The 57,007-nt window shown below is 45.7% G+C and carries 60 protein-coding genes, 2 tRNA genes and 1 pseudogene (1 of these 63 cut by a window edge); 49 read left to right on the top strand and 14 right to left on the bottom strand.

The annotated features are described in order from the left end of the window. From ACE04G_RS24335 to ACE04G_RS24320, 4 genes are all read left to right on the top strand, one after another. Positions 1–101, top strand: partial view of a hypothetical protein gene (locus ACE04G_RS24335; protein ID WP_339304995.1) — the 3' portion only. 79 nt of this gene lie to the left of the window's left edge; the window shows 101 of its 180 coding nt (coding positions 80–180); its start codon lies off the left edge, out of view; its stop codon occupies positions 99–101. Between the two features lie 220 nt (positions 102–321). After that, positions 322–948 (top strand): hypothetical protein, encoded by a 627-nt coding sequence (locus ACE04G_RS24330; protein WP_486094982.1) that lies wholly within the window; start codon positions 322–324, stop codon positions 946–948. A gap of 116 nt (positions 949–1,064) precedes the next feature. After that, positions 1,065–1,190: a sporulation protein YjcZ gene (locus ACE04G_RS24325; RefSeq protein WP_083657089.1), complete on the top strand. Its 126-nt coding sequence runs from the start codon at positions 1,065–1,067 to the stop codon at positions 1,188–1,190. Between the two features lie 159 nt (positions 1,191–1,349). Further along, positions 1,350–1,679 carry a DUF1904 family protein gene (locus ACE04G_RS24320; protein ID WP_339177921.1) on the top strand — a complete coding sequence of 110 codons (330 nt, stop codon included), beginning with the start codon at positions 1,350–1,352 and terminating at the stop codon, positions 1,677–1,679. Between the two features lie 40 nt (positions 1,680–1,719). Here ACE04G_RS24320 and ACE04G_RS24315 read toward each other — a convergent pair whose 3' ends face one another. Together ACE04G_RS24315 and ACE04G_RS24310 are read right to left on the bottom strand one after the other, a co-directional pair. Then, complete coding sequence (locus ACE04G_RS24315) at positions 1,720–2,943, bottom strand: MFS transporter (protein ID WP_449004871.1); 1,224 nt, start codon at positions 2,941–2,943, stop codon at positions 1,720–1,722. Between the two features lie 144 nt (positions 2,944–3,087). Further along, entirely contained in the window at positions 3,088–3,276 is a 189-nt protein-coding gene (locus ACE04G_RS24310) for a DUF6199 family natural product biosynthesis protein (protein WP_145323098.1), read from the bottom strand. 314 nt (positions 3,277–3,590) lie between these two features. On the opposite strand from ACE04G_RS24310, the gene ACE04G_RS24305 reads away from it, so the two are divergent. Both ACE04G_RS24305 and ACE04G_RS24300 read left to right on the top strand, forming a co-directional pair. Further along, positions 3,591–4,739, top strand: a complete 1,149-nt coding sequence (locus ACE04G_RS24305) for a sensor histidine kinase (RefSeq protein ID WP_449004870.1) — start codon at positions 3,591–3,593, stop codon at positions 4,737–4,739. Between the two features lie 109 nt (positions 4,740–4,848). Further along, positions 4,849–5,331 carry a NucA/NucB deoxyribonuclease domain-containing protein gene (locus tag ACE04G_RS24300; protein ID WP_449004869.1) on the top strand — a complete coding sequence of 161 codons (483 nt, stop codon included), beginning with the start codon at positions 4,849–4,851 and terminating at the stop codon, positions 5,329–5,331. Positions 5,332–5,524: 193 nt separating this feature from the next. On the opposite strand, the gene ACE04G_RS24295 is transcribed toward ACE04G_RS24300, so the two are convergent. After that, entirely contained in the window at positions 5,525–5,749 is a 225-nt protein-coding gene (locus ACE04G_RS24295; RefSeq protein ID WP_017687353.1) for a hypothetical protein, read from the bottom strand. A 207-nt stretch (positions 5,750–5,956) separates the two neighbouring features. On the opposite strand from ACE04G_RS24295, the gene ACE04G_RS24290 reads away from it, so the two are divergent. From ACE04G_RS24290 to ACE04G_RS24280, 3 genes are all read left to right on the top strand, one after another. Then, complete coding sequence (locus tag ACE04G_RS24290) at positions 5,957–6,406, top strand: general stress protein (protein WP_253501886.1); 450 nt, start codon at positions 5,957–5,959, stop codon at positions 6,404–6,406. Between the two features lie 425 nt (positions 6,407–6,831). Beyond that, positions 6,832–6,917, top strand: a tRNA-Leu gene (locus tag ACE04G_RS24285). A 463-nt stretch (positions 6,918–7,380) separates the two neighbouring features. Next, positions 7,381–10,302: an insulinase family protein gene (locus ACE04G_RS24280; protein ID WP_449004868.1), complete on the top strand. Its 2,922-nt coding sequence runs from the start codon at positions 7,381–7,383 to the stop codon at positions 10,300–10,302. Between the two features lie 154 nt (positions 10,303–10,456). Here ACE04G_RS24280 and ACE04G_RS24275 read toward each other — a convergent pair whose 3' ends face one another. Beyond that, the gene (locus ACE04G_RS24275) at positions 10,457–11,164 is read right to left on the bottom strand and encodes a helix-turn-helix domain-containing protein (protein ID WP_221825411.1); all 708 of its coding nucleotides are present in this window, start codon (positions 11,162–11,164) and stop codon (positions 10,457–10,459) included. Between the two features lie 248 nt (positions 11,165–11,412). Here ACE04G_RS24275 and ACE04G_RS24270 point away from each other — a divergent pair, with 248 nt between their 5' ends. The 5 genes from ACE04G_RS24270 to ACE04G_RS24250 all read left to right on the top strand — a co-directional run bounded on the left by ACE04G_RS24270 (position 11,413) and on the right by ACE04G_RS24250 (position 15,047). Then, a complete protein-coding gene (locus tag ACE04G_RS24270) occupies positions 11,413–12,633 on the top strand; it encodes a MalY/PatB family protein (protein ID WP_339177901.1) in 1,221 nt (406 codons plus the stop codon). Positions 12,634–12,873: 240 nt separating this feature from the next. Continuing rightward, entirely contained in the window at positions 12,874–13,542 is a 669-nt protein-coding gene (gene ung / locus ACE04G_RS24265; RefSeq protein ID WP_339177899.1) for a uracil-DNA glycosylase, read from the top strand. Positions 13,543–13,561: 19 nt separating this feature from the next. Next, positions 13,562–13,981 (top strand): hypothetical protein, encoded by a 420-nt coding sequence (locus ACE04G_RS24260; protein ID WP_017687369.1) that lies wholly within the window; start codon positions 13,562–13,564, stop codon positions 13,979–13,981. A 232-nt stretch (positions 13,982–14,213) separates the two neighbouring features. Beyond that, the gene (locus ACE04G_RS24255) at positions 14,214–14,798 is read left to right on the top strand and encodes an LOG family protein (protein ID WP_339177898.1); all 585 of its coding nucleotides are present in this window, start codon (positions 14,214–14,216) and stop codon (positions 14,796–14,798) included. A gap of 120 nt (positions 14,799–14,918) precedes the next feature. Further along, entirely contained in the window at positions 14,919–15,047 is a 129-nt protein-coding gene (locus ACE04G_RS24250) for a hypothetical protein (protein WP_255319930.1), read from the top strand. Positions 15,048–15,266: 219 nt separating this feature from the next. On the opposite strand, the gene ACE04G_RS24245 is transcribed toward ACE04G_RS24250, so the two are convergent. Beyond that, positions 15,267–15,533 (bottom strand): hypothetical protein, encoded by a 267-nt coding sequence (locus tag ACE04G_RS24245; protein WP_076211469.1) that lies wholly within the window; start codon positions 15,531–15,533, stop codon positions 15,267–15,269. Positions 15,534–15,763: 230 nt separating this feature from the next. Here ACE04G_RS24245 and ACE04G_RS24240 point away from each other — a divergent pair, with 230 nt between their 5' ends. From ACE04G_RS24240 to ACE04G_RS24200, 9 genes and pseudogenes are all read left to right on the top strand, one after another. Then, positions 15,764–16,501 (top strand): glycerophosphodiester phosphodiesterase, encoded by a 738-nt coding sequence (locus tag ACE04G_RS24240; protein ID WP_405118000.1) that lies wholly within the window; start codon positions 15,764–15,766, stop codon positions 16,499–16,501. Between the two features lie 278 nt (positions 16,502–16,779). Further along, positions 16,780–17,835 (top strand): FecCD family ABC transporter permease, encoded by a 1,056-nt coding sequence (locus ACE04G_RS24235; RefSeq protein WP_036614761.1) that lies wholly within the window; start codon positions 16,780–16,782, stop codon positions 17,833–17,835. 2 nt (positions 17,836–17,837) lie between these two features. Next, a complete protein-coding gene (locus ACE04G_RS24230; protein WP_074095819.1) occupies positions 17,838–18,869 on the top strand; it encodes a FecCD family ABC transporter permease in 1,032 nt (343 codons plus the stop codon). Positions 18,870–18,913: 44 nt separating this feature from the next. Beyond that, positions 18,914–20,629: an ABC transporter ATP-binding protein gene (locus ACE04G_RS24225; RefSeq protein ID WP_076250814.1), complete on the top strand. Its 1,716-nt coding sequence runs from the start codon at positions 18,914–18,916 to the stop codon at positions 20,627–20,629. Between the two features lie 235 nt (positions 20,630–20,864). Further along, the gene (locus ACE04G_RS24220) at positions 20,865–21,194 is read left to right on the top strand and encodes a hypothetical protein (protein ID WP_449004867.1); all 330 of its coding nucleotides are present in this window, start codon (positions 20,865–20,867) and stop codon (positions 21,192–21,194) included. Between the two features lie 213 nt (positions 21,195–21,407). After that, entirely contained in the window at positions 21,408–21,902 is a 495-nt protein-coding gene (locus ACE04G_RS24215; protein WP_449004866.1) for a DUF3221 domain-containing protein, read from the top strand. A gap of 178 nt (positions 21,903–22,080) precedes the next feature. Then, positions 22,081–23,152: pseudogene (locus ACE04G_RS24210) on the top strand (DUF3626 domain-containing protein). 186 nt (positions 23,153–23,338) lie between these two features. Then, positions 23,339–23,518 carry a ribbon-helix-helix domain-containing protein gene (locus ACE04G_RS24205; RefSeq protein WP_405117998.1) on the top strand — a complete coding sequence of 60 codons (180 nt, stop codon included), beginning with the start codon at positions 23,339–23,341 and terminating at the stop codon, positions 23,516–23,518. Between the two features lie 141 nt (positions 23,519–23,659). Then, a complete protein-coding gene (locus ACE04G_RS24200; protein ID WP_405117997.1) occupies positions 23,660–23,953 on the top strand; it encodes a DUF6809 family protein in 294 nt (97 codons plus the stop codon). A 223-nt stretch (positions 23,954–24,176) separates the two neighbouring features. Here the strand turns inward: ACE04G_RS24200 and ACE04G_RS24195 are convergent, their stop codons facing one another. After that, entirely contained in the window at positions 24,177–25,079 is a 903-nt protein-coding gene (locus ACE04G_RS24195) for a manganese catalase family protein (RefSeq protein ID WP_036614750.1), read from the bottom strand. Positions 25,080–25,340: 261 nt separating this feature from the next. Between ACE04G_RS24195 and ACE04G_RS24190 the strand changes: the two genes are divergently transcribed. The 4 genes from ACE04G_RS24190 to ACE04G_RS24175 all read left to right on the top strand — a co-directional run bounded on the left by ACE04G_RS24190 (position 25,341) and on the right by ACE04G_RS24175 (position 26,659). Further along, on the top strand, positions 25,341–25,649 hold the full coding sequence (locus ACE04G_RS24190; protein WP_405117996.1) for a hypothetical protein: 309 nt from the start codon (positions 25,341–25,343) through the stop codon (positions 25,647–25,649). Between the two features lie 56 nt (positions 25,650–25,705). Beyond that, entirely contained in the window at positions 25,706–26,026 is a 321-nt protein-coding gene (locus tag ACE04G_RS24185; RefSeq protein WP_405117995.1) for a DUF3889 domain-containing protein, read from the top strand. A gap of 146 nt (positions 26,027–26,172) precedes the next feature. Then, the gene (locus ACE04G_RS24180) at positions 26,173–26,394 is read left to right on the top strand and encodes a hypothetical protein (RefSeq protein ID WP_017687387.1); all 222 of its coding nucleotides are present in this window, start codon (positions 26,173–26,175) and stop codon (positions 26,392–26,394) included. Continuing rightward, a complete protein-coding gene (locus ACE04G_RS24175) occupies positions 26,378–26,659 on the top strand; it encodes a hypothetical protein (RefSeq protein ID WP_405117994.1) in 282 nt (93 codons plus the stop codon). The genes ACE04G_RS24180 and ACE04G_RS24175 overlap by 17 nt, the downstream gene beginning before the upstream one ends. 409 nt (positions 26,660–27,068) lie before the next feature. Here ACE04G_RS24175 and ACE04G_RS24170 read toward each other — a convergent pair whose 3' ends face one another. From ACE04G_RS24170 to ACE04G_RS24160, 3 genes are all read right to left on the bottom strand, one after another. Then, positions 27,069–27,305, bottom strand: a complete 237-nt coding sequence (locus ACE04G_RS24170) for a DUF3892 domain-containing protein (RefSeq protein WP_105410271.1) — start codon at positions 27,303–27,305, stop codon at positions 27,069–27,071. A 113-nt stretch (positions 27,306–27,418) separates the two neighbouring features. After that, positions 27,419–27,862: a GNAT family N-acetyltransferase gene (locus ACE04G_RS24165; protein WP_036614958.1), complete on the bottom strand. Its 444-nt coding sequence runs from the start codon at positions 27,860–27,862 to the stop codon at positions 27,419–27,421. Positions 27,863–28,100: 238 nt separating this feature from the next. Continuing rightward, on the bottom strand, positions 28,101–28,358 hold the full coding sequence (locus ACE04G_RS24160) for a hypothetical protein (RefSeq protein WP_405117993.1): 258 nt from the start codon (positions 28,356–28,358) through the stop codon (positions 28,101–28,103). 143 nt (positions 28,359–28,501) lie between these two features. Here ACE04G_RS24160 and ACE04G_RS24155 point away from each other — a divergent pair. The 5 genes from ACE04G_RS24155 to ACE04G_RS24135 all read left to right on the top strand — a co-directional run bounded on the left by ACE04G_RS24155 (position 28,502) and on the right by ACE04G_RS24135 (position 33,197). After that, positions 28,502–28,574 (top strand) — tRNA-Val (locus ACE04G_RS24155). 187 nt (positions 28,575–28,761) lie between these two features. Continuing rightward, the gene (locus tag ACE04G_RS24150) at positions 28,762–30,972 is read left to right on the top strand and encodes a M1 family metallopeptidase (RefSeq protein WP_449004865.1); all 2,211 of its coding nucleotides are present in this window, start codon (positions 28,762–28,764) and stop codon (positions 30,970–30,972) included. 278 nt (positions 30,973–31,250) lie between these two features. Continuing rightward, complete coding sequence (locus ACE04G_RS24145; RefSeq protein WP_449004864.1) at positions 31,251–31,508, top strand: hypothetical protein; 258 nt, start codon at positions 31,251–31,253, stop codon at positions 31,506–31,508. A 1-nt stretch (position 31,509) separates the two neighbouring features. After that, a complete protein-coding gene (locus ACE04G_RS24140) occupies positions 31,510–32,508 on the top strand; it encodes a glycoside hydrolase family protein (protein ID WP_449004863.1) in 999 nt (332 codons plus the stop codon). A gap of 2 nt (positions 32,509–32,510) precedes the next feature. Beyond that, positions 32,511–33,197, top strand: coding sequence for a hypothetical protein (locus ACE04G_RS24135; protein ID WP_221825365.1), 687 nt, complete (start codon positions 32,511–32,513; stop codon positions 33,195–33,197). 124 nt (positions 33,198–33,321) lie between these two features. Here the strand turns inward: ACE04G_RS24135 and ACE04G_RS24130 are convergent, their stop codons facing one another. Further along, complete coding sequence (locus ACE04G_RS24130) at positions 33,322–34,533, bottom strand: chromate transporter (RefSeq protein ID WP_449004862.1); 1,212 nt, start codon at positions 34,531–34,533, stop codon at positions 33,322–33,324. Positions 34,534–34,754: 221 nt separating this feature from the next. On the opposite strand from ACE04G_RS24130, the gene ACE04G_RS24125 reads away from it, so the two are divergent. The 4 genes from ACE04G_RS24125 to ACE04G_RS24110 all read left to right on the top strand — a co-directional run bounded on the left by ACE04G_RS24125 (position 34,755) and on the right by ACE04G_RS24110 (position 36,940). Further along, the gene (locus ACE04G_RS24125; protein WP_221825363.1) at positions 34,755–35,174 is read left to right on the top strand and encodes an organic hydroperoxide resistance protein; all 420 of its coding nucleotides are present in this window, start codon (positions 34,755–34,757) and stop codon (positions 35,172–35,174) included. A 142-nt stretch (positions 35,175–35,316) separates the two neighbouring features. Further along, on the top strand, positions 35,317–35,496 hold the full coding sequence (locus tag ACE04G_RS24120) for a hypothetical protein (protein WP_017687398.1): 180 nt from the start codon (positions 35,317–35,319) through the stop codon (positions 35,494–35,496). Positions 35,497–35,970: 474 nt separating this feature from the next. Further along, positions 35,971–36,525, top strand: coding sequence for a stalk domain-containing protein (locus tag ACE04G_RS24115; RefSeq protein ID WP_036614723.1), 555 nt, complete (start codon positions 35,971–35,973; stop codon positions 36,523–36,525). A gap of 97 nt (positions 36,526–36,622) precedes the next feature. Next, positions 36,623–36,940 carry a DUF1292 domain-containing protein gene (locus tag ACE04G_RS24110; RefSeq protein WP_036614722.1) on the top strand — a complete coding sequence of 106 codons (318 nt, stop codon included), beginning with the start codon at positions 36,623–36,625 and terminating at the stop codon, positions 36,938–36,940. A gap of 208 nt (positions 36,941–37,148) precedes the next feature. On the opposite strand, the gene ACE04G_RS24105 is transcribed toward ACE04G_RS24110, so the two are convergent. Next, positions 37,149–38,624, bottom strand: coding sequence for an aminotransferase class I/II-fold pyridoxal phosphate-dependent enzyme (locus tag ACE04G_RS24105; RefSeq protein WP_047844430.1), 1,476 nt, complete (start codon positions 38,622–38,624; stop codon positions 37,149–37,151). A gap of 176 nt (positions 38,625–38,800) precedes the next feature. Between ACE04G_RS24105 and ACE04G_RS24100 the strand changes: the two genes are divergently transcribed. From ACE04G_RS24100 to ACE04G_RS24085, 4 genes are all read left to right on the top strand, one after another. Further along, positions 38,801–40,093 carry an MFS transporter gene (locus tag ACE04G_RS24100; protein ID WP_221825362.1) on the top strand — a complete coding sequence of 431 codons (1,293 nt, stop codon included), beginning with the start codon at positions 38,801–38,803 and terminating at the stop codon, positions 40,091–40,093. A gap of 253 nt (positions 40,094–40,346) precedes the next feature. Continuing rightward, positions 40,347–40,946, top strand: a complete 600-nt coding sequence (locus tag ACE04G_RS24095) for a hypothetical protein (RefSeq protein ID WP_076211433.1) — start codon at positions 40,347–40,349, stop codon at positions 40,944–40,946. A gap of 172 nt (positions 40,947–41,118) precedes the next feature. After that, the gene (gndA, locus tag ACE04G_RS24090; RefSeq protein WP_221825361.1) at positions 41,119–42,528 is read left to right on the top strand and encodes an NADP-dependent phosphogluconate dehydrogenase; all 1,410 of its coding nucleotides are present in this window, start codon (positions 41,119–41,121) and stop codon (positions 42,526–42,528) included. Between the two features lie 591 nt (positions 42,529–43,119). Next, complete coding sequence (locus ACE04G_RS24085) at positions 43,120–43,629, top strand: shikimate kinase (protein ID WP_036614703.1); 510 nt, start codon at positions 43,120–43,122, stop codon at positions 43,627–43,629. Between the two features lie 136 nt (positions 43,630–43,765). Here the strand turns inward: ACE04G_RS24085 and ACE04G_RS24080 are convergent, their stop codons facing one another. Further along, positions 43,766–44,071, bottom strand: coding sequence for a rhodanese-like domain-containing protein (locus ACE04G_RS24080; RefSeq protein WP_017687407.1), 306 nt, complete (start codon positions 44,069–44,071; stop codon positions 43,766–43,768). A 105-nt stretch (positions 44,072–44,176) separates the two neighbouring features. On the opposite strand from ACE04G_RS24080, the gene aroA reads away from it, so the two are divergent. The 4 genes from aroA (at position 44,177) to ptsP (ending at position 49,852) form a co-directional block, all read left to right on the top strand. Beyond that, complete coding sequence (aroA, locus tag ACE04G_RS24075) at positions 44,177–45,472, top strand: 3-phosphoshikimate 1-carboxyvinyltransferase (RefSeq protein WP_145151207.1); 1,296 nt, start codon at positions 44,177–44,179, stop codon at positions 45,470–45,472. A gap of 59 nt (positions 45,473–45,531) precedes the next feature. Continuing rightward, a complete protein-coding gene (locus tag ACE04G_RS24070; RefSeq protein WP_221825360.1) occupies positions 45,532–45,966 on the top strand; it encodes a CoA-binding protein in 435 nt (144 codons plus the stop codon). 197 nt (positions 45,967–46,163) lie between these two features. Next, positions 46,164–48,044 carry a glucose PTS transporter subunit IIA gene (locus tag ACE04G_RS24065; RefSeq protein WP_221825358.1) on the top strand — a complete coding sequence of 627 codons (1,881 nt, stop codon included), beginning with the start codon at positions 46,164–46,166 and terminating at the stop codon, positions 48,042–48,044. Then, the gene (gene ptsP / locus ACE04G_RS24060; protein ID WP_449004861.1) at positions 48,041–49,852 is read left to right on the top strand and encodes a phosphoenolpyruvate--protein phosphotransferase; all 1,812 of its coding nucleotides are present in this window, start codon (positions 48,041–48,043) and stop codon (positions 49,850–49,852) included. The genes ACE04G_RS24065 and ptsP overlap by 4 nt, the downstream gene beginning before the upstream one ends. Before the next feature lie 69 nt (positions 49,853–49,921). On the opposite strand, the gene ACE04G_RS24055 is transcribed toward ptsP, so the two are convergent. Beyond that, a complete protein-coding gene (locus tag ACE04G_RS24055; protein ID WP_036674874.1) occupies positions 49,922–50,446 on the bottom strand; it encodes a type 1 glutamine amidotransferase domain-containing protein in 525 nt (174 codons plus the stop codon). A 276-nt stretch (positions 50,447–50,722) separates the two neighbouring features. On the opposite strand from ACE04G_RS24055, the gene ACE04G_RS24050 reads away from it, so the two are divergent. The 4 genes from ACE04G_RS24050 (at position 50,723) to ACE04G_RS24035 (ending at position 53,536) form a co-directional block, all read left to right on the top strand. Beyond that, positions 50,723–51,136 (top strand): hypothetical protein, encoded by a 414-nt coding sequence (locus tag ACE04G_RS24050; RefSeq protein ID WP_221825352.1) that lies wholly within the window; start codon positions 50,723–50,725, stop codon positions 51,134–51,136. Between the two features lie 122 nt (positions 51,137–51,258). Beyond that, positions 51,259–51,606 (top strand): bacillithiol system redox-active protein YtxJ, encoded by a 348-nt coding sequence (gene ytxJ, locus ACE04G_RS24045; RefSeq protein WP_339304975.1) that lies wholly within the window; start codon positions 51,259–51,261, stop codon positions 51,604–51,606. 92 nt (positions 51,607–51,698) lie between these two features. Then, positions 51,699–52,712, top strand: coding sequence for a catabolite control protein A (ccpA, locus tag ACE04G_RS24040; RefSeq protein WP_169481547.1), 1,014 nt, complete (start codon positions 51,699–51,701; stop codon positions 52,710–52,712). 128 nt (positions 52,713–52,840) lie between these two features. After that, a complete protein-coding gene (locus ACE04G_RS24035) occupies positions 52,841–53,536 on the top strand; it encodes a 5'-methylthioadenosine/adenosylhomocysteine nucleosidase (RefSeq protein ID WP_221825350.1) in 696 nt (231 codons plus the stop codon). A 110-nt stretch (positions 53,537–53,646) separates the two neighbouring features. On the opposite strand, the gene ACE04G_RS24030 is transcribed toward ACE04G_RS24035, so the two are convergent. Continuing rightward, positions 53,647–54,279 (bottom strand): GNAT family N-acetyltransferase, encoded by a 633-nt coding sequence (locus ACE04G_RS24030; RefSeq protein WP_339304973.1) that lies wholly within the window; start codon positions 54,277–54,279, stop codon positions 53,647–53,649. Between the two features lie 296 nt (positions 54,280–54,575). Between ACE04G_RS24030 and acsA the strand changes: the two genes are divergently transcribed. Then, positions 54,576–56,300, top strand: coding sequence for an acetate--CoA ligase (gene acsA, locus ACE04G_RS24025; protein ID WP_339304971.1), 1,725 nt, complete (start codon positions 54,576–54,578; stop codon positions 56,298–56,300). Positions 56,301–57,007: the final 707 nt, after the last annotated feature.

Below are 57,007 nucleotides of genomic sequence, written 5' to 3'. Positions count from 1 at the left end.
ACAGTGCTGCAGGCAGCGCCCTTTTTGTGAAAGATATCGCGACAGATCGAAGCTATGATGGGCAGGCGATATATGATAGTATTGAACGTAGAAATGCCTAACTACATATCATTCAACTGTAAAGGTAATTGTTTCAGCGAGCAATAACATGAGAACCAATTACTCTTGAAGCGAAGTACGGTGAGCAGGAGTTCTGTCCGTACAACCTTTAAGCCGGTTTCGTACCTTATTCAGGTATGAACCGGCTTTTATTTATGAATGGGGGATGCCAGATGAAGATTATCATTGGACAACCGAGGCTCGAACAGGATTTGTTGCAGCTTGAAGCCGAACTCAAGCAACATCCTGATGCAGATGTATTATTTTTTCCCTGAAGGTTATCTGAACCAGAATGTTGAGGAAGCTTGCAGGTTGGCGGCTGAATATGGGACCATGATTGTATCGGGTCATCGCAGACTGAACGAACGTCCAAAGGACCGATCGATTATGATCAGTAAGGCTGGAGAGATTGTATCGGAGAAAGCAAAATATACACCTGCTGAGACGGCTCAGGAACAGGGTTGGGTAATAAGCACTTTGTTGTGTGATGAGCTGGTCCTGCAAGGATTTTGCAACGAGAATATAGGAAATGTGGACATTGTGATGCATTCCATTGGTGTGGGGATGTTCAGTGAAGAGCAGTACAGTGAGTGGGTCGAAGGGGCTCGGCAGATCGCCTTGCAGCATCAATGTATTGTCATGGGGACAAGCCATGCGGATGGTTCATACCGTGATAGCGGGATCTCCATTCCAATCGCTTATTGTATAACTCCTGATGGAGAGGTTGTTCTGGCATCCCGAAGTGATACACGTACTCGTACAATCCTTCTGATCAGAGGAAATACAGACCCTTCACCTCAGGAGTCACATGAAATACAACTGAGAATCTCCATCGACCCATCTGGTTAAGTTACCAGGCATGAATACCAGATGAATGGGCTGATGAACTTGCCGAATCGCCCGGTCACTTGCGCGGAATACGCATATGTTATGGCATACCTTGAAATTCAAAGGAGGCCAATCAAATGAGTCAAGTTGGATACGGTTGTGGTGGTAATGTTGGAGGATTTGGCGGCGGATGGACTTCTACAAGCGCAATTCTCGTACTGTTCATTCTGCTCGTGATCATCACAAAATCTTTCTGGCTGTAAGTCACGTATAGAAACGTGCAAACAGTAGCTCCGCTGAGACTTCAGCGGGGCTTTTCCTATTTATAAGAAGCCACATATGCCATCCGTGACATTTGACAACTGAAAACAATGTGCTTAAAATCACATAAGAGACTATTAACAGAGATTGAAGGGATAGCAATGCCGTTTATTCGCTTTAAAGGATTCACAGGTCCTCAGCTAGAGGAAGTTGTACCCCAAATTACAGAGCAGATGGCCCTAATTACTCATATTCCAAGGGAGAGAATGAAGGCAGAGCGTCATGATGTCCAATCGCTAACACCTTCTCCGGCTTCTATAGAGATTCTGATGTTTCAACGTGACCAGGAGATTCATAATCGGATTGCATCGTCGGTGCAAGCTATTTTGGAAGAAGCATACATGCCGGATGTGCATATTTTCTTCAATATATTGTCACCTAATTTGTATTATAAAAAAGGCAGGCCGCTGACAGATTATCGATTGGATTGAGATTGTGAGGGACGAGCAGAATGTTGCTCGTCTCTTTGATTTACATATTTTTCGTATGTTTAGTAATGGGATGGTTCCTGTGAACCCTGCTCAAGGATAATGAGCATATCGCAGATACAATAAACAAGGCTCCACCAATAAGGTATACCCACCGAACGCCCAGTTGATCGGCGACTAGACCAAAGATAACTATGGATACACTCATAACCGTGGATATCAGGACGCCATGGGTGGCGTATACCTTGGTTAGGGATTCGACAGGTACACTGTTCTGAAGCGCTGTCTGCTGAGCCACATCACGAATCTGATTAACTGGACCCATGAGTATACATAACACCAGAGCGAGCCACGGCAGGTTGTTTAGACCATAAACGACGGTCAGCAGGCTGAAGAGAAGAGAACCCATGGTCATACTAGCGATTAGATGTTTCTGAATACGTTTGGCCAGTGCAAGAGCCAGAATACCTCCAAGCATGGTTCCAGCAGCGTAACTCGAGTTCATGAGTCCCCACCAACCTTCTCCTCGTCCCAGAGCTTCTTTTGCAAAGGCCAGCGTAACAGCTCCGATCCAGATGGAACCCGCAAGTGCTTGGGCAATGTCCATAAGCGTAATCAGTCGTAATGATGGATTGTTCCAAAGTATACTCCAACCTTCCCTCAATACATTCCGCGATACAGCAGATTTCTGAGATTGTTCTACATTCCGTGTGAGCGAGCCCATGGCAATCATGAAGATTAGAACGGCCCAGGACAGGCTTGTAGCTGCCCAGAAGGTCTGTGACGCCCCCCAGTTCATCACGGCGAATCCCGTCATGGCGTAACCGACAATGGTTACAGTCTGATTGGAGAAAGATAGCAGGCTATTTGCTTTTATAAGGTCTTCACCTTGAACCAATCGTGGCGTTAAAGTCTTCAGTAACGGAGTTTCCCATCCGTCCAAAAAGGATAGTATGACCACTCCGATCAATAGAAGCGGCAATTGTGAAATCAAGTGATTCAACGAAATGGCTATACAGGTCATGATTAATGTTTTGGCTATGGAAATGCTGATCAATAGTCTGGAGAATGGGAAACGGTTCACAAGTAATGGCAAAGTGAAACCTGCTATTATGCGTGTAATGATCTGAATAAGTGGAAACATTGCAGCAGAGAGTACCGATCCAGTGAGACCGTATATATACGTAGTAATGACCATGATATATATGACATTAATAAGCGAGAGCAGCGTTTTGGCGGCCCAGTACGGATAAAATGCGATGTTCATGCCAATGATGTCCTTTCCGAAACGATATATCTATATTACGGGCATTGTCATCTTCGCACCACAAACAAAGTTATCATTTTCCCGTCATTTCAGCACAAAAAAAGAAACTGCCCAATAGGACAGTTGTCTTCGGATTTCTATAGTTCATGCCATAGTCAGAGTGAAGGCGATAAGCAACATCAACAAGCTGGTCATTCTGACCATAGTCATATAAGGCCTGCTGGGCTCCGTTTCACCCCGGGAAATCCAGCCATATCGTAGATACCAGCCGAATTTTGGGAAACAGAAATTGATGATGCACAGGATCATGAATATAAAAAAGAGGGTTCTCATACCCATCTTCCTTTCTTGACTTACATAACAGATCTCATCTCAACGTTTGCGTCTGGTAAAAAAGACTACAATCAAAATGATAATGATGATAATTAACAGAAATTTCATGTATGTTCCTCCTGATGAGTTGTTAGATTATTGTGGGATGTTAGTTATCAACTATTACCCAAGAACCACATGACTTGAATAACTGTGTTACAATTATAATATATTGGTTTTATATCAACACATACCATTCGGTTAGTTTTCTCTCCTTATAATGTACGATTGCAGAATATATAAACATTAATGTGTATGAGATGAAGGAGGAAGGCATGAGCCAACATAATCAACTCCCATTACAATGGGAATTTATCATCTCGAAAGTGAAATCCTCCGTGACGGTGGTCGATGCTACCTTGCCTGAGCTTCCGCTCATGTATGTAAACGAACACTTTACCCGGCTGACAGGATACACGTATGAAGAGTCTGTCGGACACAATTGCCGATTTTTGCAAGGGCAGGATACAGACTCCGAAACGGTAATGCAGATCCGTGATGCATTAAAGAAACAACAATCCATTAAGATTGATATCTTAAATTATACAAAAAGTGGTCAGAAGTTCTGGAACGAACTAAATATTGATCCGATCTTTAATGAATCCGGAGAGTGTTTATATTTTGTAGGCATTCAATACGATATTTCAGAACGGAAGTATGCTGAACAGCAATTGAAGTTTGCCGCTTCCATGGCTGAGATGAACAGCAGAGGGCAATTGGAATTCATCGGCAAGTTGAATCACGAGCTTCGTACCCCGCTTAACGGCATTATGGGTATGATCGAACTTGTCGGTATGGGTGAAACTACGGATGAACAGAAAGAATATCTGGAGTTAGCACGTCAATCAGGTGAGGCGCTACTTAACATCATTAACAATAGCCTGGATATGGCGAAACTGGGCAGAGGCAAAATGGATGTCGAAAACATTGAGTTTCAACCTCTAAAGCTGATTCAACAGATTGTAAAGACACATGAGCCTGCGGCACGGAATAAACACATACGCCTGCTCTGTCATGCTGATCTGAATGTTCCGGATGTGCTTATCGGTGATCCGCTAAGACTTCGGCAGGTACTGGATAATTTACTAAGTAATGCGATCAAGTTTACAGAACAAGGTGAAGTGCAGTTACAGGTGGATGTGAGGCAACAACTGATGGACACCGTTGTACTGATGTTCTCTGTGCGTGATACGGGGATTGGCATTCCCCAGCATCGGATCGAACAATTGTTTGATGCATTTACTCAGACCGACATCTCCCATGCGCGCCGATTTGGCGGAAGCGGTCTGGGTCTGACCATCTGCAAAGAACTGCTGGAACTGATGAATGGTCAGATTTCGGTGGAGAGTACCGAGGGGAAAGGTACTCAGTTTGACGTTACACTGCCATTGCTGCGTCAACAGGCCATTCCCAATGTAGGATAATCATTCAATCAGAACAGCCGGGCGGTCTCGGCTGTTTTTTTATTGTACTGTATTGTTTTACGAACGGGCGTTCTGGTATAATGCAAGTGGTGAATGGGGGAGACACAGCATGAGTAAGAGACGCACAAGACGAAAACGCAAAGGTAAGCAAGGCTTCAAAAAGCAGGTACTGACGTTGGTAGCGATGCTGCTGGTAGCCCTTTATGCCTGGGCTGGGGGAGAATGGCCGGAGGAGATACCATCTCCATTCGGTGGGACTAACAAGAGTGTAGACCATACCATTACGTTCCCTTCAGAGCGCTATCCCGAAACGGCCAACCATATTAAGGCTGCCATCAAGGCTGGGCATTCGGATGTATGCACCATTGATCGTAGTGGAGCAGAAGGGAATCGGGATTTGTCACTTAAGGGTGTTCCGGTCAAAAAAGGTAAGGATCGTGACGAGTGGCCCATGGCGATGTGCGCTGAGGGAGGAACAGGTGCAGATATCCAGTACATTACCCCGAAAGATAATCGTGGTGCAGGTTCATGGGTAGGGAATCAGTTAAGTACATATCCGGATGGAACACGAGTGAAGTTTGTAGTGAAGTAACAACAGGATAGGTCGGGCAGAAACAAGGATAGTCAGGCCTTTGTTGTGAGGTCAGTGGTAGCGTGGTACAGGATAAGTAGAAGAGAAAAACCAGACGTGCATGCGTCTGGTTTTTTGGTATAAAGTGCTGGCATCAATAGATCTAGTTAACGTATTTATACGGGAACTGGAGTTTCAAGGATTACAGAGCCGACTAAACGAGTTGCATTCCGCTTAAATGATGAGACCGGATGCTTAACAGACGCGTAACATGTTCCACCTCATCAAACGGTATCCACAGACTTCCGTGAACCGTACGTAAGGAGAGAATGGATGTATCAGCGGTACGCTCAGGAAATCCGGTTACCGTCTGACCGCTTGTATTACGAACCATGATCTGTTGTTTGCGCCGGATGGCAATTTCTACCTCTTTTTTCATAAGTCATTGCTCCTGATTATGAGATGTTAAATCCATATGTCAATGTTTTCAATGGTTAATTTGTCTTCTTTATCTAGTCTATCAGAACTAGGTATAGATTTCCAGAAGAGAAATCAACAATCTTCTAGGTGATTTGTCTTAGCTGTGGATGATCCGTTTTTGAATGCGGATTACGGGGTTATATTAGGGTAAAAGGAGGGGAACGGAATGACACAATTGATTATTGGGCTGGCCCGTACCGAGAACGAGGCTATAATTATGCTGAATCAAGTGAAAGAGGAAGGCATCAAGGATAAATATTTGGGAGCGGTGGCGAAGGAGCAGCTTAATCTGGAGCTGGTGAGCGAAAAGACGGGGCTGCCCAAACCTTTGAAGGGTGCCGGAACAGATGGTGCCTTTGGCGCTCTGAAAGGCATATTGGCTGGTCTGGGGAAGCGGATGGATCAGACGATGTCGATCGGAAATGCAGTGCGTAGACTCGCTGGTAATGAGATTGGGAGTGAGACCGATGATTTGGTGCTTACACTGACTGAAGCGGGAATCTCGGAAGAGGATGCGCGGTATTACGAAGATTGGCTGTTAAAGGACCATATCTTGGTTATCGTGGAGTGCAGTGAGGAAGAAGCGGCTCGTGTTCGACCTATTTTACTTTTTTAGTTTAATTTAAGGCTGATTTTAGGTTTCTTTAATGTTGGGGAGGTATTCTTATCTCACACCTCCCTTAATATAGATTGGTTTACCGGAAGTCCGGGACCGCAACTCGGACTTTCTAGGCACTGTGAGCTGACGCTTGCAGTGCCTGTTTCATTTATATAAGTTGAACTAAAGATTATTTACACTGGCACTCCGATGACAGAATAACCTTCTAATCGCTGTTATCCCCAGATTTTTTCGATTCCCTTTTCTCAAGGGAAAATCCGGTGATAAAGGCGAACGCTTCGCTTTTTCAGTTTTTTCTGTCCTCTCTGTTATCGTGTAAATCATTAGTTAATCTTATATATTTAGATTTTTTTAATAAAAGTGTTGCAAAGTTAATTAGTTCATGGTAAGATATTTCTTGTCGCCAAGAAATACATAATCCTGCCGGGGTGGCGGAATTGGCAGACGCACAGGACTTAAAATCCTGCGGTAGGTGACTACCGTACCGGTTCGATCCCGGTCCTCGGCATCTTAAAAAGAAAGATCGTATGACGCTTGTTAACCAAGCTGCATGCGATCTTTCTTTATGTTCATTAATATCAATGTCACTTCATTGCTGACCACTTCACCATGCAGTTCATAAACATAAACCCTGCATAATACATATCAGAAGGTACATTTATCTGACTTTTATGAAGAGACGGGACAATGGTGTATACTATCCGTAGGCATATATTACCTTTACCTTGCTGAACGATATAAGTTCAACCATACATTTACACGATAACGGAGAGGACAGAAATAACCTGAAGAAGCGAAGCGTGCGCCTTTATCCCCGGATTTTCCCTTTCAAAAGGGAATCAAAAAATCTGGTGATAACAGCGATCGGAAGGTTGTTCTGTCATCGGAGTGCCCGTGTAAATAACCATATTTGAACTTATATTGAGTCACAAAACCAATAAAACAATCTTATGGACGGAGGACTCAAGTTTATGTTGAAACAGCTTAAGCCATACAAGGTGTTACAGGAGCGCAGAATCGAAGAACTGAAATCGGATGCGTATCTGTTGGAACACCAGAAATCCGGGGCCAAAATTGTACTTTTGTCCAATCAGGACGACAACAAAGTATTCAGTATCGGTTTCCGCACACCTCCGGAAGATGATACAGGGGTAGCCCATATCCTCGAACACTCCGTGCTCTGTGGGTCCAAGAAATTTCCGGCCAAGGATTCTTTTGTTGAGTTGCTGAAAGGTTCATTGAATACATTCCTTAACGCCATGACGTATCCCGATAAGACGATCTATCCGATCGCGAGTCGTAATGATCATGACTTCCATAACCTGATGGATATATATCTGGATGCGGTATTAAATACAAATATTTATGAGAATGAAAAGATATTTTTACAAGAGGGCTGGAACTACAACCTGACCTCTGCAGATGATGAATTAACCTACAACGGAGTTGTATATAACGAGATGAAGGGTGCCTTTTCTTCACCGGAACGAATGGTGCGCAGAGAAGTGCTGAACTCCCTTTTCCCGGATACCACATACTCCTCCGAGTCTGGCGGATTCCCGGAAGCTATCCTGGATCTGACCTATCAGGGGCTGCTGGATTTCCACACGAGATACTACCATCCTTCCAACAGTTACATCTATCTCTACGGGGATATGGATATGGAAGAGAAGCTGCAATGGCTGGATGAGAACTATCTGAGTGCATATGATCGCATCGAGATTGATTCGGCCATTCAACTTCAACCTGCCTTTGCAGAACGGGTAGACACGGTTAAGACTTACTCTGCGGGAAGTACGGAATCGGAAGTGGATAACAGCTTCTTGACCTATAACGCGGTGATCGGCACAAGTCTGGACAAGGAACTGAACATTTCATTCCAAATTTTGTTATATGCACTGCTGAACGCTCCGGGAGCGGTATTGAAACAGGCTTTGCTGGATAAAGGAATCGCGAAGGACGTCTACGGTTCGTATGATGACAGCCTGTATCAACCTGTATTCACTGTGGGATTGAAGAAGAGCAATCTGTCTAGCAAAGAGGATTTCCTGGGAACGGTCCAAGAAGTGCTCGAGCGTGTGGTAAAAGAAGGTTTTGATCCTAAAGCGCTGCTTGCTGGAATTAACTCGTATGAGTTCAATCACAGAGAAGCGGACTATGGCAGAATGCCGAAAGGCCTGATCTACGGATTCTCCTCCCTGCAAAGTTGGTTGTACGATGAAGATGCACCTTTCACCCATTTAGAGGCCAATGACGTATTTGCTGAACTGCGGACAAAAATGAACGAAGGTTACTTCGAGCAACTCATTGCGAAGTATATATTACAGAACACACATACTTCCTTTGTAGCGCTTACCCCGGATAAGGGGCTGAACTCACGCAAGGAGGAAGCGTTGAAAGAACGTCTGAAAACCATTCAGGCCGGTCTTAGTGAGGAAGAAGTCCAGACGTTGATTCAGAAAACAGAAGCGCTCGCCGAGTATCAGAATACACCTTCAACCAAAGAGCAGCAGCAGGTCATTCCGACGTTATCGATTGAAGATATTGAACAGAAGGCCTCTACGTTGCATCAAACGGTGAACCAGGTCGACGGAACAACCATTCTTCATCATAACCTCTACACCAACGGAATTGGTTATCTGAGACTGCTGTTTGATATCAAAGAAGTGCCACGTCATCTCCTGCCGTATGCAGGGTTGCTCAAGAATGTATTGGGTTACGTGGATACTCAAAACTACTCGTTCAATGAACTGTCCAATGAAATCCATATCCATTCGGGTGGTATTCATAGCGGGATAGGATCTTATGCTAACGCGCATAAGCACAATGAATTCAAGGCGACCTATGAGTTCAACGCAAAAGTGTTGTATGACAAGCTTGGATTTGCCTTTGATATGATCAAAGAAATCGTGTTCACGTCCCAATTTGATAATTCGAAGCGGTTATATGAGATCATCTCCCAAATGAAAGGTAATCTGCAACGTAATCTGATCAATAGCGGACATTCGGCGGGAATTGGTCGGTCTTCGTCCAAACATTCAGCGGTTGCGGATTTCAGAGAAGCTGTGAGTGGCATTGCCTTTTACCAGTGGCTTGAGGATCTTCAAGCGAACTTTGAGGCGAGAAAAGAAGAGTTATCTTCCAGCCTGCAAGAGTTGACGGGGTATATTTTCAGACCAGAGAACTTGCTTGTTAGTTATACTGCCGATGAACAGGGATATGAGGGACTGGAGCAACAGGTATCCGATCTGAAAGCGAAGCTGTTCACACATGAGGTTGCCAAGGAAGAGTTTACGTTCACACCTGCAACTCATAAGGAAGGATTCCGTTCCCCGTCAGAGGTGCAGTACGTGGTGCAAACGGGCAATTATATCGACAATGGATATCAATACACCGGTTCACTTCGGGTCTTGCAGGGAATCCTGTCTCTGGATTACTTGTGGACCAATATCCGCGCCAAAGGCGGAGCTTATGGCTGTATGTCAGGCTTCAGACGGAACGGAGACAGCTACGTTGCATCGTATCGTGATCCAAATCTCGATAAAACGTACAAAATATATGAAGAGATACCGCAATATTTGACCGATTTCCGGGCAGACGAGCGGGAAATGACGCGTTATATCATTGGTGCGATTCAGGATCTCGATACGCCGAGAACGCCTTATGGAGAAGGAGCTTTCTCCCTGGAGTGTTATCTGTCAAATGTGACTGAAGCGGATCTGCAACAGGAACGTGACGAAGTGTTAAGCACAAAGGAAAGCGACATTATCGGTTTTGCTGAGCTTTTATCGGCTATACTTGAACAGCAACAGCGCTGCGTGATCGGTAATGAGAACAAGATTGAGGAACAGAAGCAAATGTTTGACGAGACGCTGGATTTAATTAAAAACTAAGCGTTAGTCTCGTTTATTCCACGATCCAATAAGCGTCAAAGCAAAAGGCACTTTTATGAGAGCTGGTTTCAACAGCTTATAGAAGTGCCTTTTCTAATGGGGAGGAACTGTCTCCATCCCATATGATATGAGAATGTGTGACGCGCTGCGTTGTTCAAGTGACAGCGAGCATGTTGTATATTTTCAAGGTCCGCAGATCTTCCTTTGAGATTTTTAATTCATTATATAACTCCTGATTCTCGGGCAGCGGGGTTCTGGAGAATAACATTTTTAGCGCGATCGGCATGAAAGGTCTGAAGGAGACACCCGCCATCAGTCCCCACTTTTTCTCCGATTCCTGAAAAGACGCCAAAATATTAATATATAGGTTTTCCAGCGGCGTGGCCTGATTTTTCAAAATCAGGGTGGTGAGTGTGTCATAATGCTCGGTGTGGCCCCAATACATATTCTCGCACTCTTGATAGTTCTCAAAATCCTTCACATTCATATACATCACGGTGCGATAACGGTTGGCATCCGATTGAGCCATCATGTCAATGACACAACGAATGAGACTGTTGTTACGCCCATCATAGAAGTAGGAATAGAAACGGGTGGAGTTCTTGAAAAAGCTGGAAGGGACCGCATTCATCAGGGGAGAAGCATGTCTTGGCTCTTGGTACAAGAGTTGCTCCACCTGGATGTTGAGTGCGTTCGCAATGTGATGTAACGTCACCAGATCGAGTGTAATATCTCCGCTCTCATATTTGGACAGCGTGCCCTTGCTCTTGAAGATCTGATCCGCAAGCTGTTGAATGGTCATTCCCCGCCACTTCCGAAAGTTTCGTATTTTCTTGCCAACTTCCTGATTGATATTGTTCATAAACGGTTCTCCTTATGCAATGTTTCTTGAGAGTACGTGAAAATGATGAAAGTCATCATAAAAATGATGTTATATGAGAAATATATCACTTTTTCGTCGAAATACCTATTCTGGAGAAACAATTAACTTCATTTGTTTCGTCAGGATAGATTGTATTGCATTTGATGCAATTCCAGCGTCATGGAATAATGGATGTAATACGACATGAAACGACAATGAAATGTTGAGCAGACAGAGGAGCAGAAGCTATGAAATATAACTTTGATGAGATTATAGACCGCACAGGTACAAATGCTATGAATACGGATGGTTTCCGTCAATATATTTTTAAAGCCACAGAGGACATGACTTTTCCATTCAAGGATGAAGAATTTATTCGCATGTGGATTGCAGATATGGAATTTGCCACACCTCCCGAGATTCTGGATGCAGTTAAGGATCGTCTGGATCGTAGAATCATGGGTTACTCCCAAGTATTCGATCCCGCATACTACGAAGCTGTCTCCAATTGGATGAAAAGATACTATGACTGGTCCTTCGCGAAGGAGCATTTGGAGACCTCAAACGGGATCATTCCCGCTTTATATGAATTGGTGGAATATCTCTGTCAATCGGATGAGAAAGTACTGATCGTGACCCCGTCTTATGGTTTCTTCAAGTCAGCTGCGGAGCATAACAATCTTGAACTGGTCTGTTCGGATATGATCAATGAGCAGGGGCATTACTCGATTGATTTTGAGGATTTTGAAGCCAAAGCGAAGGATGAGAAGGTAAGGGTATGTATTTTCTGCAATCCCCATAATCCGTCTGGACGTGTCTGGACAACGGAGGAGCTGCAACGTGTGGGTGAAATCTGCCTGAGGAACAACGTATGGGTCATTTCGGATGAAATTCACTGTGATCTGCTGCGGACAGGCAAAAAACATACGCCACTCGCAAAGCTGTTCCCGGATACGGATCGAATCATTACATGTATGTCTCCGAGCAAAACATTCAACATGGCTGGTCTGATGTTCTCCAATGTCATCATTCCGAATAATGAACTTCGAGACATCTGGCAGGCACGCCATTATGGTTTCAAAAACCCACTGAGCATCGCTGCCACTCAAGCGGCTTACGAAACGGGTGATGAATGGCTGAAACAATTAAAAGGTTATCTAGACGCCAATTTCGCCTGTGTTGAACAGTATTTGAAGCAGCATCTGCCACGGGCTGTTTTTCACATCCCGGAAGCCACGTATCTGGCCTGGATTGATATCTCGGCATATGCTCCCCATAATGTAAGCTTACCATTATTCTTCGCTGAGCAAGCGGGTGTATTGCTCGAAGATGGTCATATGTTTGTAGCCAATGGTGAGGGTTGTATTCGGTTGAATCTGGCTTGTCCCCGTTCTGTCCTTCAGGAAGGGTTACGGAGAATTAGCAGTGTGCTTGTGAAAGAAGTCGAAGAGGTGCCCGTTCAAGTATAAATCATCAAGTCATCACGCAACAGCGAGGTGACTTTTTTGGATTGAGTATACTGAATGTAGCAAGAATACGATTTATTTCGAGGTGGACCTATACCTGATGCGAGATTCTGGTCTGCTGTCCCCGGTTATGTTAAAATGGTGGATAGTCTATGAGTTGCATGACATGCGGCTCTCAGAAGGAAGAGCCCAGTAGTTGGGCTGAACGAAACTGCATTCATCAGGGGAAAGGAGCCTATACATATGTTTGGAAACGATTGGGACAAGGTGCTTCAGGAAGAGACGGAAGCCGAATATTTTAACAAGATTCGTTACACTCTCGCCGCCGAGTACAAAACGCAGACGGTCTTTCCGCCCAAAGAAGACCTGTTCTCGGCACTGAAGCTGACGCCGTATCATCAGGTTAAGGCCGTTATTATTGGTCAGGACCCTTATCACGGAGCAGGACAGGCTCATGGATTAAGCTTTTCGGTTAGACCGGGAGTGCGTGTACCGCCTTCTCTGAAAAATATATATAAGGAACTTCATGCCGATCTGGACCTGCCGATTCCGAATCATGGATCTCTGGTTCATTGGGCACAACAGGGAGTCCTGCTATTAAATGCTGTTCTGACGGTTCGTGAAGGTCAGCCGAACTCCCATCAGGCACTGGGATGGCAGACGTTTACGGATGCGGTCATTCGCGCGTTGAATGAGCGTTCAGAGCCAATGGTATTTATGCTATGGGGCAGTCATGCCCAGAAGAAAGGTTCTTTTATTAACAGGGACAAGCACCTTGTACTGGAGTCTACACATCCCAGTCCGCTGGCTGCGCATCGTGGATTCCTCGGCAGTCGTCCCTTTTCCAAAGCCAATGACTTCTTGACCTCCAAAGGTATTGAACCGATCGATTGGAAGATACCTGAAAACTAGACAGATGGAGGTGAGAACATTGCGACATTGGATAGGACGAAAAGTAGCGGTATATCGTGCAACAGGCATACGGGAGCCATTGAAGGGAACGCTGGTCGAGTGGGATGAAGAAGCGGAATGTGTACGGATCGGACCGAAACGGATTAAGGTATCGTTTGACAATATCGCAATGATCAGACCTCTTCCCGAAGAGAGTCTTCCCTTAAAGAAAGCACGTTCTGAAGTACACAAGGTTGGATATGTGATGAAAAAGGCGATTCAGTTCGAAAATGCGATCTATTTCAAGTCACAGGTTATGATCTGGCGCCGGGCCAAAATTGTAGCGTTATCCACGACGATTCTGCGTCATGACGAGGATCAGGTTGAACTTGCAGATGGTCGGGTTCTTCGTAAAGACAAGCATATGTTTGTTGTACGTTCACGCCGTGGGATACGTTAGTTATACGAAGATTTAATATTCATTTCATGCAAAGATCATACGGATTTAATGTTCGGTCTGTATATTAGGTAATAACAACCCCTTCTAAATTGATGTGTATTGAAATGGGAGCCCGGCCGGCTGCAAACGGTCGGTTTTTTTTTTGTCCATTGATTCTGTTAACCTATTGTACATACCCATTACATTCATGTTGTATACTATTAAAATAGATCACGAGAAGGAGTGAAACCCAATGAAACGTATAGCTGTTTTTGCAGGCTCCAATCCGGGAAATCACCCCGAATATACAGAGAAGGCTGTTCAACTGGGCAAACAGATTGCTGATAGTGGTTATGCACTGGTCTATGGTGGTTCTTGCATGGGCTTGATGGGTGCAGTAGCCGATGCTGCTCTTGAGCGAGGGGGAGAGGTTATCGGGGTTATGCCTACCGGATTGTTCCGGGGCGAGGTTGTTCATGGAGGGCTCACACAACTGATTGAAGTGGGAACCATGCATGAACGGAAGGCTACGATGGCTGAATTATCCGATGGATTCATTGCACTTCCCGGAGGCATGGGTACATTTGAAGAACTATTCGAGGTACTGTGTTGGGCACAGATCGGTATTCATCGTAAGCCTGTTGGCTTATTAAATGTCAATGGATATTATGGACCGCTGATGAAGATGGTAGAACATAGCGTACAGGAAGGGTTCTCCAACAATTCGCATCTCAGTCTGTGGAGTCTGGAATCTGATCCGGCTGAACTGATCAAACAAATGTCATCCTATATTCCTGCAGAGCTGACTCAGAAGTGGTCACAACTCAACGGGAAATGAGTGTATAAGAAGACGGGCCTGTATCCAATCGTTCCTCGGGAGAATTTTCGATCTGCCCAAGCAAGTTGCGCTATTGGACATAGTCTATAGTGTACTTCGATGAAGAGGGGAGTGTCACTGATGAGCGAACTCAAAGGTACAGGTTACGGATATTGCGGAGGCTTCGGTGGTGGAGCATGGACATCAACAGGTGCAATTTTGGTATTGTTCATTCTGTTGGTTATTATCTCTCGCACATTCATTCTGTAATTCGGTCAGTATCCCGGGACGGGGATTAAGCTGCAGAGGCAGCGCCCCAATAACAAATGACCTTTCCAAAGAGACGCCGGTATATGCTGGCGTTTCAGGGGAACGGTTTTTTGACGTTTTCAGCATACGTTGAGTATTTGAAAAAGCAAAAACCTGCCCCTGAATAAGGTCAGAAGCAGGAGAGAGCCTCCTGAGCCATTAGCTGTGCAACAAGCAGCTTTACACCACAACAGCAGTTTGATCCGGATTACTTAACGATTTCCAGGCGATATATAGCCCGATGGCGGCTGCAATTAAGGAGAGTATTGCTGCAACAATAGCCAGCTGATCCAGTGTGTTGGGTGAACTGGAGTTAAGAGAACGCTGATTAGCCGTCTTGCCAGATTTGTTTTTGATATGGACAGATGCTCTAGAATGCCTGGAAGCCGACTGTAACTGGGATGTGTGAGGACGCGTAGGTATCGATTTTTTCTTTGAGGGATTCAATAGTCAACCTCCTTATAACGGAGTTCAGTGCTTCCATCGTTCATACTATGTTATGTCGATTTTCAGATTGAGTTCGCAAAAATGAGTGAATCCCCAGCCCGTTGATGTTCAACCCGGTCGCTAGTATTAGCGAAGCAGGTAACCCATTATACGCTCTGTTAATACAGGTCTAACAAACCGTGTTTATAGTAAGGATCATAGAACGAAGCTTGAACACAGGAGGCGCTGGAATGAGGAACATGGAGATTATTGCCCACCGCGGTGCATCTGCCGTATGCCCGGAGAATACGATGAGCGCTTTTGAACGAAGTCTGGAGCTTGGAGCGACAGGGATCGAAACCGATGTGCAGATGACGAGTGATGGCAGACTGGTACTGATTCATGATGAGACGTTAAGTCGAACTGGTGGCACAGAAGGCTGGGTTAAAGATACGACTTACGATCAATTGCGCACAAGGGATGCCGGCTCCTGGTTCCATGCTGATTTTACCGGGGAACGTATTCCTTCTCTGGAGGAGTTATTCAAGCTGGTACAGGGGAAAGGAACCCTGCTTAATCTGGAATTGAAAAATGGTATTGTGAGCTATAAGGGGATGGAAGAGAAGGTTATACAAGCGATCCGGGACTGGAATCTGGAGCAACAGGTCGTGCTGTCCAGCTTCAATCATACTTCCCTCGTGAGATGTAAACGTCTTGCCCCGGAGATTCGTACAGCACTTCTATATATGGAAAAGTTGTACCGTCCTTATGATTATGCCGCCAAACTCGAAGCTTCCGGCCTTCATCCCTACAAGCTGGCGGTCACACAAGAAGATGTTGCTGCTGCACTGGCACATGGCGTTGTTACCTACCCATTTACGGTGAATGATCCTGCCGAGATGCAGGCCTTGATTGACATGGGTGTGCAAGGGATCATTACTGATGTTCCGGATGTCCTGGCATCCTTACTTACGGTACATGTCCGTTAAACGAGTCTATATTTTACATGTTCTACATATGCAATGATAAGGCTGTGTTCGAGCTTTTTGGCTCCTGCGCAGCCTTTTTGCGTGTAAAATTGTGTGCAAATCTTCATATATGCAATAAACATGTCCTATTTGTCCATTGCCAGAGCCCGTGGATTCACTTACAATGGTCTATGGGAATGAGAATCAATATCAATATCATTAAAGTTCGGTATTTATAGAGAGGTGATTGTTATGTACATAGGTTTGAGCAGCTCCACTCATAACGAGGGTGGGCGCGTATGAGTTCACAAGCTTCACCAGAAAAACATAATCCGGATTCACCCACAGCGAAGATACACACTCGTCCGTGGGCGGCCACACTTATTCTTACAGGGGGAGTTTTGCTACTCGCTCTGGGTATGGCGTTGTCCATTTCTTTTGGCGCTGCTGATATTAAGCTTAGTGTAGTCTGGAAGGCCATCTTTGACTTCAATCCTGAGCTGACTCCACATCAGATCATATGGGAGATTCGGTTGCCACGTATTCTTGGAGGAGCAATGGTAGGTGCATGTTTCGCTGTAGCTGGGGCGATCATGCAGGGCATGACTCGTAACCCGCTGGCCGATTCAGGTCTGCTTGGGTTGAATGCGGGAGCTGGATTTGCACTTGCAGTTTGTTTTGCCTTCTTCCCTGGCTTGCCATTTATGTATATCATCATGTATTCCTTCCTTGGTGCGGGGCTTGGTGTCCTGTTGGTGTATGGTTTTGGTGCAGCTTCCAAATCAGGCCTTACACCACTACGCCTTGTACTTGCAGGTGCGGCTGTATCAGCGATGTTGTCGGCACTCAGTGAAGGGATTGCATTATATTTCAGGATTGGACAAGATCTGGCTTTCTGGACGGCCGGTGGTGTAGCCGGAACGAAGTGGTCTCAACTTGAGGTCATGTTCCCATGGGTACTCGCGGCACTGATCGCAGGTCTTCTCATCTCCCGTTCCATTACTCTGCTTAGTCTCGGAGAAGATATTGCGGTGGGCTTGGGGCAACGTACTGGGCTGATCAAGCTCATAGGCCTAATTGTTGTACTGATTCTCGCGGGTACAGCTGTGTCCGTGGTGGGTGCGGTCGGTTTTGTTGGACTCATTATTCCCCATCTTACGCGTAAGCTGGTTGGGGTCGATTATCGCTGGATTATTCCATGTTCCGCTGTGATGGGCAGTCTGTTGCTTGTATTTGCGGATCTGGCTGCACGTATGATTAACCCGCCGTACGAGACGCCAATTGGCGCATTGGTTGCCCTCATCGGGGTACCATTCTTCCTGTATCTGGCGCGTAAAGAAAGGAGGACTCTGTAACGATGGAATCCTCAACAATAGTTGGAGCAGAGCGCAAGAAGAGAACCAAGAGTACGATTGTCCTCATTGTGCTTGCCCTATTAATTATTACGGCTTTTGTGGTGAGCATGAACACAGGTTTTACCAAGCTTTCGCCGCTTGAGGTGATGCGAACCCTATTTGGTGGAGGCACGGCGAAACAGGAATTGATCCTGTTTGAATTCCGTCTGCCACGTATTGTGATTTCGGTGCTGGTCGGGGCCGGACTTGCGTTATCTGGTTGTATTTTGCAGGGAGTATCTCGGAATGCGTTGGCAGATCCGGGGATCCTCGGGATTAATGCAGGTGCTGGTCTGGTCGTCATGTTATTTGTTTCCTTTTTCCCGACAACGACAGCAGCGCCGGTATTTCTTTTGCCAATTCTGGCCCTGATCGGTTCCGGTTTTGCTGCATTTCTGATCTACATTCTCTCTTACAAAAAAGGAGAGGGCATCCTGCCTACGCGTATGCTGCTTACAGGGATCGGGGTAGCGGCGGGAATCAGTTCTGCCATGATCGTGCTTACGTTACGGCTTAGTCCGGAAAAATATCAATTTGTAGCTACCTGGATGGCAGGCAGCATCTGGGGTTCGAACTGGAAATTTGTAACGGCATTGTTACCGTTTCTTATTATTCTTGTCCCGCTTGTTCTGTATAAGGCACGTGTACTGAACGTGTTGAATCTGGGTGACCAGACAGCAAGTGGACTCGGGACTCCGGTTGAGCGTGAGCGACTGATTTTGCTTGCGGCTGCGGTAGGACTTGCCGGCTCATGTGTATCTGTGAGTGGGGGGATTGGTTTTGTTGGTCTGATCGGACCGCATTTGGCACGTCGTTTGGTGGGTCCAAAACATCAATTCCTGTTACCTGCATCTGCACTGATCGGTTCATTGCTTGTACTGGTTGCAGATACGCTGGGTCGTGTCATCCTGCAGCCTTCGGAGATTCCTGCGGGGATCCTGGTTGCCATTATTGGTGCGCCATACTTCCTGTATCTCTTAAGCAAGACGAAATAGAACGTAATCATCGTTGTGTGATTGCATAAGGAGGACTTCAGTCCATGCTTCGCCGTTTCTTTGCCTATTACAGGCCTTACAAAAAGCTCTTTATTCTTGACTTTAGCTGTGCGATTCTGGTCGCGCTGCTTGAACTGGCTTTTCCACTGGCGGTCAACCGGGTAGTCGATGATCTGCTGCCAGGCGGCCGCTGGGACTGGATTCTATGGGCGTGTCTGGCATTGCTCGGCATCTACCTCCTGAATTCATTCCTGAACTTCGTGGTTACCTATTGGGGACACAAGCTGGGTATTAACATCGAGACGGATATGCGTAAAAGTCTGTTTAATCATGTGCAGAAGTTATCGTTCCGTTTCTTCGATAATACGAAAACAGGACACCTCGTGTCCCGCATGACTAACGATCTGATGGATATCGGTGAGATTGCCCATCATGGTCCAGAGGATGTATTTATCGCGGTCATGACGCTAATTGGTGCATTCAGTATCATGATGAGCATTAATGGAAATCTGGCGGTGTTAACCTTTATCATCGTACCGTTGATTATTTATCTGTCACTCTACTTTGGTAGCAAAATGTCCAAGGCATTCAGCCGAATGTTCGGTGATATTGCGGACTTCAATGCTCGCGTAGAGAACAATATTACAGGTATCCGTGTTGTTCAGGCTTTTGCTAATGAAGAGCATGAAAAAGCACAATTCGCTGTGAACAACGGTCGTTTCCGTCAGACCAAACTAATCGCATACAAAATCATGGCCTGGAACTCTTCTGTCAGTTATATGCTGATGAAGCTGGTATCCCTCTTTGTCTTGGTATGCGGAACATGGTTTGTCATTCAAGGCAGTATGACCTACGGTCAGTTCATTGCATTTATTATGTTATCCAATGTGTTCTTGACACCGATCCAGAAGATCAACTCGGTTATTGAGACGTATCCCAAAGGGATTGCAGGCTTCAAACGTTATACGGAGTTGCTTGATATGGAACCGGATGTGGAAGATCGTCCAGGAGCCGTTACGGTATCCCATTTGCGTGGGGATATCCGTTATGAGCAAGTGACCTTTGGTTATTCCGATCAGGAACCTGTTCTCAAAGGTATCGATCTAAACGTACGTGCAGGTGAAACTGTAGCGCTTGTCGGTCCATCGGGGGCAGGTAAAACAACGCTATGCAGTCTGCTGCCGCGGTTCTATGATGTGCTGGAAGGTCGCATCACGATCGATGGGCAGGAGATACAGGATATGACACTAGACTCGTTGCGTAGTCATATCGGAATTGTACAACAGGACGTGTTCCTCTTCGATGGAAGCATTCGGGAGAACATTGCCTATGGCAAGCTGGATGCATCCGAAGAAGAAATCTGGATGGCCGCCAGACGTGCTCAGATGGAACCTTTGATTCAATCCATGCCGGAAGGATTGGATACGTTAATTGGTGAACGTGGTGTGAAGCTGTCCGGTGGACAGAAACAGCGTTTGTCTATTGCCCGTATGTTCCTGAAAAACCCACCAATTCTGATCCTGGACGAAGCCACATCCGCGCTGGATACAGAAACGGAAGCGGCGATTCAGCAATCCCTTGCTGAGCTGTCCGAGGGTCGGACCACACTGGTTATTGCTCACCGATTGGCTACGATCAAAAATGCAGACCGCATTATTGTCGTTGCTGAACAAGGGATTACGGAGCAGGGACGGCATGAAGAATTACTCGCAGCAGGTGGGGTGTACAGCCGCCTTCACTATGCGCAGTTTGGCGCGTAACCTATTCAATGTGGATGTAACAATGTAAATACGAGAAGTAACGCCATCGTTCTTGACTTGGAAGGAGTCAGGACGGTGGTGTTTTTTCTTTTTCATGATTAGCGTATGGGTTGGTCGGGAGTGCTGCAGCATAGACTGTCTGTGATCATGGATATGGAAACGGGTAATATAGTAAAGAGAACGCTTAACGTGTAAGATATGTTCATCATCTTGCAAGATATAGGAGGTACACGATATGCAGTTGAACGATATGTTGAAAATTCTTATAACCTGTCTATTATTTATTCTGATTTGGTGGCTACTAACTCAAGGGATTCGCAAACTTTCCAGTACTCGTGCGGGGTCCGGTTTCCAACGCTGGGGTGGATGGTCCATTGGACTTTTCATTATTGGTGCTGTGCCACTCGGTTTTTCGCTATACACAGAGATCTTTGATGAGCGCCTGGATGCTAACATCGGGTTGGGGCTTGCCATGCTGTTTGTTTGGGCTTATTGTGTGATCTTGTTGTGTGCGGCGTTGGTGATCTGGGGCAGGTACGTATACAAAAGGGATATGAAGAAGTGAATATTTGGTTTGATCGTGCTGAGCCCGTCAGGAAGTTAAGGGTGAGCTGACAGCTGTATTTGTAACAATAAACTGATATGGAACGTTAAATTTAGAAAGAGGTGTTATTAAAGGGGGATTTACATATGTCCAGCCTTCGTCGAGTCCTCATATTGCTCTCAATCCTGAGTCGTATGCCTTACGGGATGTTCAGGACATATCGAGTGCAACTCCGTGCAGACTCAAGCCAATGCACCAAGTGAAAAGGGCTTCACTGGTTATGTGGTTGAACGCAAAGACGATTCCATTCTTGTGGTTGATCCTGCATATGAAGACTTCAGTGCGAGCGGAGGAGGAAATCGGTATTATCCGGCAAAATGGTTCTCCAATGCGCCTGATCCACAGATCGGCTCCTATGTTGAAGTCTGGACGGATGGAAGACCAGAAAATCAACCCTATCCTGGGCAGGCCAGAGCAGAAAAGATAGCGGTATCTTGTCCAGTGGCACCGGATGGTGCGCATATGACGGATGCGGATGCGATTCGTAGCGGACTTCTTTCACCTGATGCAGAGAACATCCGTGTTCCAGTCATTGAGGACAAGCGGTTTGATGCAGATTCAGGGACATGGACCCTTCTTATGCGAGATGCGATGACAGCGAATGAAGGGCAAGTAGTTCATGTGACCGTGAAGGACGAGAAGCAAGTTAAGATACAAGGCGGAGAATAAGGGGTTCATAGCTTTATGATGGTGGAGAAGCGCGTGTTGCACAAGATATGATTCAAATTGAAAGAAGTGACACGGATTGATTCATTGTAAGCTATCATGATTTTTGAACCGCCTGTAAGTTCACTTACTGTCCATCATGTATTATGATTCTATAAAAAGGGAAAGGACTCCCCTGCCCATGGAACTATCAAGGTCTCAGCAATTAGCTCAAGAGCATGTAACCCATTATGCAAGAAGCCGTAAAAATGAGGCGGAGCAAACTATTAGAGAAATCCTTCGTATGTCCAACATCGAGATGAAGACATTTGAAAAAGCTATCAATAAACTAAAATGCGCTACACTTTCACCCAGATCGATTAGATCCGAATATGAAAAGCGTGGCTGAAGCACTACTTGAGCAGGGAGTTTATAAAAGTCAGTTTGAGACTTTTTTATCAAATGGAAGTGTCTCCGCATTTTCAGGCGGTGAACGTGACGTTTGGGAGAATAAAATGTTTGGCGGAGCGTACCAAATAAATGGCTCAACCAATAGCGAACGGCCCAAGTATGGGGCACTCAATGTTATGTTACATCCCGATGGACCTGCTCCGCGTTTTGGATCATGTTACTTCCTTTTATCCACTGAGGTCTCTAAGCGTTGCACGTATACATATTTGGATTCTCATCAAGAACCTGAGGGAAAGGGAACGTATGAGGAATTTGACCTCATTTTGGCTGCTCTCATGAGGGATGTATTCTATAGTAATTTTGCCATTGGTGAAAGAAATCTAACGGTTCAAAAGTTAATCGATCATATGCTCGTCAATCTTGAGAAACCATTCCAAAATCCATCAAACCAAGAGCCAAACCGAAATCTGGACCATTATATCGAAGCTCAGGTTCATGGTGATATTTCCCTTGAAAAAGATGTAAAGATGCTTGTTGCCGAACCATCATTTAAAGGCACCCATACAGGAAGAATCTTAGAGCAGATATGTTTAAAGTATTCAATTGATCTCCACTGGCACATGGGCTTTACACTATTGGTTGATGAAGTTCCTATGGATTTTCGAGGTCCTTCGATGCCTTCACTAGCCAAGAGAATTGCAAAAAGTGATTTGATTGATGCAAATATCATTGGTTCTGCAGCTATGGACTTGAAACGAAACCCAAGCCATTGGAGCGATAGAGGAACCTACAAAGAAGTTCTACAAGAGTTAAAATTACTCTGGCATGTCTTAGTGAGATATGGAAAGCCAATGGAAGAGTGAAATAGTACTCTAACGACCTTGAGCGCCTAGCCGTTCAAGGTTGTTTTTTATCATTCAAACGGATTACAGACTATACATTTATCTATGAATCTGCTATCACAAAAACGAACGTATGTTTTATAATTATATTGACTTTTTGTCCTGACAATAATATATTGTTGTCAGGACGAAAAAAGAGGTGAAGCAATGTCCGCCAAAAAGATGGGGCGCCCTAAATCTGACAAACCCAAAAGCAGAACGATCGAGATACGTGTTGACGAGGACATTATGAACAAGCTCGATATTTCGGCTGAGAAGCTGAATACGAATCGATCAGACATCGTTCGCAAAGGGATTGAGAAGGTTTACGACGAACTCCAAAAATGAAAAAAGGAAGCAGCGCAAGTCCCACGAAGAACACGCTGCTTCCTATCACGCAATCACTTGAATGAGCGACTGCATAAATATCCTACCATGTGTAGAACGTTCATTCAAGCGAGGTGCGAATTGATATACAGGAGGATGCACATGAATTCGATATTAGAAGCATTATATAATGGACGACTTCGACCGGATGAGATGATGATGCCGACACATCCTGAATACCAAGCGTTAGGGCGGCAGATTGCAGCTCTGACAAAGCAGTGGAAGAATCGATTGAGCGATGAAGAATTCCGTGAGCTTGAACAGTTATTTGACTTGTGTGGCAGATGTGAGGGCATGCATACCGAAGCAGCGTTTGTACAAGGTTTTCGTCTGGGTGCCAACATGCTAATTGAAGTCATGAGTCAGCGGGAGGAATCGGTGTTGGAGTTTAACTAAGTTTAACGATGTGAGCAGAGATCCGGTTTACTTTTACAGCTAAATTCTCAGGAAATGACGTGCATACAACATACTCATTTTGCATCATAAAATTGTATCATAAATTGATTATAACAAAGCCCTCCAATCCTCTCTGCATTCAACAGCAGGGTTCGAGGGCTTCACTTAAACATAGAGTTAACAATTTATATATAGGGAAAGAGCCTGTTAAACAAATTGTTCCTTAATCCGCAATATTCCCTGCCATCTTCAGACGACGTGCAATTTCCTTAAAGTCTTCTTGCGATATGCCCGGTGCAAATTCTTCCTCGACCGCAGGAGCTTCTGGAATCGGGAATCCTTCAGGTATCCCTTGGATGACTTCAAGAGGTTGTCCATCTTCGGGGTGAGTTCCTTTCCAGATCTGGCCGATCGTGTTGAAATCTTTATCACTATAGGTGTACAGTTTGGTGTGTACCCCTTTTTCTTCATATTTGCGAGCCTCGTTGAAGGCTTTGTTGTTCAGTGAAGGGATAGGAACCAGCTTGGTCACATTTACGCCAGTTGCAATCTCAAGTGCTTTTGCATATGCCACGACATGCACACCGCCACGTACCAGCAGGAAACCAACCACTTCCCGGGCTGCCGGGTGATCCGTCATCTCATATACTTTCATCTTATGGGTACGAGCGCCACATTCTAGGAAGAAGTTATGCAGCAGATCCTCGACCAGATTGCCGCTGTTGAAGACGTTTGCTCCCGTCCATGGATTACCCATAGAGTCAAAAGGCATTGCGCCTTGTGCACCTGCCAGGTAGTGATACGACAGACGAGCATCTTTTACGGAACCTAGCGGTGTGTCGTCGGGTTCTTTGTACTCGGTTGAACCTCTGAGGCATTTGTTAATACCATGAGACACGAGTTCAACATGACCCAATTCTTCTGCCGTAATGCTCATGACGAGGTCATAGAAGGGCTTTAACTTTTCTTTGGATCGAAAATTAAACGATTGATAGAGGTAGTTGTTCAACGTTGACATTTCTCCGAATTTGCCGCCGAGTAATTCTTGTATGGCTGCCGCAGCATTCGGATCTGGCTTCTCGACATTGGGAATCTCAATCAGGATTTCATCCAGGCGTTTGAACATTCGGGTGTAACCTCCTCATATTGGTATTACAGATCGTGTAGGGTTTAAGATCGTGAAGTCACTCTGTCATGGCCTATTACACGTCTATTGGGTTTTTTAAACAAAAAAACAACCAAATGGGACTTAAGCATCGCATAACGCAAGCGCATATTTTCTACCACTTGTTATTTCCTACTATGGTAAAATTTTTGTATAATAAAACATTCAAACAAGTCTTCACGTAGAAGAGAACAGAGTCATGAATCCATAAAGGAGTATGAGATGAACAAGCGTTGGATACAAATAGTTTGGATTGTGATGTTTCTAGTGATTCAGATGTACATAAGCAACGAGCCTGCCACAGCATACGACGTTACGAACGAGGTTCAGGTGGATGAAGCAACGAGGCAGTTACTTGAAAAGAAATACGGGTTGGATCGTCCTCAGGAGCCGAAGACACAACAACACTTTTTCTCAGGTGACTGGGGAATGAGTTTCCGGACAGAGCCTCCGGATTCGTTTGACCGACTTGTTCATGTGATTCCTTTTTCCCTGCGGCCACTGGCCTGGATCTTTCGTTTATTCGTGTAAAATGAAACCCGGACGGGCAATATAACAGAAACATATTGTCCCAAGGAGTGAGTGAAATGAGAATGCTCATCGTTACCGTCATGTCGGTAGTCCTGAGTTTGGCTGGAATTACATCCGGATCAGGGGCCGCTATCCCTGATTATGCGAAGTGGGGAATTATTGCGGTCAAAGAAACACAGACCAAGTATAATGTGGATATTTTGGACTATAAGCATATCGGTCGCACCTCTCTAACAGCGGATCAATCACGGGAACAGTTCAAGTTATGGGTTCGTGCTAAAGACGGCAAGCAATTCGCAGTTTATGTGAATGTTGATTTTAATCCATCTACACAACAGTTAAAGAAAGTACAATTTTCAGAATCGGATCGACACTGATCCGTTATGAACCAGACTGCCTTAATGATTAAGGTGAAAGTCTGGTTTTTTTATTTTACAAAAACCCTTTTTTTACTATTGAATAAAGAACTTATGTTCGCATATAATATAAAATACAAACAAACGTTCTTATCGGAGGGATGATTATGCTAGGGAAATATATTGGCCAGATGGTGGAGCTTGTCTACATGGATCGTGCAGGGCAGATTACGCAGCGACAGATTCGAATTAACAGTGTACGTGGCGGGATGATTAGAGCATCAGCGGGAAAAGAAGGCTCACCCCGAACATTTCTGGAGCAAGGTATTCTGGCATGGCGTCCTGTTACCGATCTGAATGGGGAGGTAAAGTATGCTGAACGACTTTGAACGCAAGATTTTGCGTATTATGGTGAACTATGCAGGGCAACGGCGCAGGTTGCCACGTATGGATGAACTGGAGAACAAGACAGGACGAAGCAGAGCTTACATTCATGAGTCATTGCTGGAGCTTGAACGCACCGGGCACATCGCCTGGGAGAACCGGTCTACTCTGGAAGGGATACAGATTTTGCAGGCATGGGAACAAGTACAACAGCCGGTTCACAAAAGCCAGCCTTCCGGGGACTCCGTAAAATATTTTACGGACTATTAGGGTGTGCTTTCAAACTTAAGCAAGCTATACGACGATGATGGAGGTCAGCATCTAAACAGCCTGGCAGTCCAAGTTGGCTGATCCTGGTGAATGAGCAGATGATTTCTAAGGAACACAGGACGTCTTATTTGGCCTTCCGTTCCTCCTTTTTTAAAATTGTATGGAACATCAGACAAGTTACTTCCCGCAACCCCCTGACAAAAACGCTATAAAAGGCCAAAAATTCTGATATAGCGTGTCTCAGATTCCTTAGATCTCTAAGGTGGCTTCAAATCCTTGAATAAGACGCCTTAGATTCGTCGTGGGTCTGAGTTCGGCTTTCAGTAGGTTTGAAGGCACTTTCTAGGAACATAAGAAAACACCAACCCGGGTAACCGGATCGGTGCTTATTGTGTCATGTGCATCTATTTTAGAAATGGGGAAGTTGGTCCAGGTTGTTGGTTGGGTCACCGTCGGCATCGCCGCGAATGTACATTTCGCCATCCTTGCCTTTAAATACATTCACACCGGCAATAGCGCCAGCCTGTACTTCTGTAAGGGCCTGCTGATAATCCAGTACACGTCCTGCTGAAGTCTGAAAGGCTGTCAGGTCACCGTCACCATTTTTTTGCACGGCTGTGAAACTCTCGCGTGTTGTTTGATCCATGATGTCACACTCTCCTTATATGACCAGATAGGAATCTGCTTACCTGATTAGCCTATCCTAATTCATCGGAAGTATGCACCATATGCTAATAAAGACCTGCCAACGCGGAGGTTTTACAGGCTCTTTCTCATACGAACATGCAGAATATCTGCATCATAAAAAGGTTCTTCCGAAATCACTTCATAACCCAGTTTTTCATAGAATTTCTGTGCCTGACACTGCGCATCCAGTACAGAATAGGATAAGCCGAGTTCACGTGCCAGCTCCTCCATCGCGAGCAGAAGCACACGTCCATAACCAAATGAACGATGAGATTCAAGCACCGCAATCCGCTGCATTTTGGCCGTATCCTTGCTGTAATAGATCAGACGTCCTGTGGCTACAGCTTGCCCATCCGTACTTAACAATACATGATGCACATCTGGACTGATGACATCATATTGATCAATCTCAATCTCCGCAGGCACCTGTTGCTCGATCACAAAAACGTGATGGCGAATTCCCAGGGCTTGCTCCAGTTGTTCTTCTGTTGATACATAACTAATCTCAGCTGCCAATTCCATTCCTTCTTTCTGCTCTTGCGCGACATATCAGACTGAATTATACAAAAAAATGTTTTTCCTGTATAGTGAAGTCTGGAACATACTGGGAGAGGAGGGGGTAGTGATGGGCATGACAGGCATCATGGTAATTACATTGCTAATGTCGGCGGGAATGATTACTCTGTTGTATTACGTTACGAAGAAAGCATACTCACGCAGGTGGGATGAAGATGAGTAATTCACCTGTTAACCTTCACGGCAAGACTTCACTGCTTCCTCGCGGAGAATATACATCTTGAATTACAGAATTGGAGTACACGTCCAGCCAGACGGGCAGAGACTCACCATTTTCATTGGGCTGTTGTAATTGTTGGAATTGTACCGTATGTTCATCCCTCTCCAAGCCACAACCAGTAACGGTTGTAATGAGAATCACAAGCCCAACGCAGGGGAAGAAGCATTTGGTAAATGTATGTTTATTGGATCTTGACCGTTTTGTTATGTTTCTCATAGGGAATTCACCTCGTTGTAGAAATGGTAATCTTTCCTTTATTGTGTACCATTTCGGGTGAATTATAACCAAATAAATCATTGACAATGAACACGGTTACTTGATATGATACTGTTACTTGATTGGGAAACAATTATATACATGATCTGTTAGCTCAGCTGGGAGAGCACTATCTTGACAGGGTAGGGGTCAGTGGTTCGAGCCCACTACAGATCATACACGAGAAGCCTTACAATGTAAGGCTTCTTTTCTTTTTTTACATACAAATAGGAATGCGATTTGCGATAGTTTCAGTTTCTCTCCTCTTTTTAAACAAAACTTAAATAAAACATAAATTCAGCGTAAGGTTCGTCTTCTATACTTGGTTCTGAGGTCAACATAGAACAGGAGAAGGAGAGAACTTATGAATTATTCAAACCCATTTACATCAAAGTTAGCCAGAGTAGGGATCGCGGGTACACTGGCTTTAATACTGGCAACAAGCCCACTTGTCAACATGGGGGTTGTTGCCGCGGAAGCAGACCTAGCGCCTGTATCTACAAAGATACATAACACTCAGAAAGACTCTTTAGAGCAGACCCCGATTCAATACCAGATCCAGGCTCGGTTGAATGAGAAGGACATGACAATCCAGGGGAGCGAGATGGTAACGTATCGCAACACAAGCAAGGATGCACTCCAGCAGTTGGTCCTTCATACATATGCTGATGCAAACCTCTCCAAGTCTACACAGGCGAGCATGTACCAACAGCATAATGAGAAGATTAGTGAAGATCATCCGGAGAAGACAGCGGAGGACTTTCTGGGTGGCATCGATATTCAGGCTGTAACCGCAGATAGCCAATCACTAGGCTTCCATAAGGAAAACCAAGCGTTGACCGTGCAGTTGAAAGAGCCCGTTCAACCAGGCGAATCGGTATCATTCCAACTGGAGTTTCAGTTGAATATACCCTATGGCTCACAGCGAGTGTCCTACTACAAGGACATGATCAATGGTGCACACGGGTTCCCGGTGATGTCTGTATACGATGAGGTTAAGCATCAATGGAACAAGGCACAGTATAGTCGAACATTTGAGAGCGATTATTACACCTCATCGGACTTTGAAGTTCAATTAAATGTTCCTGATGAGTATCAGGTAGCCATGCCGGGCACGATCACCACTCAAGACAGTACAGAACATGATCGTAAGATAGTGTCTGCTGTAGCCGAGAATACGAGGGAGTTTGTTTTCTTTGCAAGTCCTAATCTTCAAGTGGAACGCGCTACCCGTAACGGTCTGACGGTGGAATACTATTATTTTAACGATGATCCATCCAAGAAAAAGATAGTTGACCGGTACATTAATCAGGCATTCAAGGTCATTGATTTTTATAGTGAAAAATATGGCAAGTATCCCTATCCAGAGTTCCGAATTGTCGAGACGTATGTACAAGGCGTTGCCGTGGAGTATGCGAGGCTCATTCAGATGGGACAGATTCAAAATGGTGCTGTTCCAGAAGAAGACACAACATTTGTTCATGAAATAGCGCATCAGTGGTTCCATGCATTGATCGGTAATAACTCGGAGACAGAATCCTTCCTGGATGAAGGCTTTGCTGATTTCTCCATGGTGTATTTTGCCGAGAAACAGGGAGACAAGCTAAATGGGTTCAGATCCATACAGTTTGATACTGCGCCCGTAGATATGGCGATTGCGTCAACAAACGATGAAGCTGGGGATTTGGCAAGTTTGGTATATTATCAGAAGGGGCGACAAGCGATCTATCAGCTTTACCGTTCCGTCGGTGAAGAGAAATTTGACGAGTTCATGAGGACATATTTCAAACGCTACGTGTACCAAAATGCAACGGTAGAGGGGCTGCTCCACACCATTGAAGATGTGCTTGGTAAGGAAGTACGTACAGAAATGCAAATGGCCCTATATCAGCCTAACTTTGTCTTAAAGCCGGAATACCAATTATCACAGGAAGAGACCGCCGCCTATGTACATGACATGTTACAACTACAGTATCAGGCTGTCATGAGAATGATCCCTAATCTGCCTTATGAAGTAATGAATCGATTGATGGACAAAGTCCTTCAAGGCGAGGAATTAACCATTGTGCTCAGCGATCAGGTGAGTAAACTTGCAACTAAACAGCAGGAAGATATGGTTAATCAGTTGACCGGATTCCTTGATATGACCGGTATGAAATACGACGTTATACGGGATCGTAAGGAACTGAAGCAAAAGATGAAAAAAGAGATCGGCAACAGCAACCTTATTGTCATTGGCAATGCCAAGTCAAACGGGTTGGTGCAGGCTTTAAAGTTCAGCATGATCGATCGGGCGAAACAGACAGGTTTTTTTTGGAAAAATACCATGAATGAACCTCTCGCTGCTGGTGCATATGTGATCAAACATCCCTTTAATCAGAATCGATTGATGCTTCATTATTTTTGGAATGAGGATCATCTGAGTGATGCGGCATATGAACCTTTTAAGCTGAAAATACAGGAGTCTATCGGATTCACTAACGATTTTTACCAATACTATCTATTGGATCACCAGGGCAAGGAGAAATCCAATAAAAAAATAGCGAATCCCATATCTTCATTTTTTGCGGAGTAATAAGTCATTGGTTTTTGCAGTTTCTTCCTCTAATCAGGTTAGCCAATTGTTATTGGTTAGCCTGTTTAGTCATTTTAACAAAAGCAAACCGATGGTTGCACAACTCACTCCCCTCCATAGAAAAAATATAACCTTCAAAAAGTCTAAAAGGAGATAAAATTTTATGTTGTTTTGCAAACCAGTCTTGGAATATTAGGCCTTAAAATGGGCATGATGCTTTAACAGAAAGGTAACTTCATGAATATACTTATGGTGAGAAAACAATAGGAGGGATTAATATGAAGGATCAACATTATCCTGGCATGCCATGGAAAGAGACAGTCACTGATCACAACGGTAAGGAAAGCAAAGGAATTAACAAAATGAAAGCGTATTCATATAATACAGGCATTCGCTCTATCATTCGTGTTATTCAGGGGCCGGCTGCGAATATGGGTAATGTTGTTGATCTCTCAAATCTACTAAAGGGCGCATCGGAATTAGTATACTTCTCTCCATTGGACATTGTCACCCTGAACGTTAAGGAGGTTGTGTAACATGTCAATGGTTGAAAAAAATATCCAGGCAGAACAGACTGCTAATGTCACAGCCAACAGTTTCACTTCACCTTATGATTATTGCGATGCAGAAACCAGACGGATGTACACGCCTCAATTTGATAAAAAAATGGACAATCCTATCTATACCGCTGCAATGGCGGGTCTGCAATCGATCTATTGGTTTCGGGCGATCAAGATAAAAGGGCTTATCCCTGATGCAAAAGCAGATTATTATGCTACGTATTCTACCAACCATAATCACATCGGAGGAATTGGACTAGCCTATTCGAACAGCCCGACAGGACCATGGACCAAACACGGACAAGTGTATCTCGATACCGTGGTTGGGAATTCGACGGAAACTCCATTTGTGATCTGGAACGATGAAGAACAATTGTTCTTTATGTATTATCAACAAAACGGTCTGGGGATCAATCAATCGACGGCACTTGCGACCTCTGTAGACATGATCAACTGGACAAGAGTGGGTTTGATTTTGGACAAACCTCCCGGGTTCCCTGGTGATGGTCATACCGGTTACTTCTCGTGTTTCAGAAATGGCGGCAAATGGATCGGTTTCTCGGTGATGGGCGGTGGTGACTTTGGTCGTAAATGTATCTGGCATTCACATGACGGACGTAGCTGGTTAGCTGATCCAAGGCCATTAATGGGTGGTAATGATGCCACTTTAAGTGCAGGAGAAAACATTTCGAGACCCAATGCTGGTGTATTTATGTACAAAGGGAGCATGTGGTGGATAGGCATGTTGTCGGCTTATGCTTCCGGTGGGGTTACGACTGTAGCTCGGCCAGCCATTGCCAAGATCAGCGCAGACTTTCGTCAACTGCTGGACAAACCTACGGATATATATTTTCCGGCATTGAATTGGGAAACGACCAACATGCAATCCTTAATGGTGTCCGTTATGGACGGCGTAGTGTACGTGTATTACAATACCGATCATAATATCGGTGTAGCCTATTCGGTGGGGGTGTAGAGATGGTTATACGTGATGCAGCAGGTCAGATCGTGCCCTTTGGAAAGGTTCACAAACAGCTTGTGGCCGATTTTCTTTACGGAACGTTACCGGATTGGGTGGAGGTGGTGGGCACCCCTACGTTTGAGCCTTTGCCCGACAGAGGGACCATAACCGTTACAACACCAACAACGGCAGGAGCCACGGCAGAGTTGAAAATGAAACATCTGATTGACAGCTCGAAAGTAACCGCAATTGCAATCACTTTGGAAGCGCTACAATTAAACGGGAACATTGGAATCTCAGTTCAGGTTGGCATTAAATCGAAGGATAGCAAGGCCGGAATCACCTTTTTTCAAAACGTAAATCAGAAGTATGGTATGGTCCGTGCCTATAAAGCAGATGGAACGTACACGGATTTTAATCAAAACATGGTGTTCTTCACCACACATGGCGTAGCAGGAGATGAAGCACAGAACCGTAAGAATCTCACTGTGCTGCTCTGTACCGGATTACAGTTCTCACCGGGGTTTGAGAGACCGTCCGTATGGCTTGGTGCGGATGATCAATATGGCGGTGTTGCTGCTGACCTTAGCGGGGGATTGTTCCAACATGGAGAATTGCAGTGTCTTTTGAAACTAACTACAAGTAAGGCAGAGGCCAAGTATTTCAAATGTGCACAGATGAAAGTGGATATCTGGAGTAACTGATTGGAATGACAAAGAGAATAAATAGATTATCTGCATGGATAGGTGAAAGATATACTTGAAGTAATGTGGTACCTAAACACGGACGCTTTGAAAATGAAGTGCAGTGTTTGGGTACCTTTTTTATTTAGAGAAGGTTCATGATTGTACCGCCTGCTGCACCAGCAACGACAACGATCCACGGTGGTACTTTCCAAAAAACGAGCATTAGAAACAACATACATACCAGTGCAAAATCAATAGGAGTTAGGATCGCAGTTGTCCAAAGCGGATCGTACAACGATGCCAACAAAATACCTACAACAGCTGCATTAATTCCGATTAATGCTCCTTGGATTTTTGAGCTCTTGCATAAAGAATTCCAGAAGGGCAATGCGCCTACGATCAGAAGGAACGCTGGGAAAAAGATAGCAATCGTTGCAACCAAAGCACCGGGAATCCCACGCATCATCGCTCCTAAATAACTGGCAAAGGTGAACAATGGTCCGGGTACAGCTTGTGCTGCTCCATATCCCGCCAAAAAGTCGGACTTGTTCATCAGACCTGTAGGGACAAATTCACGTTCCAGTAACGGAAGTACAACATGCCCTCCACCAAATACAAGTGATCCTGAACGGTAGAAGCTATCAAAGAATAACAGCCATCCCGAACGATCAAATGGTGTGAGTAACGGGAGAAGAATCAGGATTCCAAAGAACGTAGCCAAACAGACTATTGCCAAGTTACGACTCACCGGAACAGACAAGTCTGCTGTCTTAATACCTGTCATTTTTCTAAAATGAATCATGCCTATTATGCCTGCAATAACAATAAAAAGGATTGGAGTGAACGCAGTCGGCCACACAAGAGTCGCCGCTGCAGTAAAGATAGCGATGGTTGCCCTGTAACGGTCAGGAGTTAGTTTTTGCCCCATGCCCAATATCGCCTGAGCGACAATAGCTACAGCAACAATTTTAAGACCATGAATCCAGCCAGTACTGCTGATATCAAATCCTTGAAGAAAGAAAGCGAACAAAACTAACACAATGACAGAAGGAAGTGTGAAACCAAGCCAAGCCATCAGTCCCCCCAACAAACCGCCGCGGATGATGCCAATTCCAATCCCGACTTGACTGCTGGCAGGCCCGGGCAAAAATTGACACAGCGCAACTAAATCTGCATAGTTTCGTTCATCCATCCACTTTCTACGGCGAACATATTCTTCATGAAAGTAGCCGAGATGAGCGATCGGTCCTCCAAATGAAGTCAGGCCAAGTTTGGTTGATACAGCCAACACCTCAGAAAGTGCTCTGACTGTATGTTTGGGCTTGTCCGGGGTTAGAAATGAATTATTCTCCAAAGGTGTTATTCCTCCTTAACGGTTCGATGCAGGCTATCCAATAACTACATTATAATCCTCCTCATCGCTATTCATTTAAACGTAGCATTAAACTATATTATTTTTTTTTATATTAGCTATTTACATGCACAATTTAATTGTGTACAATGTAATTGTTAGCGATTGAAGAGAGATCAAAATTTAGTCAAAATAAATCTAATCAACTAAAGGAGTTTTCACAAATGAAAACATTATATGAAACAACAGTAATCAATACAGGCGGACGTCAAGGCATCGTACAATCCCCAGATAACGTGTTTATGCTGGATGTTGCTGCACCGCCTGAACTCGGAGGACAAGTGACGACAGCTACCAATCCGGAGCAGTTGTTTGCAGCAGGGTATAGTGCTTGTTTTAACTCCGCACTGGAGTTTCAATTGAAGAAACACAAAGTTGAGATTGAAAGAAGTACGGTAGCTGCAACCGTAATGTTGGTGACGGACTCTGAGGATAACGGCGTGAAGCTTCAAGTCGATTTGGAAGTTAAAATCCTTGGTCTGGATGAAGAAACAGCACAGAAGTTTGTGAAACTTGCCCATGACTACTGCCCATATTCCAAAGGAATTAAAGGAAACGTGAATGTTAGCGTGGAACTCGCGTAATCACTGATACTATTTGTTGATAAGAAGCCTCCGAGAAATCGGAGGTTTTTTGGTGTTTTATGCATAAAAATCAATTTCGCACTCAATTGTGGGTTATAATGGTAGTAAGTTTACACAAAACTGCTGAAAGGGGAATGTACTTATGATGGATTTTAGCAAACCACCCCATGGCTCTGAGACCGATACTCACCGTCAGCGTCATCAGGAGAATGAACAGAAATACCTGTCCGGAGGCAAGAGCATTTGGTATGAAATCAGCAACTGGCTCATTCTCGGAGGTATCCTCCTTGTCATATTTTTATTATTTAAATACGTTTTCTAAGTAGACACACAACCGGGCGAATCCCCATATGATGCATTACATCAGTAAGCATTTGGGGAAATGGGGAATCCGGGATGGCAAAAGCAAAGGGCAAGAATGCTCCCGCATTAAAGAGTGATAAAATACGTGTATCCATGAAGTTGGTCACTTCGGATGTATGTGAGAGATGTAAGACACCCTGTACACGAGGAATGGATTATGCTGCACGTATGAGAATTGAAGGGGCTTTAGGTAAGGGCGTTCCCTGTATATTGACCCGCCATACTTCTTCATAACTCTTCGTATAATCCTGTATATATAACAATTATAGATCAGGGGCATCCTTTAATGAGGATCGCCTCTTTTTGTGCATTCCAAGGGGTGGAAAAAATTCTGGATAAAAAATGAAAAATGATGAAAAACAGCGCAACTTTGTGGATGAATCTGCAGTATAAATGTACAACAGCTAGCAGCAGGGGAGGGAATATTGACGGAATGAAATGGAAACGAATATTGCTTTGTGTCACGGTATTCTCCTTGCTCGGCGGGTCTTTATTGTTTGCTGACTCAGTGAACGAGAAGATTCGTGTTCTCATTAACGGCAAGGAAGCAGCTGATGGAGGTTATCTCATTGATGGAACGACCTATGTACCTGTAAGAGAAGCCGGAGGCGTCGTCAAATGGGACAGCAGTAACAAGAGAGTAACGGTGATCAAACCGAATGTACATATTTTTCTCTTCAAGGGAGACACTGTATTTGGCAACGTTAACGTAGGTAAGCTGAAATTCAATGTATTTTCACAAGTGGACAGTCTGACAGCAGATGTAGCTGCGGTGAAAGTAACGATTACCAATCCAAGCGGTCAGGTGAAGGATATCCAGTCACAGGAGCTTACGACACAGAAGGATAACTTCTGGTTCCGCACATATGATTTTACGTATGATTTCAGTCGTGCTGGCAAGTATCAGGTTGGCTTTCATATTAAAGAAAATGCAAACAGCAGCTACGTCCTGGTAGCGGAGAAAATCATTACAGCGCTGAACGATTGAAGCGAAAATAACCCTGTGGGTTAAATTGACCTGGGTCATTGAACATGTTACGATATGCAAGGTTACACAATTTCTATTTATAAAGCGAGGTATTTCAATGAGCGATCACACACATGAACACGGCGATGGCTGCGGATGCGGGCAAGACCACGACCACGACCACGAGCATGAAGAAGTCCTTCTCACATTAACAGACGAGAACGGCCAAGACGTGGAGATGGTTTTGGTGGAGACGTTTGACGTGGAGAAGCATGTTTATGCGCTCCTGCTGGAACGTAACAATCCTGAAGCTGACGGCATCATCCTGCGTATGGAAGAAGAAGACGAGGAAATGGTGCTCTACAATATTGAAGACGAAGAAGAGTGGAACCGCGTTGAAGCGGCTTACAACGAACTCGTTGCATCACAAGAATAGTCATTCTTTTGGAACATAACATGAAGGCTCCTTGATCTCAGGGGGCCTTTTGTTTGTTTTTAAGAGGTATACGAGCATGTACACCACCGGTTTGAACGACGAAATAGACGGGAAAATGCAAACTCGTTTGTCCCATAAAATAAAAAAAGGACCAAGCTTAAGGCTTGGTCCTTCAAGTTTATTCCATTCACAGGGTGATGGAGTTGTTTTAGAAAATGGCATCGGCTTCCACGATCACTTTAACGTTGGTTACGCTGCGATCTTCGGGTCCTTTGACGGGTAATCCAACTTCGACATGATCGATGATGTAGTCGATGTTTTCCTGGGTGATAACCTCACCCGGTAACAGGATTGGAATTCCTGGCGGATAGACATAGATGAATTCCGAGATAATACGTCCCGCGGATTCTTTAAACGGAATCACTTCGGTATCACCGTAGAATGCATCGCGTGGAGTCAGCATCAACTGTGGAATATCCGGTACTTTTACGACCAGTTCATGGGCCGGGTTCACTTGATAATAGGTACGGGAGAGATCCTGCAAAGCGTTCAGCAAGATATCCACACTGTCATCCGTATCTCCTGGCGTGATGAGACACAGAATATTGTACATATCACTAAGTTCGACCTCGATGTTGTAATGTTCACGCAGCCAGTTCTCTGTCTCATATCCTGTAATACCCAGATGGCGAACATGGATCGTTACTTTGGTTGGATCATAGTTGAAGGTCGCTTCTGTACCCAGCAACTCTCTACCGAAGCAATACAGGCCATCCATATCGTTAATTGAACGTCTGGCAAACTCAGCCAGTTCAATCGCCTTCTGTGCAATCTCACGACCGTGGAGTGCCAGGTTACGTCTTGATGTATCGAGTGAAGCAAGCAAAATGTATGAAGTTGATGTTGAGGTGAGCAGACTCAGGATCGTCTGTACACGCTGCGGGTTCACGAACCCATTCTTCGTGTTCAGGTTGAGTACGGAACTCTGTGTCATGGAGCCACCAAGCTTGTGAACACTGGTTGCAGCCATATCGGCACCTGCTGCCATTGCAGACAACGGCAGATCCTCATGGAAATGAATGAGTACGCCATGTGCTTCATCAACAAGTACAGGGACTTGGTAGCTGTGTGCAAGCTCAACAATCTCTTTCAGATCGGTAACCACGCCGTAATAGGTCGGGTTAATTACAAGCAATGCCTTGGCATCTGGATGACGCTCAAGTGCGCGACGGATAGACTGTGTAGTCACTCCATGGTCAATGCCCAGATTGGCATCTTGTGAAGGAGAAACAAATACGGGTTTGGCGCCTGAGAAAATAATCGCGGACAAAACCGATTTATGCACATTACGGGGCACAATAATTTTGTCACCAGGTGAACATACAGACAGAATCATGGTCATAATGGCACTGCTTGTGCCTTGTACACTAAAATAGGTATAATCGGCTCCGAAGGCATCTGCTGCCAAAATCTGTGCTTCCTGAATGACACCGGTTGGCTGATGCAGGTCATCCAACGGTGCGATGTTAATCAAATCTATGGAGAAGGCATTATCGCCAATAAATTCACGGAATTCGGTATCCGCTCCCAATCCTTTTTTATGGCCCGGAATATGAAACTGTACCGGATTGAGTGCCGCATGATTTTTTAAAGCGGTAAACAGCGGCGTACGGTGGTGATTCATCAGTGCTGTCACAACCCTTCCTAATAAAATTGGTAAACAAAGATGAGTATAGCAAATTAAGAACCGAATGCAACAGTATAATCGACAATTTTTTAAATTGCCGAGATTTGGGCACATTCCCCACGGTTACACTAAGGATAGGGAATAGGCAAATGAACACCGAAAGGGGAAAAAGAATGCAAACCGACACAAAACCAGCCAAAATTTTGCGATCACCATTTTTTATCGCGATGTGGCTGACACTTTTTCTAGTTGAAATTATCAAAGGAGCCCTGTTGGTAGCTGTTTTGCCCGTGTATATGGACAATATACTGGGTCTGTCTGCAGGCGTCATTGGTGTGGCATTTGCTCTTCAATATCTGGGTGATAATCTGTTCCGGGCGCCTTCCGGCTGGGCAGCAGAACGGATCGGGTTCCGCGCAACGATGGTTACAGCACTAATCTGTACCTTAATCGCTGTTATTATGATCCTTTTTCTCAAAAGTGCCTTTGGACTGGCCATGGCCTGTCTCATTCTTGGCATTGGTACGTCACCACTATGGCCTTGCGCCATGACAGGCGTGACTGCGATGTCAGGCCCACAGAACAAGAATGGTACAGCAATGGGGGCGCTGGAGATGGCTGCTCTCGGGGGAACGGGGCTTGGACCTATAGGCATGAACTGGCTGCTGGAGCGCACGCATCATGATTATCGAACGATATTCCTCGTGCTGATGGGTTGTGCCATTCTCGTTATTCTGGTGGCCATGATTCTTCCTGGACGTGTCATTGTTGAAGGGGAGCATGCCGAGCAAGCAGCGAAGAATAGTGATGTGAAATATCCAGCCAAACCGAATCTGCTCACGCCGTTCATCCGGCTGCAAAAGAGTGTGAAGGGCACACTGCAAAGGGTACGCAGCACACTTAATGTTAATCCGCTCGTGTATCCTGCCTTGTTTATGCAATCGTTTGTCATTGGGCTGCTTAGTCCAGTAATCACGCTATATACACGCACAGACCTGCACATCTCACCGAACCTTTACAGTTTGTTGCTGATTGCGGGAGGTGGAATAACCGTTATTGCCTTGCTGCCTGTAGGTAAAATGGTAGACAGGTTTGGTACTAAACCGTTCCTGAATATTGGTTTTTTGATGGCGGCGGCGAGTCTGTTCGCATTCTCCTCCATAACATCCATTCCGGTGGTGTTTGGTATTGTCATGCTGGTGGGCATCAGTTATGCCATGATTTTGCCCGCCTGGAATGCTTTTGTAGCCACTCTGATTCCCAAAGGAGAGCGGGGAGCAATCTGGGGATTCTTCCTTACATTGCAGGGATCAGGCATGGTTGTAGGCCCCATTGTTTCCGGACTGCTGTGGGACCACGTGAGCCATCCGGCTCCATTCATCGGTAGTGCCATCGTCATGGCAGGACTTGCCGTTGTGCACTTTGTGTTATCCCGCAATCCGTTTCGCACCGCTCCGGCCAAATAAGCAAAAGAAAAGGGAGTTCCACCAACCGCCTTGGTTGTGGAGCTCCCTTTTTCGCGTCCATTATATCACGAGAATCGGGGGCTTGCCCCTGTGCGTCTGCGGAAAGCTGCAATCCGGCGGTCCTTTCGGTGAAAAATAGTCAAATAACCAAGTACCCTTACATAAAATGAAGTATAAAATAGGGTAAGCCGATTGAGTAGAAGCGATTGAAGACGAGGGCCGGAGTTGATCCGGTACAGATGGAGGGAGTGCCGTGAATAAGAGTTATGAAGTTGAATATTGCAATCTGGAGCTGCGGTTCAACCGTCGGCATATCCAAAATTTGATCAGAGACCTTATTCGTGAGGGATATTCACTATATTGGAGCGAGGACGAATCCTTTTTTATCCTGTCAGTCCGGACCGGCCGCAAGCTGGTAAAGCTCCGCTTTCAACAGACACGCACGGGGAACTACAAGATGACTGGAGATTATATCATTAAGGATGCAAAACTTGCAGAGTGGCTGGAGAAGCTGATTGGAGATACACGCGGGCATGCAGTTGTGAAGCGGTTCAAGGATCAGCAGATGACCGTGGAGAACATTTTATTCGGTGAAGTCATTCGTCTCGTGGAAGTGTCTGGGTTCAAACAGCGTGTCATTTTTCAAAAGGAACCTGCGCCGACGGCGGAAGAGATGGAAGAGATGTTCCTCTCGCGTGAAGGTGAGGAAAGGCTCATGTTGTTGCGCATGGAAGTGGATGATGAACTGGAACGCCTCTACACGGCCATGCAGATGGATAATATCGAAAAAGCAAATGCTTGCCGCGAAGTCTTAAAACAGTTGTCTGGGCATCTGTTAATGTTGGAAGGATGACAAGATAAGGCCGTATTTATGAAAATACGATGAACACCTCAGCAGATTGGGGTGTTTTCTCGTTGCGTAGCTGTGCCACGGGGTTCACTTCTATACATAAAACCGTTAAAATGGGAGTATTGTTGAGAATTTATTTCAATAAAATTAATTGGAGCAAAGGATGGAGGACCAGATGACAAAACAACAAATTGGCGTAATTGGCCTGGCTGTCATGGGCAAAAATTTGGCCCTTAACATTGAAAGCAAAGGTTTCTCAGTATCGGTATATAACCGTTCCCCGGAGAAAACCAATGATCTTCTGAAAGAAGCTGAAGGTAAAAACCTGACAGGCTCATTCTCCATTGAAGAGTTCGTAGCATCCCTGGAATCCCCGCGCAAAATTTTGATCATGGTACAAGCCGGTAAAGCGACCGACGCTACCATTGAACAACTTCTTCCTCACCTGGATGAGGGCGACATCATCATTGACGGAGGGAACGCATACTTCCCTGACACGCAACGTCGCAGCAAAGAGTTGGAAGACAAAGGCATTCGTTTCATCGGTACAGGTGTATCCGGTGGTGAAGAAGGCGCACTGAAAGGCCCTTCCATCATGCCAGGTGGACAGGAAAGTGCTTATAAACTGGTTGAACCGATCCTGACGGCGATCTCGGCCAAAGTCGGTGACGATCCATGTTGTACATATATTGGACCAGACGGTGCCGGACACTATGTGAAAATGGTGCATAACGGTATCGAGTACGGAGATATGCAGTTGATTGGTGAAGCATACCACTTGCTCAAATCCGTATTGAACGTTTCTGTTGAAGAGCTTCATGCAATCTTTACGGAATGGAATCAAGGAGAGCTGGATAGCTACCTGATCGAAATCACAGCAGATATCTTCTCCAAATACGATCCAGAAACAGGGAAACCAATGGTTGACGTCATTCTGGACGCGGCTGGACAAAAAGGAACAGGGAAATGGACAAGCCAAAGCGCGCTGGATCTCGGCGTACCATTGTCCATGATTACGGAATCCGTATTCTCCCGTTTCCTGTCTGCCATGAAGGACGAGCGTGTAGCAGCTAGCAAAATCCTGAATGGACCAGCGACTGAAGCATTCTCTGGCGACAAAAAAGCGTTCATTGAGAGCGTGCGTAAAGCCCTCTTCGCAAGTAAAATCGTATCCTACGCACAAGGATTTGCACAAATGCGTGCAGCTTCCGACGAGTATGGCTGGGATCTGAAATACGGCAACATTGCCATGATCTTCCGTGGCGGTTGCATCATCCGTTCGCAGTTCCTGCAAAACATCAAGGAAGCTTATGATAAAGACGCAGCTCTGAAAAACTTGCTCTTGGATCCGTACTTCCAAAACATTGTTGAGTCTTATCAAGACGCATGGCGTGAAGTTGTAGCGGCTGCTGTAAAACAAGGTGTTCCGGTACCTGGCTTCTCCAGCGCTCTTTCTTACTACGACAGCTACCGTACAGAGCGTCTGCCAGCCAACTTGCTGCAAGCTCAACGAGACTACTTCGGTGCTCACACGTTCAAACGTGTGGACAAAGAAGGCAGCTTCCACCACAACTGGATGGAGTAGTACCACATATACAAGTCTATTAGATTTGGCCAAAGCGTCCTTAAGTAGGAGCTTTGGCCTGCTAAGGGGCTCAAAAGAGGTTTGGCGTTCCGGTGATTGCCGGTCAACGCTGGGCCTCTTTTTTTACTGTGTTATACAGTAATAATGTTGATGGAGAAGATATGTAGCTGATTTCTAGACCTAATGAACAGGAGACACTCTATTTTGGCAAAATGAGCCGGTTCTATTTTTTAACGAACTCAGAAGGTACTATTTCGATAATTCTCAGCGAGATGTCGAGGTTTTGACGGTGATTTTTTGAAATAAGTTTACTCAGATTCTTTAGAAGTTTAACTGCGCCTATTTACCGTAAATAAGCTCATTGGAGTTCGTTAGGTTAATAGTTGGTCACTGATTGAGACGTTTGGGGGCTCAAAACTGCTTGAGGGTGATCTGACGTAGGCTTAGATGCCGTAAGTTACTTGATCTGTCTTGGGAGTTGCGGATGGTCGAGAGGAAGTCGGTCAGGAGATGGTCTTTCCCAGTCCGCAGGGCTGTGTTATGATAGGACAAAAGTGCTCACGAATTGCTTGAATTAAAGGAGTGTACACCTTGAGCAAGTCTAACAATATTATTCTCATTGGCATGATGGGAACCGGCAAATCAACCGTCGCTGACATGCTTGCACGTGAGCTTGGTTATCGATTGATTGATGTAGACGCCGCAGTGGAAAAAGAGGAAGGCTGTACGATTCCAGAATTGTTCACTGGCAAGGGAGAGACGTATTTCCGTGATGCCGAGAGCCGCATGTTATGCTCGGTGCTGGAGAAGAAGTCACAGGTCATAGCGACCGGAGGTGGCGTGGTGCTGCGTTCGGATAATTGTGACGTGATGTTGAAAAATGGTTGGGTTGTTGCCTTGACTGCTGATCCGGCAGTGATTGTAGAGCGTGTTAGTGGCTGTGACAATCGTCCACTTCTCGCAGGCAATGCAGAGGAGCGCATTCAGGCAATTATGGAAGAACGGAAAGACGCATATCGGTTCGCACATTATACGGTGGATACAACGGAGTTATCCGCTGCTGAAGTGACTCGTTTAATTTTAGCGCATTACCGCGTCTAAGCTTGTTATCATCGAAGTTTGATGGTTGATAGGTGGTGGCAGATATAACAAAACGGGCCATATAGGCCCGTTTCTAGGAGTGGAGCAGAACAGAAGTCACAAGGTTACAAATGACTTCGCTTCTCTCCGGGTTTCTCTAGTCTTCCTGTTGCCACTGAAGCATACCGCCGACCATGTTTGTACAGCCTTCATATCCCAGTTGTTGCAGATATTCACAGGCACGCTCACTGCGGTAACCGCTACGACAGATAATCACGATCTCGCCTGATTTCTCAATCTCAGACAGTCGGTCCGGAATCTGTCCAAGCGGAATATGCTTGGCTCCTTCGATCATGCCTTGCGCGACTTCATCGTCCTCGCGGACGTCTATCATCTGCAGCTTCTCTCCCGCCTGTAAACGGCGGCGCAGCTCAGACGTTTCAATTTCAGCTATTTGTGTCATATTCAGGTCCTCTTTTCTGTATGGACTTAACGCTATAATGATACCCAAGCGATGCACGGAATGTCAATTTGGCCACAATATAATCAACGAAGGAGAATTTCATCCATGGACGTTATTGTTAAACCAACCCCCACTCTGAACGGGGAAATCGGGGCTCTGTCCTCCAAAAACTACACTACCCGCTATTTGCTGGCTGCTGCACTGGCAGAAGGCACAAGTACCATTCATTTCCCGGCACACAGTGAAGACAGTGACGCCATGCGCAGATGTATTCGCGATCTGGGGGCAGTACTTGAAGAAGACGACAGCAAGATTGTGATCCAGGGCTTTGGCAGTCATCCCCGTGATGTGCGTGAATTGAATGTTGGGAATGCGGGTGCTGTACTTCGTTTCCTGATGGGCGTTACAGCGCTCTGCCCTGAAGTTACTTTTGTGAATACGTACCCGGATTCACTGGGCAAACGCCCCCATGATGACCTGATCGATGCGCTTGGTCAATTGGGTGTAGAAGTACAACATGAACAAGGACGCCTGCCGATTACAATCAAGGGTGGCAATGCCAAGGGTGGACACATTCGTGTATCCGGCTCCGTCAGCTCCCAATATCTGAGTGCATTGTTGTTTGTAACTCCGTTGCTTGCAGAAGACAGCACCATTGAAGTACTGAATGACCTGAAGTCCAAGGTCGTTATCGGACAGACGCTGGAAGTGTTGGAGCAGGCAGGCATCGTTATCCATGCAAGTGATGATTACATGTCCTTCCGTGTACCAGGTGGACAGGCTTACCAGCCGACGACCTACACGGTTCAAGGGGACTACCCGGGCTCGGCAGCCGTTCTTGCCGCAGCTGCGGTTACACAGTCTGATGTGAAAATTCTGCGACTGATGGAGCAGAGCAAACAGGGTGAACGTGCCATCGTTGACGTTCTGCGCATGATGGAAGTGCCTTTGACACATGAGAACGATGTCGTACACGTTCAAGGTAATGGCAGACTGAAAGCGATTGAATTCGATGGGGATGCCGCGACGGATGCCGTTTTGGCTATGGTAGCCGCAGCTGTGTTTGCGGAAGGCACGTCACGGTTCTATAATGTAGAGAACCTGCGTTACAAGGAATGTGACCGAATCACCGATTACTTGAACGAACTGCGGAAGGCAGGAGCGAACGTTGAAGAGCGTCAAGCTGAGATTATTGTACACGGACGTCCGGAAGGCGTTGAAGGCGGCGTGGAGATTAATGCTCACTACGATCATCGTGTAATTATGGCGCTAACTGTCGTTGGTCTGCGTTCCAAGGAGCCGCTTCGTATTCGGGATGCACACCATGTAGCCAAGTCTTATCCGCAATATTTCGATCATTTGCAGGCGCTTGGCGCCTCGGTTCAATGGGTAAAAGAGTAAAATAACTGAAACCTGTCTTTTGAACACGCACTTTAATCAGAAAAGGATGGTGCTTGAACATGGAATTTAACAACCCTACTCGTGAAGAAATTGGGCAACTTTTGCGCAAGGCAGGCAACATCGCAGTCGTCGGCTTATCAGACAAATCAGATCGCACTTCCTATATGGTGGCAGAAGCCATGCAGAGCAGAGGTTATCGCATTATCCCGGTTAATCCACAGGCGCAAGGTGAAATCCTAGGCGAGACGGTATATGCCACACTCGCGGATATTCCAGAGCCGGTAGACATTGTCAATGTGTTTCGTCGCGAAGAGTTTTGCGCGGAAGTCGCTCGTGACGCCGCTGCCATCAAAGCTAATGTGCTGTGGCTGCAGCTTGGCATCCATAGTGATGAAGCGGTCCAGATTGCTGCAGAGAACGGCATGACAGCGGTAACGAATCGTTGTATCAAGGTAGAAGATTCCATCGTTCTGCGCGGCGCTGGACGCGGCTGAGAGGCTCGTTCACCTAAGATCGGTTGATCTCCTGATCTGACCCAATTGAATGAACATAGGATGAATCCCGTTAACTTGAAGTTGACGGGATTTTTTCTGTTCTATTTTTGCCATTATTAATTACCAATTGGTTACTGTTTTGCTTTGACAAAACGTTGCGTAAAGCTTACCATCTAGGATAGAAAGGAGAGGTCGCCATGAATTGGCTCGGATCCTTGCAGCAGCTCGGACGAGCGGTAATGCTGCCTACAATGGTCCTGCCCGCCGCCGCAATTTTGCTCAGTGTTGGCAGTCTGCCTTGGGACGCCTGGGGATTGGATATTGTCGGTGAAGTGTCTACCGTGGCCGGACACGGTATTTTTTATTTCTTACCGTATTTGTTCGCTGTCGGTGTAGCACTGGGACTCTCCAACCAGGCCGGACAAGCGGGACTTGCTGCTCTGGCTGGTATCGTGATATATGATCAGGTGACTCGGAACTTCGGGGATGGCACCGTTCAGCCCGCTTCCTTAATCGGAATCATACTCGGCGCGCTTGCCGGTGGGATGCATAATCGGTTTAAAAGCATTAAACTGCCTGAAATTTTACAGTTTTTTGGAGGTTCAAGGTTTGTTTTGCTCATCGTCGGACTTTGTTCGGCATTGTTTTCCTGTTTTATGTTATGGCTCGCTCCGATCCTACAGCATGGATTGAACGGCATTGCCACTTGGGAATACAGTCTCGGGGGTTTTGGACTGTTCATTTACGGGGTGTTATACAGGGTGCTGGTCGCTTTTGGGCTTCATCACCTGCTTAACAATGTGTTTTGGTTCCAGTTAGGGACGTTTGAAACGCCTGATGGTAACATTGTGCAAGGGGATTTGCCCCGATTTTTTGCAGGTGACCCAACAGCAGGATTCTTTATGGCAGGTTTGTTTCCCATCATGATGTTTGCCATTCCGGCGATAGCCTTTGCTATTATTCAGGAAGCCAGGGAAGATCTGAAACCGAAAATCAAGAAAACTTTTCTGACATCGGCACTCGTTTGTTTTCTAACCGGGGTATCGGAACAGATTGAGTTTGCTTTTTTGTTCGCGGCTCCTTATCTGTTCATCGTGCATGCAGTGATGTCCGGCGTTGCCATGTGGATTAGTTACTGGCTGGATATCCGGCATGGATTCTCTTACTCCGCAGGTATTATTGATTACATACTCAATTTCCATCTATCGGAGAATGCGTGGAAGCTCATTCCGATTGGCATACTATATGGGCTGCTTTACTACTTCCTGTTCCGATGGGCGATTCGTACGTTCAAGATTCCAACACCAGGACGTGAAGAGGGCTCCATGCTGGAAGATTGGGTAGGTAACATTCCTTATCAGGCACCTTTAATCCTCGAAGCATTGGGTGGGAAGAGTAACATTGTACAGGTTGAAGCATGTATTACACGTCTTCGCCTTACTGTGCATGATGACCGGCTGATCGACACGGGTGCCATGAAGAGTATGGGGTCCGCAGGACTGATCAAGCTGGGTGGCGGTAACGTACAGGTGGTATTCGGGACCTACTCGGAATTGATTCGGGAAGAAATCGCGAAGTTGCTGGAAAGAGATCTGCAACAGGTTCTGTTCTGTGCCCCCGTTCAGGGCAAAATGCTCCCGATTGAAGAGGTACCTGATCAGATTTTTGCAGCCAAGCTTGTCGGTGATGGTGTAGCCTTTGTTCCGGAAAAGGGAGAGCTGGTCTCACCCGTGTACGGAACGATTATGCACTTGTACCCGACCATGCATGCCTTGGGTATTTCTACCCGTGAGGGGCTTGAGGTATTACTGCATATCGGCATCGATACCTCTCAGTTGAAAGGCCATTTTGAAGCTTTTGTTCAGGAGGGCGATACGGTGGAGCCAGGGCAGTTGTTGATCAAGTTTGATCTGGCAGTACTCCGCGAGCAAGCGGCGTCACTAACAACACCCATGGTAATTACGAATCCGGATCGTGTAAAATCATGGAGTTTTGCTCCATTTAAGCAAGTTAAGAAAGGTCAGGCATCCGTTATGTCCGTGGTGCTCTATGACAGGAACGTTGGAGGGGTAGAATGAAGATACAAGGCATCAACGGAGCTGCAGGCATAGCCATCGGCAAAGCATTTGTCCTGCCCAGTTGGGAATGGGATCTGCCGGATCAAAAGATGGATTCGGTGGATCTTGCCCAAGAGTTCGAACGGCTGTATGAGGGCATACGGACATCAAAGGATGAGATCGAATATATCAAAAATGAGTTCAAGGAAGTTGTTGGTCCAGAGGAGTCCAGTATCTTTGATGCACATCTGGCCATCTTGGAAGATCCGGTATTCATGAACGAAATTCGCGGCATTATCGAGCGTCAATATAAGGCAGCAGAAGTGGCGGTCAAAGAAGCCATTGACCACTTTGTCACGATGTTTGACTTGCTGGAAGACGAGTATATGAAGGAGCGGGCCATTGACATCAAGGATGTGGGTAACCGTCTGCTCAAGCATTTGCTCGGTGCACCGGAGATTACACTTCCTTCGGATACCCAGCCGTATGTGCTCGTTGCCAAAGAATTATCGCCATCCCAACTGGCACATCTGAATCCGACCCATGTGCTAGGCATTGTAACCTTGATTGGCGGGAAAACATCACATTCTGCGATTATGGCTCGTGCCCTTGGCATTCCTCTCGTTTCCGGTCTGGAAGCGAGTCTTGGCATGCCGGTAGAGACAGGAGATATGCTTGTCGTGGATGGTGACAATGGCTTGGTATTTACGGACCCGGATCGTAAGACGATTGAACGGTATACGATGCTTCGCAGCAAACAACTGAAGAAAAAGGAACAACTTCAAGTCCTTGCTACCGTGGATGCTGTAACCAAAGATGGGGCTGTTTTGCACTTGGCTTCCAATATCAGTTCGGTGAAAGAATTGGACCTTGCTTTGAAACAAGGAGCCAAAGGTGTGGGCTTGTTCCGAACAGAATTCTTGTACATGGACCGTGCGACTTTCCCGGGTGAGCAAGAACAGTATGAGGTATACCGTCTTGTGGCAGAGAAAACAGCAGGACAATCCGTTGTTATTCGTACACTGGATATCGGTGGTGACAAGCAACTCGATTACTTTGAACTGCCGGAGGAAGACAATCCGTTTCTGGGTTACCGAGCTATTCGGATTAGTCTCGATCGCAAGGATCTGTTCAAAACACAGCTTACAGCCATTCTCCGTGCCAGCGCTGCCGGAAATGTCAAAATCATGTACCCGATGATCTCTTCGGTGGAAGAACTTCAGCAGGCCAATGAGATTCTCCGTGAGGCGATGGCCGATCTGGACGAGCGCGGATTAGCATACGACCCTCACATTCAGGTGGGAATTATGATTGAAGTTCCTGCAGCGGTGATGATTGCTGATCTGCTCGCAGAGGAAGCTGATTTCTTCAGTATTGGTACGAACGACCTGGTTCAATATGTACTGGCAGTAGATCGAATGAATGAGCAGATTGCTCATATGTATCACCCCTATCATCCGGCTGTTCTGCGGATGCTTCGTGCGACAGCAGATGCGGCTCATACGGCTGGAATTGATGTCAGTGTGTGCGGAGAGATGGCAGGGGACGAACGTGCCATTCCGCTTTGGTTGGAGCTTGGCATTCGCCACTTGAGTATGTCTCCGCAATCCCTGTTACGTGTGAAGCACAGAGTGCTGAACACAACAGCATCGGCCGCCAAAGAAGAAGCGCGAAAGTGCTTCGCCTTACGGACCAGCGGAGATATTGAGGAGCGACTGCAAGTCTTTAATGACTCCGCGGGAAGTCCAGATGAACAAAGTGGATCGAACGCATCACAATTGGGTGAAATGGATATAAATACCTTTAAGTTAATATATTTACATTTGTGATAATTATGTATTGGACACCTTGTTATATAAAATAACCCCACTGTGCATGAGAGCACAATGGGGTTGTTTTTATTTGTCAGCGAGTGCATCACAGAATGCCTTGCCATAAGGGGGAAGGTCAGGCGGACGACGTGCTGAGATGATATGTCCATCAACAACAACGGCTTCATCTTTCCAGATCGCACCTGCATTTTCCATGTCATCGCGAATGCCTGGTGTAGAGGTTACTGTAACCCCGTCCAGAATTTTGGCAGAAATCAGCACCCAGCCCGCATGACAGATCTGTCCAATCGGTTTCCGGTCTGCATTCATTTCCTTCACAAGCTCCAGTACTTTCGGATAACGACGCAGCTTGTCTGGCGCCCAGCCGCCTGGCACGAGAATGCCATCGTAATCTGAACTGTCGAGTTCATCGAAACTGTATTCGGCTTCAGCAGGCACACCGTATTTGCCAATATAGGTTTTTCCTTTTTTCTCTCCAGCAAGATGCACTTCTGCACCTTCTTCACGAACCCGATGTACAGGGTACCACAATTCCAAATCCTCGAATTCTTCATCGACCAGAGCGATGACTTTTTTACCGGTTAATCTCATGTCCATCTCTCCTTTTTGCGGTGATTAGGTCTGTTGCGTCTTTAATTGTAACAGATTCTCCAAGGGACTTCATGGAAGTGCATATTCAGTTTGGAGGAAGCGATTACAAGTCAGTAACTGCCTGCATTCGACAACCTTCATCTGGTGGGAGTGGTAATTTGTGCAACCTTTCGTTTATAGCAGGATTTGAGCCGAAATAGGTCGAATGGTACTTATATAGAGTATAGAACGAATGAGGTGATGGTTGTGCGCAAGTCGTGCAGATGTGGACATGTAATGGAGTTGGAATTAAGAACAGTGGTATACGCCAAAAAAGTGGAGATTCGAAACGTACCCGTATTTGCGTGTACAGACTGTGTATCATACGAAGTGCTTCCGCCGGTCAAGCCGGACTTAACAGAATGCATAAGCACATTGGGTGAACAGCCCGTGAAGCAAGACGTATCTTTTGGTGAACGTAATGAACTGGCAGACGTGTTTCATGAGCTACTGCTGGCCTGGCCGGATGCGACCGATCGGGAGATGGAATATCGAATGCAACAAGCAGTGGAGGAGCGTATCAATCTGCTGCTGGACATTATGGGTTACGCAACGAAGTCTGGTGATGCAGCGTGGATTGAGACAACGGAGCGCAGATTAAGTCAATTATCCGGATTTGTGTGGCAGGAGTACTTCTCAAATGCTGTCTAATTTTGACGTGTAAAATGCTTGTTTTCATGAAAATTGGCTTTTTCGCGCACTTTTTGTTAAGATATCGAAGAGTGAAAACGCTCAACATAGCGGTATTCCTGGTAAAGGGGGATGTATATCTAATGGCTGACATGACTAAAATGACAAGTATTGAACAGCTAAACTCCGCAGTGGAGGCTACCAAGGATCAACCCTTGCTTCTGTTTAAGCATAGCACGCGCTGTCCGATCAGCTCGAATGCTTATCAGGAGATGAACGATTATTTGCTTAACAATGCCAATGAACAAGTGAAATATGGCATCATCTATGTTGTGGAAGATCGCCCGGTATCGAATGAAGCAACAGACAAGCTGGGTGTTAAGCACGAATCTCCACAGGCAATCCTGATCAAAAAGGGAATTCCTGTATGGCATACTTCCCATTCAGATATTACTAGAACCACACTTGCGAATGTTTTGAGTGAGTCCTAAAGCCTATTTTAATTGATTAATGCAAAAATTTGTCGTAATATAAATCTTAATGAAAATGGTATGAAAATTTACTGGTAATGGAGAGAAGTACTGTGACGGTAACCATTTATGATGTGGCACGTGAAGCTGGAGTGTCTATGGCAACGGTATCACGGGTAGTTAATAATAACCCTAATGTCAAACCGCAAACGCGGAAAAAAGTATATGAAGCCATCGAACGGTTGGGATATCGTCCGAATGCGGTAGCCAGAGGTCTGGCAAGCAAGAAGACAACCACGGTCGGGGTTGTTATTCCAGATATTTCGAACTCCACCTTCGCGGAGATTGCCCGCGGAATTGAAGATATTGCGAATATGTATCACTACAATATTATTTTGTGTAACGCAGATAAGAAGAAAGAAAAAGAAATTCGTGTTATTAACACGTTGCTCGAAAAACAAGTAGACGGACTGCTATTCATGGGCGGAACAGTAACGGATGAACACATTCAGGCGTTCCAGTCTGCGGCTGTGCCGATCGTACTTTGTGCAACGAGTGATGAGAAGGGCTCATTCCCTTCAGTGGATATTGATCATGAGGCTGCTGCGTTTGACGCGGTAAACACCCTGATTCGTCATGGACACAAGGAAATTGCGATGATCAGTGGTACGCTGCAAGATCCAGCGAATGGATATGCACGTTTCCAAGGTTACAAGAAAGCACTGGAAGCAGCAGGCATGGAATACCAGGAGGATCTGGTACGTATCGGTAACTATCGTTATGAATCCGGTGTGGAAGCAATGAAATATTTCCTCGGACTGAAGAAGAAGCCGTCGGCGATTTTTGCTGCAACAGATGAAATGGCGATTGGTGCCATTCACAGCATTCAGGATGAAGGCCTGAAAGTACCGGATGATTTCTCCATTATTAGTGTGGATAACATCCGTATGGCTTCCATGGTGCGTCCTCAGTTGACAACAGTGGCTCAGCCAATGTACGACCTTGGCGCAGTAGCGATGCGTTTGCTGACCAAGTTGATGAAAAAAGAAAATGTGGAGAACCCACGGGTTATTTTGCCGCATGAAACAATTCTTCGTCTGTCTGTAAGTCACGCAGATGTAGTTTAATCGGGATTATATACAGATATATTAAGGGAGAAGTCATTATTCTCTCTACATAGTGGACATGCGAAAGCTCCGGAGACGGAGCTTTTGTGCTGAATGATGCTAAAAGTGAAAATAGGAGGTATCAGAAGATGCGTGAAACGATTGGTATCATCGGAGCGATGGATGAGGAAGTTGAGCTTTTGCTGGCAGGTATGAAGCAACTTGAGACGGTCAAACAAACCGGTATAACATACGTTGCCGGCGAGTGGCTGGGCAAGCAGATTGTCGTGTGCAAATCCGGCGTAGGTAAAGTAAATGCAGCGGTTACAACGCAGATCTTGATTGATCGTTTTCAGGTTAATCGGATTATCTTCACAGGTGTTGCGGGTGCAGTTAACCCGGAACTGAACATTGGAGATATGGTTATATCGTCTGTATGTGTTCAGCACGACATGGATGTAACGCCACTGGGGTTCGCACGCGGGGTTATTCCTTACCAGGAGACATCTGCATTCCCTGCCGAGGCTTCGCTTATTACACTGGCTGAAGAAGCATGTAAAGCTCAGGGAGCCAATTACCTGATCGGTAAAGTGTTATCTGGAGACCAATTTATTGCGAATAAAGATACGGTTAAGATGTTATATACTGAAATGGACGGTGCATGTGCCGAGATGGAAGGGGCAGCAGTTGCTCAGGTCTGTTACATGAATCGAGTACCATTTGTTGTCCTGCGTGGGATGTCAGATAAAGCGGATGGTTCGGCGCATGTTAACTTTGCTGAATTTACCGTGGAATCTTCGCAGCGTTCACACCGTATTGTGGAGCACATGTTAGAAAATATGTAATGGCAGTAACTTGAAAAACCGCCTTTCGATTAGCTGTTCCATGAAGTATGGAGCAACGCTGCGAGAGGCGGTTTTTGTTATGTATATCGTTTGTCGAACAGATCATTGACTTAGTACATGAACCGATGGCGGAAGCGTACACGATCAAACTGTTCTTCCGATGTGATGGGCACCTGACTTCCGATTCGCACCATCAAACAGTTCGCAGGATGTGAACAGATTTCGGGGTCGTCTGTTGCATACCAGGTCATATCGATCGTTTCCATCAGCCTCTCCATCATTTTGCGATAATCCCATACGTTTAGTCCGCTGCCCTTCAGATCCCAATGCCAATAATATTCTGTGGTGAAAATAATGTAGTTCTCCATGTATTTATCTTCCAGAGCAGTAAGCAACATCTCACGTCCAATGCCAAGGGAGCGATAGTCATCCGCAACTTCGATTGCCCCAAGCTCAATCAGATCAGTCATGTTGCCCTCTGACCAGCGTTCACAATCATCCGCATAATGAAAGGTTACATAACCGATAATCGTTTCATTTTCGTGTGCAATGATAATTCGCCCTTCAGGCAATGCTGCGATCTCTGCGAGAGCTTCCTGCTGCTCCGTTGGGCGCCGAAAGGCATCCAGATCCGGATGGAAGACAAGACGGGTTATCTCCTCGGCCTGCACGGGGCCTTCAACAGTAATTCGGTGGGCGGACTTGAAGATGGAACGCATATGATATTCTTTGATATGTTCCATGGTTCATGCTCCTCTCTCTCCTACTTATAGAGGTTGTTCCAAAAGGAACGCTATAGCAAAAATCCAAAAAATTGAAAAGCCATAGACGACAATTGAAAAGATTTGCTATAATTGCGTAGACAAAAAATGTTCACAATTCAATACAGTATAGTTAACATCTGTTTGGCCGAGCAAGTACATGATGAGAAGTTCTCTCTACTAATGTAAGCGCTAACTGGAAGTTCAGTCAACACAAAGGCAATGAGGATTGACCCCTAACGGGAATCGAAATGTCGAGTTGAAGGAGGCTGGCAAGCATGAGTCAAGCACATGGTGAGATGCTGCAAACGGTTGTGTCCGAATCTAACCTGGGCGATTACACGGAGGCGAGAAGCCGGTTCGATTGGGAATCGGTGGAAAGGCACTTTACGTGGCACGCCAGCGGAAAAGTAAACATGGCGCATGAAGCGATTGATCGTCATGTACTGGAAGGAAGGGGCGGGAAAACCGCTTTATTGTATAGCGATGCTTCACGTGAAGAGGCCTATACTTTTGCTGATCTGAGCGAACAGTCGAGTCGGTTCGGGAACGTTCTCCGCAAATATGGCATAGCCAAAGGGGAACGGGTGTTTATTTTTATGCCTCGAAGTCCTGAGCTGTATTTTAGTCTTCTGGGCATATTGAAAGCTGGAGCCATCGCGGGTCCGTTGTTCGAAGCTTTTATGGAAACGGCAGTGAAGGATCGGCTGGAGGATAGCGGAGCAGTAGCACTCGTCACCACTCCGGAATTGCTAAAACGCATCAAACGTTCCGAATTGCCCGAACTCAAACATATATTTATTGTGGGTGGGGGCGTGCAGACTGAAGAAGGACTCATCGATTTTGATGCAGAGATGTCTGCCGCTTCGGATGAGATGGAAGTAGAGTGGCTGAATCGTGAGGATGGTTTGCTTATTCATTATACCTCAGGCTCAACGGGTAAACCCAAAGGGGTGTACCATGTTCAAAATGCCATGATTCAGCACTATTATACAGGTAAGGTTGTTCTGGATTTACGTGAGGATGATGTGTACTGGTGTACTGCTGACCCTGGTTGGGTGACAGGCACCTCTTACGGTATCTTTGCTCCATGGCTCAACGGAGTAACCAATGTGATACGAGGCGGTCGTTTCAGTCCTCAAGATTGGTACAGCACCATCCAGAAGAACAAAGTCACGATCTGGTACAGTGCACCAACGGCCTTCCGTATGCTGATGGGAGCGGGAGAAGAGACCATAGCCCAGTTTGATCTGAGCAGTCTGCGTCATGTCATGTCTGTTGGTGAACCGCTCAATCCGGAGGTTGTTCGTTGGGGATGGAAAGCCTATGGTCAGCGAATTCATGATACATGGTGGATGACGGAAACAGGTGCACAGCTGATCTGTAACTATCCCGGAATGCCAATCAAGCCTGGCTCCATGGGACGTCCGTTGCCTGGAATCGAAGCAGCCATTATTGATGATCGCGGGCAGGAATTGCCTCCGTACAGTATGGGTAATCTGGCCATACGGACACCTTGGCCATCCATGATGGCGAAGATCTGGAATAACCCTGCGAAATACGAGGAGTATTTCAGGCTTACGGGTTGGTATGTATCCGGTGACTCCGCTTATATGGATGAAGAAGGGTATTTCTGGTTCCAGGGACGGATTGATGATGTGATTAATTCGTCAGGGGAGCGTATCGGCCCCTTTGAAGTGGAGAGCAAGCTCGTGGAGCATCCTGCGGTAGCAGAGGCGGGCGTAATTGGTAAGCCGGATGTGACACGTGGGGAGATCATCAAGGCCTTTGTGGCGCTTCGTGAAGGATATGAGGCGACACCCGAGCTAAAAGAAGAGATCTATCGTTTTGTCAAAGAGGGCCTGTCTGCCCACGCAGCTCCGCGTGAGATTGAGTTTAAGGATAAACTGCCCAAGACACGTTCCGGCAAGATCATGCGCCGTGTCCTGAAAGCCTGGGAGCTTGATCTGCCAACAGGAGATCTATCCACCATTGAAGACTAACGCGACAGTGCTAGGATCATCAATGTGTTGGTATCGATGGTCATGCATTGAGTAGTGGGTAAGAAGTTAATATTCTGCGGTTCCAAATACAGTGACTCTACCCATTAAAATGGATTATAAAAGCCTGTTTTATGCCAATGGCATGATGGTATTATCCCCTTTAAGTAGACACTTGAAAAAGCCTTCATGTTATCATGAGGGTTCAAGTGACACTTGGAGGGGATATTTTTATGGCAAAAAAAGGACAAACATTTCAGACGTATACCGAAGAATTTAAATTGAATGCGGTTAGATCCTATGTCGAAGGGTCTTCAAGTTATAAAGTTGGTAGCTGAACGCGAAGGAATTCGAAACTGTTCACAACTGAAGGTGTGGGTGAAAAAGTGGAAAAACGGGGAAGCGTTCGATGAGCGAAAAAACAATGTTCCGAATCCAATGAAAGGACGTCCCCGTACTGCCTTTAGCAGTGTAGAAGAAGAACGTGACTACCTTCAAGCACAGGTGGATTATTTAAAAAAGCGGTATCCAAATCTAGTAAAGGAGAAGCGCTGAGCCAACGGGAGAACTACGATATCATAGACGAATTGCGCTGCTCGCATAGCATTACACGCCTATTATCGATTACAGGAATACCCCGTTCCAGTTATTACAAATGGCGAGCAACACAGCCGCAGCGAGACGCAAGACAAGACCGTGATCGTGAGATC

It is taken from the genome of Paenibacillus sp. AGC31 (genome assembly GCF_057334655.1).
This window is presented reverse-complemented; position numbering and strand designations above follow the sequence as displayed.

What these genes read in the sequence shown, in the direction of transcription:
- ACE04G_RS24325 (WP_083657089.1), top strand. Translation starts at nt 1,065, where the DNA reads ATGAGTCAAGTTGGATACGGTTGTGGTGGTAATGTTGGAGGATTTGGC.
- ACE04G_RS24320 (WP_339177921.1), top strand. Translation starts at nt 1,350, where the DNA reads ATGCCGTTTATTCGCTTTAAAGGATTCACAGGTCCTCAGCTAGAGGAA.
- ACE04G_RS24315 (WP_449004871.1), bottom strand. Translation starts at nt 2,943, where the DNA reads ATGAACATCGCATTTTATCCGTACTGGGCCGCCAAAACGCTGCTCTCG.
- ACE04G_RS24310 (WP_145323098.1), bottom strand. Translation starts at nt 3,276, where the DNA reads ATGAGAACCCTCTTTTTTATATTCATGATCCTGTGCATCATCAATTTC.
- ACE04G_RS24305 (WP_449004870.1), top strand. Translation starts at nt 3,591, where the DNA reads ATGAGCCAACATAATCAACTCCCATTACAATGGGAATTTATCATCTCG.
- ACE04G_RS24300 (WP_449004869.1), top strand. Translation starts at nt 4,849, where the DNA reads ATGAGTAAGAGACGCACAAGACGAAAACGCAAAGGTAAGCAAGGCTTC.
- ACE04G_RS24295 (WP_017687353.1), bottom strand. Translation starts at nt 5,749, where the DNA reads ATGAAAAAAGAGGTAGAAATTGCCATCCGGCGCAAACAACAGATCATG.
- ACE04G_RS24290 (WP_253501886.1), top strand. Translation starts at nt 5,957, where the DNA reads ATGACACAATTGATTATTGGGCTGGCCCGTACCGAGAACGAGGCTATA.
- ACE04G_RS24280 (WP_449004868.1), top strand. Translation starts at nt 7,381, where the DNA reads ATGTTGAAACAGCTTAAGCCATACAAGGTGTTACAGGAGCGCAGAATC.
- ACE04G_RS24275 (WP_221825411.1), bottom strand. Translation starts at nt 11,164, where the DNA reads ATGAACAATATCAATCAGGAAGTTGGCAAGAAAATACGAAACTTTCGG.
- ACE04G_RS24270 (WP_339177901.1), top strand. Translation starts at nt 11,413, where the DNA reads ATGAAATATAACTTTGATGAGATTATAGACCGCACAGGTACAAATGCT.
- ung (WP_339177899.1), top strand. Translation starts at nt 12,874, where the DNA reads ATGTTTGGAAACGATTGGGACAAGGTGCTTCAGGAAGAGACGGAAGCC.
- ACE04G_RS24255 (WP_339177898.1), top strand. Translation starts at nt 14,214, where the DNA reads ATGAAACGTATAGCTGTTTTTGCAGGCTCCAATCCGGGAAATCACCCC.
- ACE04G_RS24250 (WP_255319930.1), top strand. Translation starts at nt 14,919, where the DNA reads ATGAGCGAACTCAAAGGTACAGGTTACGGATATTGCGGAGGCTTCGGT.
- ACE04G_RS24240 (WP_405118000.1), top strand. Translation starts at nt 15,764, where the DNA reads ATGAGGAACATGGAGATTATTGCCCACCGCGGTGCATCTGCCGTATGC.
- ACE04G_RS24235 (WP_036614761.1), top strand. Translation starts at nt 16,780, where the DNA reads ATGAGTTCACAAGCTTCACCAGAAAAACATAATCCGGATTCACCCACA.
- ACE04G_RS24230 (WP_074095819.1), top strand. Translation starts at nt 17,838, where the DNA reads ATGGAATCCTCAACAATAGTTGGAGCAGAGCGCAAGAAGAGAACCAAG.
- ACE04G_RS24225 (WP_076250814.1), top strand. Translation starts at nt 18,914, where the DNA reads ATGCTTCGCCGTTTCTTTGCCTATTACAGGCCTTACAAAAAGCTCTTT.
- ACE04G_RS24220 (WP_449004867.1), top strand. Translation starts at nt 20,865, where the DNA reads ATGCAGTTGAACGATATGTTGAAAATTCTTATAACCTGTCTATTATTT.
- ACE04G_RS24205 (WP_405117998.1), top strand. Translation starts at nt 23,339, where the DNA reads ATGTCCGCCAAAAAGATGGGGCGCCCTAAATCTGACAAACCCAAAAGC.
- ACE04G_RS24200 (WP_405117997.1), top strand. Translation starts at nt 23,660, where the DNA reads ATGAATTCGATATTAGAAGCATTATATAATGGACGACTTCGACCGGAT.
- ACE04G_RS24195 (WP_036614750.1), bottom strand. Translation starts at nt 25,079, where the DNA reads ATGTTCAAACGCCTGGATGAAATCCTGATTGAGATTCCCAATGTCGAG.
- ACE04G_RS24190 (WP_405117996.1), top strand. Translation starts at nt 25,341, where the DNA reads ATGAACAAGCGTTGGATACAAATAGTTTGGATTGTGATGTTTCTAGTG.
- ACE04G_RS24185 (WP_405117995.1), top strand. Translation starts at nt 25,706, where the DNA reads ATGAGAATGCTCATCGTTACCGTCATGTCGGTAGTCCTGAGTTTGGCT.
- ACE04G_RS24180 (WP_017687387.1), top strand. Translation starts at nt 26,173, where the DNA reads ATGCTAGGGAAATATATTGGCCAGATGGTGGAGCTTGTCTACATGGAT.
- ACE04G_RS24175 (WP_405117994.1), top strand. Translation starts at nt 26,378, where the DNA reads ATGCTGAACGACTTTGAACGCAAGATTTTGCGTATTATGGTGAACTAT.
- ACE04G_RS24170 (WP_105410271.1), bottom strand. Translation starts at nt 27,305, where the DNA reads ATGGATCAAACAACACGCGAGAGTTTCACAGCCGTGCAAAAAAATGGT.
- ACE04G_RS24160 (WP_405117993.1), bottom strand. Translation starts at nt 28,358, where the DNA reads ATGAGAAACATAACAAAACGGTCAAGATCCAATAAACATACATTTACC.
- ACE04G_RS24150 (WP_449004865.1), top strand. Translation starts at nt 28,762, where the DNA reads ATGAATTATTCAAACCCATTTACATCAAAGTTAGCCAGAGTAGGGATC.
- ACE04G_RS24145 (WP_449004864.1), top strand. Translation starts at nt 31,251, where the DNA reads ATGAAGGATCAACATTATCCTGGCATGCCATGGAAAGAGACAGTCACT.
- ACE04G_RS24140 (WP_449004863.1), top strand. Translation starts at nt 31,510, where the DNA reads ATGTCAATGGTTGAAAAAAATATCCAGGCAGAACAGACTGCTAATGTC.
- ACE04G_RS24135 (WP_221825365.1), top strand. Translation starts at nt 32,511, where the DNA reads ATGGTTATACGTGATGCAGCAGGTCAGATCGTGCCCTTTGGAAAGGTT.
- ACE04G_RS24125 (WP_221825363.1), top strand. Translation starts at nt 34,755, where the DNA reads ATGAAAACATTATATGAAACAACAGTAATCAATACAGGCGGACGTCAA.
- ACE04G_RS24120 (WP_017687398.1), top strand. Translation starts at nt 35,317, where the DNA reads ATGATGGATTTTAGCAAACCACCCCATGGCTCTGAGACCGATACTCAC.
- ACE04G_RS24115 (WP_036614723.1), top strand. Translation starts at nt 35,971, where the DNA reads ATGAAATGGAAACGAATATTGCTTTGTGTCACGGTATTCTCCTTGCTC.
- ACE04G_RS24110 (WP_036614722.1), top strand. Translation starts at nt 36,623, where the DNA reads ATGAGCGATCACACACATGAACACGGCGATGGCTGCGGATGCGGGCAA.
- ACE04G_RS24105 (WP_047844430.1), bottom strand. Translation starts at nt 38,624, where the DNA reads ATGAATCACCACCGTACGCCGCTGTTTACCGCTTTAAAAAATCATGCG.
- ACE04G_RS24100 (WP_221825362.1), top strand. Translation starts at nt 38,801, where the DNA reads ATGCAAACCGACACAAAACCAGCCAAAATTTTGCGATCACCATTTTTT.
- gndA (WP_221825361.1), top strand. Translation starts at nt 41,119, where the DNA reads ATGACAAAACAACAAATTGGCGTAATTGGCCTGGCTGTCATGGGCAAA.
- ACE04G_RS24080 (WP_017687407.1), bottom strand. Translation starts at nt 44,071, where the DNA reads ATGACACAAATAGCTGAAATTGAAACGTCTGAGCTGCGCCGCCGTTTA.
- aroA (WP_145151207.1), top strand. Translation starts at nt 44,177, where the DNA reads ATGGACGTTATTGTTAAACCAACCCCCACTCTGAACGGGGAAATCGGG.
- ACE04G_RS24070 (WP_221825360.1), top strand. Translation starts at nt 45,532, where the DNA reads ATGGAATTTAACAACCCTACTCGTGAAGAAATTGGGCAACTTTTGCGC.
- ACE04G_RS24065 (WP_221825358.1), top strand. Translation starts at nt 46,164, where the DNA reads ATGAATTGGCTCGGATCCTTGCAGCAGCTCGGACGAGCGGTAATGCTG.
- ptsP (WP_449004861.1), top strand. Translation starts at nt 48,041, where the DNA reads ATGAAGATACAAGGCATCAACGGAGCTGCAGGCATAGCCATCGGCAAA.
- ACE04G_RS24055 (WP_036674874.1), bottom strand. Translation starts at nt 50,446, where the DNA reads ATGAGATTAACCGGTAAAAAAGTCATCGCTCTGGTCGATGAAGAATTC.
- ACE04G_RS24050 (WP_221825352.1), top strand. Translation starts at nt 50,723, where the DNA reads ATGGAGTTGGAATTAAGAACAGTGGTATACGCCAAAAAAGTGGAGATT.
- ytxJ (WP_339304975.1), top strand. Translation starts at nt 51,259, where the DNA reads ATGGCTGACATGACTAAAATGACAAGTATTGAACAGCTAAACTCCGCA.
- ACE04G_RS24035 (WP_221825350.1), top strand. Translation starts at nt 52,841, where the DNA reads ATGCGTGAAACGATTGGTATCATCGGAGCGATGGATGAGGAAGTTGAG.
- ACE04G_RS24030 (WP_339304973.1), bottom strand. Translation starts at nt 54,279, where the DNA reads ATGGAACATATCAAAGAATATCATATGCGTTCCATCTTCAAGTCCGCC.
- acsA (WP_339304971.1), top strand. Translation starts at nt 54,576, where the DNA reads ATGAGTCAAGCACATGGTGAGATGCTGCAAACGGTTGTGTCCGAATCT.